The following is a 57,671-nucleotide window of genomic DNA, read 5'->3' as shown; positions in this document are numbered from 1 at the left end:
CGTGACGCGGTCGCCACCCTCGTAGGCAAGCTCTGCCACCCGCTCAACCGGCCGCATTTCGATGCCAGCAAGCGCGTCGTCACCGCCGGCTACGCGATCCTGCAGCCGCGCATCACCGCGTCGCTGACATCAGGCGACGATGCGTCGTTCTTCCAGCGGGTGTTTTCGGCCAATCGCGGCCTCGACCCTTATGTCTTTGCCGTGTCCGATCTCTATCAGGACGTCTTCGGCGACGGGTCCTTCACCGGCAAGGGCCTCTATCACGTCGACGCCTTCGAGGCGGCCCTGCAGGGCCGCATCGAGGAAAACACCATCCTCAGCCATGATCTGCTGGAAGGCGCGCTGGCGCGCGCGGCGCTGGTCACCGACGTCGAACTGGTTGAGGACTATCCGACCCGCTACTCGGTCGACGCCTCGCGCCACCATCGCTGGGCGCGCGGCGACTGGCAGTTGCTTGGCTTCATGCTCGATCCGCGCTCCGGCGTGCCGGCGCTGTCGCGCTGGAAGATGATCGACAATCTGCGCCGCTCGCTGACGCCGATCTTCTGGGTGATGGCGGCGATCGCCGGCTGGACGCTGCTGCCCTTCACGCAGGCCGCGCAATGGCAGGCCCTGCTGATCCTCAGCCTGTTCATGGCGCCGACATTCGATATCGTCAACGCCATCCTGCCCAAGAGCGGCGACCAGACGCCACGCGGCCATTTCTCGGCTCTGGCGCGCGACGTCGCCTTCGGCACCGCCATGGTGGCGCTGAAGATCGTGCTGATGGCGCACAATGCCTGGATGATGGGCGATGCCATCGTGCGTACGCTCTACCGGCTGTTCGTCAGCCGCCAGAACCTTTTGGAATGGCGCACCGCCTCGCAGGCGCACAAGGCAGGCGACAACGATGTCGGGTCGTATTACGGCATGATGTATGGCGCCGTGATCATTGGCTTCGTCGGCCTTGCCATTCCGGTGCTGGCCGATTCGACCGGCGCCTTCGTGGCTTTCTTCTTCGCCCTGTTCTGGATTGGCTCGCCCGCCATCGCCAGCTGGATCAGCCGTTCGGCTGAAACCGAGGATCGGCTGCGCATATCGCAGGCCGACATCCATACGTTGCGCACGGTGGCGCGGCGCACATGGCACTATTTCGAAAGCTTCGTAACGGCAGAGCATCACCATCTGCCGCCGGACAATTTCCAGGAAAGCCCGGCGCCGGTGGTGGCGCCGCGCACCTCGCCAACCAACATCGGCGTCTACCTGCTGTCCGTCGTTTCCGCCCGCGACTTCGGCTGGATCAGCCTGTCCGACGCCATCACCCGCATCGACGCCACCATGGCGACGATCGAGGGCATGCCGCGTGAGCGCGGTCACCTCTTCAACTGGTACGACACGACGACACTGAAGCCGCTCTATCCGCTCTACATCTCGGCTGTCGACAGCGGCAATCTCGCTGGCCATCTGGTGGCGGTGGCTGCGGCCTGCGCCGAATGGGCCGAAGCACCTTCCGTCCATCTCCAGGGCGATTTCGAAGGCATTCTCGACACGGTCACCATCCTCAGCGAAAGCCTCGATGATCTGCCCGACGACCGCCGTCAGTTGCGCCCGCTGCGTCAGCGTCTCGCCGACCGCCTCGACGGCATGCGGCGCGCTGTCGACACGATCAAGGCGCAGCCCGAAATGGCGTCGATCCGCACCATCAACCTGGCTGTGCTGGCCGGCGAGATCCGCAAATTGGCCACCGCCATCCATACCGAGGCGGTGTCGCCCCAGAGCGACGTCATCGTCGACTGGGCGGCAAGGCTGGAAGCCACCTGCGAAGCGCACGTCCATGACGCGCACAGCGACGACAATGCCGTCGAGGCGCTGCGTGCCAAGCTGCTCACCTTGCGCGAGCGCACGCGCCGTTACGCCTTCGAGATGGATTTCTCTTTCCTGATGCGGCCGGAGCGCAAGCTGTTGTCGATCGGCTACCGGGTCGAGGAACACCAACTCGACGAGAGCTGCTACGACCTTCTGGCTTCCGAAGCGCGGCTGACCAGCCTGTTCGCCATCGCCAAGGGCGACCTGCCGACCGAGCACTGGTTCCGGCTTGGCCGGCCGATCGTCGAAATCGGTTTCCAGGGCGCCCTGATGTCCTGGTCCGGCTCGATGTTCGAATATCTGATGCCGCCGCTGGTGATGAAGGAGCCGCAGGGCTCGATCCTCAACCAGACCAGCAAGCTGATCATCAAACGCCAGATCCAGTATGGCCGCCAGAAGAACGTGCCGTGGGGCATTTCGGAGGCCGCCTACAATGCGCGCGACCGAGAACTGACCTACCAATACACAAATTTCGGCGTTCCAGGCCTCGGGCTGAAGCGCGGCCTTGGCCAGAACACGGTGATCGCGCCTTACGCCACCATACTGGCGGCCCAGTTCAATCCGCGTGAAGCCGTGCTGAATCTCGCCCGATTGCGGGAGATCGGGGCGCTCGGCCGCCACGGCTACTACGACGCCGTCGACTTCACGCCGCAGCGCGTGCCGGAAGGCACGGATCATGTCGTCGTCCAGAACTACATGGCCCACCATTCGGGCATGTCGATCGCGGCGGTTGCCGACGCCATCTTCGAAGGTCGCATGCGCGACCGCTTCCACAGCGATCCGGTCATCGAATCGGCCGAACTCTTGCTGCAGGAGAGGGCGCCGCGCGACATCCCGACCGCGACCGTCAGGACCGAGGCCGACGAACGCTCCAAGGACGAGACCGAAGTCGACAGCCCCGACACCCGCATCGTGCTCAATCCGCTGCAGTCGCTGCGGTCGACCAACGTCATGTCGAACGGCCGCTATTCGGTGATGGTCACCGCGACCGGCTCGGGCTACAGCCGCTGGGGCGATCTCTCCGTCACACGCTGGCAGCCGGATCCGACCGAGGACCGGCTCGGCTCCTACATCTTCCTGCGTGACGCCGGTTCCGGCGACTGGTGGTCGGCTACGGCCGAGCCGAAGCGCGCCGCCGAGGAAAAGGCGCAGACCTTGTTCTCCGACGACAAGGCGAGCTTCGTCAAATCCGTGGGCACGTTGCGCTCCGAGGTCGAATGCATTGTCATCTCGGAAGGCAATGGCGAGGGCCGTCGGGTCACGCTCTACAATGACGGTCCGTCCGACCGTCACATCGAAGTGACCTCCTTTGCCGAACTGGTGCTCGGCCTGGAGGCGTCCGACAACGCGCATCCGGCCTTCTCGAAGATGTTCGTGGAAACCGAAATCTCTGCCAACAACGCGGCGATCTTCGCCACGCGGCGCAAGCGCGAGACCAGCGAGCCCGATATCGCCATGGTGCATTTCGTCACCGATCCGTCCGGATCGGCGCGCGATGCCGAGGCCGAGACCGACAGGCGCGCCTTTATCGGCCGTGGCCGTACCATCGTCGACGCAGCCGCTTTCGACCCGGGCGCCAGGCTGGGCGGCCATTCAGGCTTTACGCTCGATCCCGTCGCCTCGCTGCGCCGCCAGGTGCGCGTGCCGGCCAACAAGAAGATATCGCTGACCTTCTGGACGGTTGTCGGCGCTGGCCGTGCCGAACTGGACGAAGCCATTGCCCGCCTCGACCATCCGGAGAGCTTTGCCCGCCAGGCCATGCTTGCCTGGACGCGCAGCCAGGTGCAGACCCGCCATATGGGCCTCAGCCTGACCGATGCCGCCAATGTGCAGAAGCTGGCGCGATATCTGATCTATCCGGATCCGTTCCTGCGTCTTCCCGCTGAATCCATCGCCACGGGGCTGGGCAAGCAGTCGAGCCTGTGGCCGACGAGCATTTCCGGCGATTTCCCGATCTTCCTGGTCAGGATCGGCGACGTCGCCGATCTCGAAATCGTTGCCCAGGCGCTGCGTTTCCAGGAATATATGCGCACCCGCGGCATGATGATCGACTTCGTCGTCGTCAACGAGCAGGCGTCCTCCTATGTCCAGGACCTGCAGCGGGCGGTCGAGACGCTGTGCGAAAACAGCCGCCTGCGCGGCAAGGAGCTCGGACCTCGCCAGCACATATTCGCGGTGCGCCGCGATCTCATGGACGAAACCACCTACAAGACGCTGCTCGCTGTCGCCCGGGTGGTCCTGCACACGCGCAACGGCACCATCTTCGACCAGATCGAGCGCGCCGAGGCCGCGGCTCTGCAGGCGCGCGACGCTCTGGCAGCATTGCCAATTCCGCGTGAATTGCCGTCGCCGACACCCACGACGCATACTCCTGCCTCGCAGGCAGTGGCCAATGTCAGCGCCGATGGAAGCGGTCTCAGCCAGTGGAACGGCTTTGGCGGTTTCGACGGCGACGGGCGGCATTATGTCGTGCGCCTGGCCGGCCGGCGCACGACGCCGCAGCCGTGGATCAACGTCGTCTCCAACGCCTCGTTCGGCTTCCATACCTCCGCCGAGGGCGCTGCCTTCACCTGGAGCCGAAACAGCCGCGACTACCAGTTGACGCCGTGGTCGAATGATCCGGTCTCGAACCGGCCGGGCGAGGGCCTCTATATCTACGATCAGGCCAGCGGCAAGGCCTTCTCGCCGCTCGCTGCCGTGGTGCGCGATCCCACGATGACCTACGAGGCTTGGCACGGCCAGGGTTTCTCGACCTTCCGCTCGAAGCGCGGACCATTGTCGATGGATCTCACCCATGTCGTCGATCCGGTCGATCCGCTGAAGATCTCGCGGCTGCGCATCCAGAATTCCGGCTCGGTGCCGGCGCGGCTGCGTGTCTATGCCTATGCCGAATGGGTGCTCGGCGGGCACCGGTCGCGCACTGCGGCAACCATCGTCCCGTCGCGGGATGCCGCCAGCGGGGCGCTGCTGGCACAAAACCCCTACGGGCTGGATTTCGGCGAGCGCGTTGCATTCCTCGCGGCTGACGGCGGCGTTCATTCGGTGACGACAGACCGGACGGAGTTCCTGGGCCGGCATGGCTCCAGCGAGCTGCCGCAGGCGGTGCTGAGTGGCGCAGCGCTGTCTGGCCGTGTCGAGGCCGGCGACGATCCATGCGCGGCGATTGCCCGCGACGTCGAGATCCCGGCTGGCGGCGACGTGACGCTGCTCTGGCTGCTCGGTGACGCCGAGTCCGCCGAGGAGGCGAGCGCGCTGGTGCAGGCGCATAAGGTCAAGGACTTCGACCAGCGGTTGGCCGACAATGAGCGCGAATGGCGCGGCTTCCTCGACACCATCCAGGTCGAGACGCCTGACAAGGCGCTCGACGCCATGGTCAATCACTGGCTGCCCTATCAGAGCCTGGCCTGCCGCATCCGTGCCCGCTCCGCCTTCTATCAGGCCAGCGGTGCCTTCGGCTTCCGCGACCAGTTGCAGGATACGCTGGCGCTGCTGGCGCATGACCCGCAACTGGCGCGCGACCAGATCCTCAATGCGGCACGGCGGCAGTTCCCCGAAGGCGACGTGCAGCACTGGTGGCTGCCGCGCACGGGTGCTGGCGTACGCACGCTGATCTCCGATGACGTGGTCTGGCTTGCCCACGCCACGGCGCGCTATTTGCTGGTCACCGGCGATGCCACCATCCTCAAGGAGCAATTGGCGTTCATCGATGGACAGCCGCTGGGCGAGGGCGAACACGATGCCTTCTTCACCCCGGAAATCTCGAAGAAGACGGCGTCGCTCTACGACCATTGCGCGCGTGCGCTCGATCTCGCCATCAAGCGCAGCAGCCCCGCGGGCCTGCCGCTGATCCTCGGCGGCGACTGGAACGACGGCATGAACCGCGTTGGCGAGCACGGCAAGGGCGAGAGCGTCTGGCTCGGCTGGTTCCTGCTGAAGACGCTGGGCGATTTCGCCCCCGTCGCCAAGGCCGAGGGCGATGCCAAGCGAGCACAGGCCTGGGCAAAGCATGCCGATGTGCTGAAGCGGGCGCTTGAGAGCACCGCATGGGACGGCGAATGGTACCGGCGCGGCAGTTTCGACGACGGCACCCCTTTGGGGTCTCGCAACTCGCAGGAGTGCAAGATCGACTCGATCGCCCAGTCCTGGAGCGTGCTTTCGGGAGAGGGCGATCCGGCACGGTCGACGACCGCGATGGAGCAAGCAACGAAGCTGCTTGTGGACGACAAGCTGAAGATCGTCAAACTTTTCACGCCGCCCTTCTCGAAGACGGAGAAGGACCCGGGTTACATCAAGAGCTATCCGCCCGGTGTGCGCGAGAATGGCGGCCAGTACACCCATGCCGCCACATGGTTCGTCATCGCGCTCGCCGAGATGGGGCAGGTCGACGAGGCCTATCGCTGTTTCTCGATGCTGAACCCCGTCAACCATGCGACCGACGAGGCCACGGCCGAGCACTATCGTGTCGAGCCCTATGTCGTGGCGGCCGATATCTATGCCGGGGACGACACTGCCGGCAACGGCAAGGGCGGCCGTGGCGGCTGGACCTGGTACACCGGCTCTGCCGGCTGGCTCTACAGGGCTGCTGTCGAAGGCATCCTGGGCATCGAGCGGCGCGGCAAGCGTGTCCAGTTCAAGCCGAAGCTGCCGAGCCACTGGGACGGCTACTCGGCAAATCTCAAAATGCTGGGGGCGGAACTCAAGGTTCGCGTCATCCGCGACAATAAGGCCAAGGCCGTGTCGCTGGAGGTGAATGGGACAAAGGCCAAGGGTTCGGCAGTCGAACTGAAGGACGGCGAAGTTGCCGAGGTGGTCATCCGGATCCCGGCTTGATGCATGTGCTCAAAAACTATGCGCTCGGGCCTGGGATCCGGGGCGCGACTTTTGCCGCCGCGGCGGGATGAGAGGCACCGTCCCGCCTGGCGTTGCCGCCTGCCGATTGAAGGACATGCCACCGAGGAGTGCATGAAATCAAAGGCTTGAGGCGTCCGATAGGGGGCGCCACGAGCAGTGAGAGTTGGCCCTTCCTTCGCCTGGAGGGGCGTCATGCAGCTTTGTTTCGTTCTATACTTCACTGAAGGCGATTTCGGCCTTAGTCATCCGTCCGACATTGTTGCTGACTAAAATTGTGGCAGCACGTGCCAACTGCCATGATTTCGCCGCATGCCTGACATTTTACCTGTCTTCTCAAACCGTTAGGTGATCACGGCAGATTTCGGAACGTCGCCATCTTTTGTTCGCTCTAAGGGAACTGAAGGGGTACACGGCCATTGTTTTGCGACGTATCAACCGGTACGAATAAAATGATGCAGTGCACAATAAACAGCGTGGCGGAGTAACTGGGGTGACCCTTCTGCAAATCTACTGGCGAGCTCTCGGTTATCTGGCTGCGGACAGGAAACGCGTTGCGTTGATCTGTTCGGCCAACGTGGCTCTCGCCATCGTAGCGCTTCTCGAGCCGATTATGTTCGGTCGCGTCATCGGGGCCATCTCCGAGCGTGGCTCTGTCTTCACCACGCTGGTTATGTGGGCCGGTCTCGGCGCCTTCAACATCGTTGCCTTCGTCATGGTGGCGCGCGGCGCTGACCGCTTTGCCCATGCCCGGCGCAGCGAAGTGCTTTGCGAGTCCTTCGAGCGCGTGATCACCATGCCGCTCGCCTGGCACCATCAGCACGGCACCTCCAATGCGCTGCATACGATGCTGCGCGCCGTCGAAACCCTGTTCAGCCTTTGGCTCGAATTCATGCGCCAGCATTTGTCCACGGCTGTCGCCCTCGTACTGCTGGTCCCGACCGCGATCAGCATGGACCTGCGCATGTCGCTGGTGCTGCTTGGCCTCGGGCTGCTCTATGTCGGCATCGGCCGGATGGTCATGCGCCGCACCAAGGCGGGCCAGGCCGCGGTCGAGCGCCACTACCACAAGGTGTTCGCGCATGTGACCGACTCGGTCAGCAACGTTGCGGTGCTGCAGAGCTACAATCGCCTCGGCCACGAGGCCGATACGCTGCGCCGCTACGTCAAGAACCTGCTCGACGCGCAGAACCCTGTTCTCGACTGGTGGGCGCTGGCCAATGCCTTGCACCGTCTGTCATCGGCAATCTCGATGCTGATCGTGTTGTCGATCGGCTCCTATCTCGTCACTCGTGGTCAGCTGGGTGTCGGCGACGTCATTGCCTTCACCGGTTTTGCCACGATGTTGATCGCTCGCCTCGACCAGATGTCGGCTTTCGCCAACCAGATTTCCGAGGCCCGTGCCAAGCTCGAGGATTTCTACCATCTCGAGGACTCCGCGGCTGATGCCGCCGAGCCGGACGGCTTGCGCGATCTTGCCAACGTCACCGGCCATGTCCGCTTCGAGAATGTCGGCTTCGAATTCGCCAATTCCGGCCAAGGCATCGACGACGTGTCCTTCGAGGTGCAGGCCGGCCAGACCGTCGCCATCGTGGGCCCGACGGGCGCCGGCAAGACCACGCTCATCAACCTGCTGCAGCGTGTCTTCTCGCCGTCCCATGGCCGTATCCTGATCGACGGTATCGACACCCGCACCGTGACCCGCAAATCGGTGCGCCATTCGATCGCCACCGTGTTCCAGGATGCCGGCCTGCTCAACCGCTCGATCGAGGACAACATCCGTGTTGGCCGCGCCGATGCAAGCAATGACGAGATCCATGCCGCCGCCAATGCGGCTGCCGCACAGGACTTCATCCTGTCCAAGAGCAATGGTTACGACACGGTGGTTGGCGAACGTGGCGGGCAGCTCTCGGGCGGCGAACGTCAGCGCATCGCCATTGCCCGCGCCGTGCTGAAGGACGCACCGATCCTGGTGCTCGACGAGGCGACCAGCGCGCTCGACGTCGAGACCGAGGACCGCGTCAAGGAAGCGATCGACGAGCTGCGCCGCGACCGCACGACCTTCATCATCGCCCACCGCCTGACCACCGTTCGCGACGCCGATCTGGTCGTGTTCATGGACAAGGGCAGGGTGGTCGAGATGGGCGGCTTCACCGAGCTGTCGCTGCGCAATGGCCGCTTCGCCAGCCTGCTGCGCGCCGGCGGCCTGCTCAACGACGAGGAGGTTCGCCGCCTCAGCCGCACCGTACAGCAACAGCAGGAAGCAGCCGCCTGAGCTTCTTTCTCCGACCTCCTCTTGTGGGAGGTCGGACCATAGGTCCGGGTGAGAGTACAGGCACGGCCGCCCCAATTGCGCCTGCGACACCACCGCTCGATTGCCCCGAACGCCGCGGCGGTTTATGTAGAACCGCATGAGAGACACGACTTCACGCCTGACCGGCTGGATGGATCTCGCCAACCCGACGCGCTTCGTCGGGCTGGCGGACAAGGTCGTGCGGTGGCTGGCCACGATCGCCACACTGATCCTCGCCGTGGGGCTCTATATGAGCTTCGCCGCGCCTGAGGATTTCCAGCAAGGCATAACCGTCCGCATCATGTACATCCACGTGCCTTTCGCCTGGCTGGCCATGATGTGCTACACGCTGATGGCGATCTCGGCGCTCGGCACGCTCGTCTGGCGGCATCCGCTGGCCGATGTCGCGCTGAAATCAGCCGCACCCATCGGCGCCGTCTTCACCGCGCTGGCGCTGATCACCGGTTCGATCTGGGGTAAGCCGATGTGGGGCACCTGGTGGGTCTGGGATGCTCGGCTGACCTCGGTGTTCGTGCTGTTCCTGATGTATCTCGGCATCATCGCGCTGACCCGCGCGCTCGACGATGCCAGCCGCGCCGCCTGGGCCGCCGCCATCATCACGCTGGTCGGCTTCATCAACATCCCGATCATCAAGTTCTCGGTCGACTGGTGGAACACGCTGCATCAGCCGGCCTCGGTGTTCCGCATGGGCGGCTCCACCATCGACTCCAGCCTGCTATGGCCGCTTCTGGTGATGGCGCTCGGCTTCACCGTGCTGTTCTTCGCGCTGCACCTGATGGCGATGCGCACCGAAATCCGCCGCCGCCGGGTGATTGCCATGAGACGGGTCGCGGCTAGGCAGGCAGAGAGACGCGATTAGGTTTCCCCCTCTCGCCGCTCGAATTGCGACCAGCAGCAACCTTACTCCTGCTTTCGCCTGAACAATGCTGCTGTGTTGCTGTATAGCAACGAGGTGTCCCAAAAGGTCGCCTCGACTTCGTCCGTCCGTTGACATCTTCCCCTGAGCCGAGCTGAGTGCCATTCAGTGTTATTGAGCGGGGAATCGACGATGAAACTGCGTTTGCTGGCTGGGGTATCGATACTCGCATTGGGGCTTGGCTGGAGTTCGGCGCACGCCGCCGATGCTGTCGTCGACGCCCCGAGGGCCGAGGATCTCTGGTATGTCACACTGTTTGGTGGCGCCAGTTTCCCCAATGATGTGAAGACGGACTACGATGGTTCTCGGTACTCAGTCGATCTTAATACTGGCTTCGTGATCGGCGGTGCTGTCGGTCGGCGCATCAACGATGTGTTTCGTGTCGAAGGCGAATTGTCCTACGCGCGCTACAAAGCAAGTTCTTTTAGCGGCAGTTACGACGGTGTTGTCTTCAACTCAGGCGATGCGGCCGGCAATTTGTCAGCGACCTATCTGCTCGCCAATGTCTGGGCCGACGTTGCGCATTTTGGCGATGCCAAGCTCTATGTCGGCGGCGGTATCGGCGCAGCTTATGTTACCGCCGATACCCATTTTGACGGTGACGACTTTGGATATGGGCCTGGCGGCTGGGGTTTCGCCGGCCAGTTGGGAACCGGTGTCACCTATGCGGTGACGCAGAATGTCGACCTCGATTTCGGCTATCGCTTCAAGGCCGTCTCCAACGTCGATCTGGACGACAATGACGGCAGCAATACCTACAAGGATGCCAAATTGTACTCCCACAATCTGCAGTTTGGCGTTATCTACAAGTTCTGATTTGACCGGCCTGTCACAAGCCGCGACCTGGATTTGACGGATGCCGCTTTTGCCCCGCCGGCAACCTCTGGGTCTGCCGGCAATAATGCCAGCCTCCCTTCCGACCGCCGGTGAACCGGCGGAAAAGACATTGCAGCGCGGCATCGACCTGCAACGGCGCAAGCGTTTTCGCGAGGCCGAGTTCTGCTACCAGACGGTGCTTCGCACGCAGCCGAAAAATGCCATGGCGCTGAACCTCATGGGCACTCTGGCCATCGAGGCCGAGCATCATGACGCCGCCATTGCCTATATGGAAAGGGCGGTCAAGCTCGAACCGGGCAACGCTATCTTCCGCAACAATCTCGGCAACGCCTATAATGTCACCGGTGACATCGAGCGCGCCCGCAAACATCTAAAGAAGGCGATCGCGCTCGACGGCCGGCTCATCGAAGCTTTGTGCAATCTCGGCCGGTCCTACCGCAGCCAGCTCGAGGGCGACGTCGCCGAAGGTTTCTATCGCCGGGCGCTGGCGGTCGACAGCCAGTCGCTGACGGCCCTTGCCGGTATGGGCGATCTGCTCACCGACATCGGCCGGCAGGCCGAGGCGGTCGAATGTTTTGGCCGCGCGCTTGCCATCGACCCGAGCCATGTCGAGGCGCTGGCCGGAATGGCGCTAGCGCGCCGGGCGGTCAAGGACGATCCAGCGTTGCCTTTAATACGGGCTCGCCTGGAATTGCCCATGACAACCGATCGCGAGCGGGTGGTGCTGCACCACGCCGCCGGCAAGATGCTCAACGATCAGCGCGAGTATCGCCTGGCCATCCGCCATTTCGCGCAGGCCAAGGCAATTTCCGGCAATGATTTCGACATTGACCGGCACACCCAGCTTTACGACAGCTTCATCGACACTTTCGATGCCGACTTCTTCGCGGCGCGGCCAAAATTGGGAAATCCGTCGAGACGCCCGGTCTTCATCGTCGGCATGCCACGGTCGGGAACAACGCTGACCGAGCAGATATGCGCCAGTCATCGCGACATCTATGGCGCGGGCGAACTGCCGACCATTCGCTCGTTGGCCGGTGAACTCGGGTTCGACAAACTCGATCCTTCTGTCTTCACCAAGGCTATGGCGGCGCTCACTCCGGCCAAGGCGAAAGTGCTTGGCTCGAAATATCTTGACGATCTCAACAAGCGCAACAGCAAGGCGCGGCTGGTCGTCGACAAGATGCCGCACAATTTCGAACTGCTGGCCTTAATCAGCCTCATCTTGCCAAATGCCCGCATCATCCATTGCCGGCGCGACCCGATGGACAATTGCACGTCCTGTTTCATGCATAATTTTTCCGAAGCGCATGGCTACAATGCCGATCTGAACAAGCTGGGGCAGTATTACCGGCAATATGACCGCTTGATGCGCCATTGGGCCAAGGTCGTCCCGCTTGATATCCACGACATGCCCTACGAAGAAACGGTGGCCGATTTCGAAAACCGAGCGCGTGGATTGATCGGGTTCCTCGGGATCGAATGGGACGATGCCTGCCTCCGTTTCCACGAAACCGAGCGCACGGTGCGGACGCCGAGCCGCTGGCAGGTGCGCCAGCCGATCTATTCATCCTCAGTCGAGCGCTGGAAACTCTACGGCGACGCCCTCGATCCATTGAAAGCGGCGCTGGGTCCAGTTCTTCAACGCTGAGTGGCGTTCAGTTCGGGCGCGTCGGTCTCACCCCATCCTTCCCCGCGCCGCCACCGGGAGCGTTTCCAGCACCTTGTCGCCGTCGACCAGATTGACCTCGTTGAACAAATTGGTGACGACGCAGCAATGGTCGGGCACGACACGCACGCGCTCGCCGATGCGCAGCTTGCCGTCGCCCGAAAGCGTGACGGTGCCGTGCTCCTCGCTCAGGCCCGTCACCCGCGCTCCCGACACGCCGAGCAACTCGCCGAAATCGGCGAGACCCAGCGTGTCGCTGGACAGCGCCTTGCTCCCGGCATCGAGGATAGCGCGCGTCGCTGTGGGATGGCTGACCACCGTCGACAGCACCGTCAGCGCACAGTCGTCGAGGCCGCCGACGCCTTTGGCGACTTGATAGCGGTCGAGATAGATGTAGGTGCCTGGACGATACTCGGTGACAACGGATGTATCGCTGGAGCGCCACATATCCGGCGTGCCGCCGCTGGAGATGCGGTCGCAGGCGAGGCCCGACGCGGCAAGTGCCTGCTTGGCCCCGGCGAGCCAGGCTTCGGCCTCCGCTGCCCGCCCGGCGGCCGGGTAGGTCATCAGTCCGCCGAAGGCGAGGCCACCGGCTCTGTCGATCTGTCTTGCCAGCGCAACCGCTTCATCAGCCGACTGCACGCCGCAGCGTCCCATGCCGGTGTCGCATTCGACCAGCACCGGCAGTCGATGGCCGGCATCGGTGAAGGTGATTGCCAGCCCTTCGAGCGTTTCCATGCTGTCCGCTGTCACCGACAGGGTGACGCGCCCGTGCAGCGCCAGAAGGCGTTCCAGCTTGGCGCGCCCAAGGATGTTGTAGGGAAGAAAAATATCGGTCAGCCCGGCGTCGGCCATCACCTCGGCCTCGCCGATCTTCTGGCAGGTGATGCCGACGGCGCCGGCCGCTACCTGCTTCTTCGCCCAGTAGGGCAATTTGTGCGTCTTGATATGCGGCCTGAGCTTCAGCCCGTTCTTGTCGGCATGCGTCTGGGCGCGGGCAATGTTGGCTTCCGCGCGCGCGGCGTCGACCAGGATGGATGGCGTATCGAGATCGTGGACGGTCGGCATCATCTTTCACCCCATGAGGAATCCGCGGGTTTTATGGCCCTGAAAATCCGTGATGTCACGCGGCCAGGCAAGCGGATCTGTGGTCCATGCGTCGAAGCGCAACGCCGGACAGGATGGCGAGATGGATCGACACCGCATCGGCGTTCGGCTATGCGATTTGCCAGACAAATCGATACGAAGGGATCATGATCATGAAGCGCTCCGCCATCAACGACATCATCCGCGAAGCCGACGCTTTCATCCGCTCGTTCGGCTACATCATGCCGCCCTTCGCCTATTGGTCGCCGCAGGAGGCGAAGGCGCGTCAGGTCGACTCGTCGGCCGTATTCACCTCGCGGCTCGGCTGGGACATCACCGATTACGGGCAAGAGAAATTCAGGGAACTCGGCCTGTTCCTGTTCACCGTTCGCAACGGCCGCTACGAGGACATGAAGAAGGGCATGGGCATGCTCTATGCCGAGAAGATCATGATCTCGCGCAAGGACCAGCTGTCGCCGATGCACCGTCACAACATCAAGGCCGAGGACATCATCAACCGTGGCGGCGGCAAGCTGGTGCTGGAACTGTTCATGCATGACCGCGACGGCGGCATCGATCCCAAGGCGGAGGTTTCTGTGCCTGTCGACGGAACCATCCACAGACTGCCTGCGGGCGGGCTCCTGAAGCTCGACCCGGGCCAGAGCGTCACGCTCTTGCCCGGCGTCTGGCATGCCTTCTGGGCCGAGGGCAAGGACGTGCTGATCGGCGAGGTCTCGACCGTCAACGACGATCTCACCGACAATGTGTTTCGCGAACCGATCGGCCGTTTTTCCAACATCGACGAAGACGTTGCCCCGGTCCATCTGCTGGTGTCCGACTACGAGAAGTGGCTGGGGTAGGGGCGCCGCCCTACGCCTTCGGTGACGCCAGTCACACGGTCGAAAGTTAGCCCGTAGCGCCTACCTACTGCGATCCTTGTTCGACCGATCCTGCCGCTTCCTCCTTGAAGACGACCTTTGTGCCTTTTTGCACTTCGGAGGCGAGGTCTTCGGCATCCCAGTTGGTCAGCCTGATGCAACCATGCGAGAAGGTCTTTCCGATCTTGCCTGGGTCCGGAGTCCCGTGAATGCCATAACTATCGATGGACAAGTCGATCCAGACCGATCCCACCGGATTGTTCGGCCCGGCAGCGATCGTGAACGGGCGCTTGGTCTTCACCCCCTTGAAGGCAAACTCGGGATCGTAGTGATAGGTTGGGTGGCGCACCACGCGTTTGACCTCTGCCTCGCCACTCGGCGCGGGCTTCTCCTGGCTCCCGATCGAGGCGGGGTACGTCGCAAGCACTTTGCCGGAAGGGTCGAGCACGCGAACCTGGCGAGCGCTCTTGTCGACCTCGACGTTCCCAATGTCTTGCGGCGGATCACCTCGGGTTACAGCTGGCACCAACAGTTTTTGCCCCGCCTTCCTGAAGCCGATGCCGGGATTGAGCCGTTCAAGCAGTTCCTCGCTGCTGTGGAAGCGCTCCGCCATCTTTTCCAGGGCATTGTGATAGGCGAGCCGGGGCAGGCGGGCCATCCTCTCCATGCGCGTCGGAATTCGCCTGGTGAACGGTCCACGCACATCCTTGCGCGTCAACTCGTAGGTCTCAAGCGCCGGGCGCGAGGAGGTCGCGACCAGCTTGTCCCATGTCTCGCGGGTAAGCTTGCCGTCGGCAGGCAATCCGTTGGCCGCTTGAAACGCACTGACTGCCCGGCTGAAGTTCTCCGCTTGGCGGCCGTCGATCAGGCCTGGCGAGAAGCGTGCACGATCCAGGAGGATTTGCGCCTTCAGAACGGTCGCACTGACGCCTTTCGCTTCGCTGCCGTCAAATTGGGCGTTGTTGACGGTGACCGCGTCCAGTTTTGCCGCCGCCGTTGCATCCCATGCCATGACGAGCATTGCGGCAGCGGCAAGAACGAGCCTGATCATGGAGGTCACACTCCTGTATGAGCACCTGCTTCTATGACGTCGCACGGCCGATCTGGTTCCATTCCCCTGGCTGCGTCCGACTGCCGAGTGCCGATGCGCCGCAGCGAACCCGGACCAGGGAGCGCCCGGCGGTGGCGCGGGTGCATTGTTGATAAGGGTCCGCCATCATCCAGATGGATGGCGACTCTCGCCAGCGCATGTGTTGGCTTCAAGTCGAAGCGCAGCTCGGTGACCGAGGAGAGCCAGCATGCAATTTCCTGCCCAGAAGGACAGAAGACCGGCAGCCGAGGATGAGCGCCAGGCCCGGCTTGAAAAAACAGCCAGGCTCAAGCAGCTTCGGTCCTATGCTTCCTGGCTTTCGTCCGACCCAAACGCCCAACTTCACGATGAGATAGACTGCTCGGTGCTGATCGAGGGAGGCGTGATACGAGACAAAGCGTGGAGCCTGGGCTGATCGGCAGGTGACACGACCGGGCGGCGAGGGTTCCACCGCCAACGATGATCGGCCGACAATTTGTTATCGAGCCGATCGGCAGCAACAGTGGCGGCAGGCTGACTTCGCGTCAGTGACAGCAGCCTTGCTGCGCGCTCGTCCTGCACAGGCAGGACGAGGTGATCGGCACATCCGCCCTGGCCAGCGCCGCGGCAAGGCTTGTCTGCAATATCGGCAATTCATCAGTCTCGCCGCGCCGATTCATGCATTCCACCAGCCCGTGCAGTGCCCAGACATTGTTCGGGTGCTGGGCGCAGCGCTGCACCGTGCCGCTCAGGCCCAAATCGTCGCGATAGACCTGCTCGGCTTCCTGCGAGTGGCCCTGGTCGAGAAGCAGCGCCGCCAGCGCATGGCGCGGCGGGTGCATCCAGGCCCACGGCTCGGTGTAGGACAAATTGTCGTCAAGCTCGACCGCCTGCCGCAAATGGCCATACGCCTCCTCATGCCCGCCCCGGTGGTACGCCAGCTCACCGTCGAGCAGGGCGACACCGACAGCCAGCGAAGCCTGCGCCGGGTTGCTGAGGAAGCGCCGCTCGGGCGCAATGCCTTTCAGATGCCGATGGAACGCTTCGCGCTCGCGCTCGGCTTCAGGAAATTGCCTGAGCGTCGCATGCGCCACACCCTTGGCGTAGTGCTGCATGGCCGCCGTCAGCACATAGAGGCCCGGCTCCGCGGTTTCAGGCTCGTCGATGATCTCCTGCCAGCGGCCGAAGCGCACTTGCACATGCGATTTCATCGCATGGTAGCCTTCGACCGTCTGCGTGAGCTTGGGCCGGCCGGGGATGGCGACCACGTCGCGCGCGACCAGGCTGCGCACTCGATCGGCGGCCCACAGTGCAGGCTGGTATTGGCCCGACAACATGCAGGTGAACATCATCAGATGCAGATCGTGGCAGCAGCCGAGCAAATAGTAGGTCGGCTCGTCGGCATAGGCGAGATAGAGGTCGTTGGCGCGTACCGCCTTTTCGCTGGCACGTTTTGCTTTCTCATACTCGCCGCACAGCACATAGATGTGCCCCGGCATGTGGTTCATGTGCCCGGCATCGGGGCACATTTCGCCGAGCAGATCCGCCGACCGGATGCCGCGCTCCGGCATGGTGGACATTTCCAGGAGATGGATGTGCAGGTGGACGATCGCCGGATGTTGTGCTGCGCCGGCCGCATCGGCAAGCCGGATCGACCGCTCGCAGACGTCGAGCGCCTCGACGACATCGGAATTCGGCGCCGGCGCGCCGGTCTTGAGGTTCCACAGCCGCCGCACCGTGCGCATCATCAGCGCTTCGACCAGCAGTGCCATCACATCATGGTCGTCGGGAAAGTCCCGATACACAAGCCGCATCGCGGCGGCATAGGCGTCATCCCACCGTTCGAATTCGTCCGGGCTCACCCGGTGTGGCTTCTGAAAGCGGGCGGCCAGCGCTTCGATCAGCCGCTTCTCGACCACACTGGCGGCAGCCGTATTGGCACGCGCCAGCTGGACATGCTCGAAGCAGCGCCTGGTCGCGCTGTCGGCCTCGGCCTCGCCATGTTCCTTCCAGGTCAGATTGTAGAAAGGTCCGGCGGCATAGGCGATGCCCCAATGCACCATCGGACATTCAGGATCTGTTTCGAGCGCCTTCTGAAAACACTTGATGCCTTCCTCATGGTTGAAGCCGTAGCACCAGTTGAGGCCAATATCGAACCAACGCTGGGTTTCCGTGGAGCGAGTGGAGATCGGGCGGCGGTAGGTGCCGAGGTCGAAGCGGTCCATGTGGTCTCATTTCAATTCTGATTGCCAGCGAGCCAGCTCTGGTCAGACTCCTTCGCCATCAATGTGTGCCGAAACTGGCAGGCATGGCAAACGCAACGAGTGCCATCGCTGCTTGCATTTGGATACTGTCGCCGCTCTTAGCTGGTCTCTCGGGACGGTGTTTCATCTTGCCAGCCGGCTAGCTCAGGCAGGTCGTCCAGCCAGCTTTTCTCCGTCATCAGGGCATCGCCGGCCTGCGGAGCAGCCTCGGCGGCGTTTTGAATGAGCCAGTCCATCCATTTGCGATAGGCAGCCGGAGACAACTCGGGCGGCAGCACCTTGGCCTTGGCCAGCATGCGTTTGCGGAAACTCACCTGCCTGCGGAGTTTGGTCGTCGTGAATTTGATGGCCTTGCCCTGGTATTCGACCGTCCAGCGCCCATCGCCATGGCTGGTGAGCCTGTCGATGGCGAAACCGACGTCCACCGGCCTGTCCCGCCACGGAAGCTCGATGGCATTCTTCCTCAGATCGAGTGCCCATCGTCTGTAGTCGGTCCCGGCACGCTGGGGCGGCAGCACGCCAGCCTGTTCGAGTATCTTCCTGCGGAAGGTCGCTGCTTCTTGAGCTGGCCTGTCGTCAGCTCGATGCGATGCCCACGGAATTCGACATGCCAGCGGATCCTCCCATTGCCGAAATATTTCACCAGCCTGTCGATGACGAACTCGCCGTCGGAGAGCGTCACGCAGCCTTGGCTGATGCGTTCGAGAATGTACTGGCTGTCAGTGAGCATGACGCGGCCTCGTGGAGGAATCTTCCACGAAGCTTAGCCAGTGGCAGGCACCAGCGGCCAACAATCTTTTTCGCGCCGGGATTCTCGCCCGCCTCAAGCAGCCCAAAAGTGATGCGCGGGGTGCGATTGATCGGCAAGGCGATAGCAGGCACACCCCAGAATGCCGATTTCCAACCTGCGGAAGTTTGTTCTATTCTATCAGAGATAATCGCGATTCCTTTGGGGGAGGACAGCAGCTGGAAAACGACCCAATAGACTCGGGTGGACGCGACGCCTCGCTAATGGCCCTAAATAGATTTGATATAGTCTGCCTTTTTTTGATCTACCTAGTGGGATTGGTTTGGTCGGGCACGGACCTGGCGTACCTCTTAATAAACATGGAGCCTGGCGCCCTAGCCGAGTTGACTGTAATTAAGATTCTGTCCTATTCGGCTCTATGCGGCGCGGCGATCTTCTATGCTAGAAAATTGTATAAGGCTGGCATAAATGGGAGCTACGATTTTTCTCCGTCTGGGTTGTCAGTCAGTCGGATTTCTACTTTTGCGTACTTCATACTACGGATACCAAGCGCAATTATAATAGCGATAGTTCTATATAGTTTGTGGCGACTTAGCATAGATCTTGCAGTTCAAGCCAGTTTTCAAGCCGACAAGCCATCGTCAAAATATCTATTTATAATAATGGGATTTTTTTCTGGGTTCTCATCGGGTAGGATCATAACTTACTTTGAGAGTGAAGGCCTGAAGTTCGCAACGCGGCCGGGTGATTTCAATGGTAAGCGCTGAAACTGCTCGGAGAATTCAAGAGCTCGAGCGGCTCGCCGCCAAAATTCTTGAACTCAAGCGCCGCGTAAGGCCCCGAAGGCCTATTGTTATCGAGTTTTCAGGGTCCCCAAAGTCTGGCAAAACTTCCGCATTGAACTCACTCGACATATTTCTTCGGCGTAACGGGTTTCGCACGAGGGTGCTTACTGAGCGAGCGAGTGTCTGCCCGATACCAAACAAATTTGACCCCATATTCAATGTATGGACCGGATGTGCGGCGCTGAATCAGTTGATGGATACAATTGCCAACAACGCCCTGAAGGTCGACGTGATAATTATGGATCGCGGATTTTTCGACGCGCTCTGCTGGTTTGAATGGCAGAGGGTGAACGGGCTGTTGCGACGTGACGACTATGGCCGGTTCGTTAATTTCTTTTTGGCGCCACGTTTTCGGATGGTTATTGACCTGGTGTTGGCTTTTGATGCATCGCCGGCCACGTCAATTGAGCGCGAATATAGAAACCTGCTGACAAGAAAGGAGGGCAGCGTCATGCGCAAAGATGTATTGTCGTCCTACCGAGAGATCGTGAAAAAATCCCTGAAGAAGTATGAGCACATGTTTCGCCAAATTACGATGTCGAATACGGATGACAAGACGCAGGACGAGGTTAGTTACGACATAACTAAATTGACGTTGGAGAAACTTCGGGGAATCGCGGATGAGAAGGTTGGTCATATACCTAGGTCGTCGATCAATTCATCTTTAGGCGCAGTATTCAAGTATTCGGATATTCGGGCATCGGTCGAAACAGACCTTGCATTTACTGACCGCGAGGAGGTTGAGCATGATCCACGTTTGGTACAGCTTATCCCGATTGCTGTTATTAAACAAAAAGGAGAGCCTCGAATTCTGGTGGGGAGGAAAGCTGAGAAGGCGGTGTCCCTAAAATCACCTGAAAGAAAGAAAACGCTGGGTTATTTCGGGGGGCACGTAAGGGAGGAAGATTCGAATTTCTTGGTAGAGAATAATAATTTGGAGGTCCTGAAGCAGTGCCTATACCGCGAAGTTAAAGAGGAGATTGGTATAGATGTTGATCCGGAGGAAATGGACCCATACTGCATTTGGATCAGAGACGGGACGAAATCAGAGAGCCATCTGGCGATCGTCTTTGTAATCGAGCGGGATCTTCAAAACACGAGAGTTATTGTTGATGGTGAAGAGATGGTTAGATATGAAAAAAAGGGAGTTACCGGAACCGGTGTCGTATTGAGTTTGGAATACATTTTGGCGAAAGAAAATATCGACAGTTGGACTATGAATATAATAAAGAATATTATTGGCCCAACAAATACTGAGGATGCCTTTCAAAAAGGTCTTTTCTGAAATCTGCCCGATATTTAGGCTGATTATGCGTTTGTTCGCACATGCGCAGCAAAGATTTGGCCTGAGGTTGCCGGGTCTAATCTGTTGAACTATTTGGCTGGGGAACCTGGATTCGAACCAGGACTAACGGAGTCAGAGTCCGTGGGTCTACCGTTAACCTATTCCCCAGCAGGCGTGGTCATGAACCGCGCGGGCCGAGCGGCTGAGCCGCTTGAGCGCTGCCTTGTAGCCGCCAGCGGAAAATAGTCAAGCCTGCTCTGTGCTTCAATGGCACGTTTCGTCAGGTGATTTCAGGCGCCGCACTTCAGATGCCGGCGCGCGGCCTCCAGATCCAATCCCGCTCCTCAAGGCTCCGTCCGGCTGAACTGCGAGCGTTCGAAGAACAGCACCACACCCAGGCCAAGAATCAGCGGGATGATCAGGTAGAACAGCCGGAACACCAGCAGCGCCGCCAGCACGCCGACCGGATCCATGTCCGACAGGCCGGCGAGAAACACCACCTCGAACACGCCGAGCCCGCCCGGCGCGTGCGAGATCTGCGCGATCGAGAAGGAGACGAGGAAGACGCCCAGTATGACGAAGTAGCCGGGATTGTGGGCTGCGGGCAGGGCAAAGAAGATGATCGCGGCGGCGGCCAGCAACTCGATCGGGCCGATCAGCAACTGCCGCGCGACGATCGGCAGCGCCGGATAATGCAGCTGAAAGCTGGCGATCTTCAGCGGGCGCAGATGCAGCCAGCTGCCGAAGACATAGGCGGCGACGAGCAGCAGCATCGCGATGCCGGCCGCTTCCGACAGGCCATGATGGGCGATGCCGGAAAACCGGTCGAGTATCTCAGGCTCGAACACCAGAACCAGGCCCGAGGCCAAAATCGTCGACAGCACGAAGGTGATCCAGCAGACCGCCACCAGCACGCCGACATCCTGTCCGGTCAGGCCCCTGGTACCATAGGCGCGGTAGCGGATGACGGCGCCGGAAAACACCGAGCCGCCAATGTTGTGCGACAGCGCATAGGTGGTGAAGGAGCACAGCGTGACGAACAGCCACGACACGCGCTTGCCGATATGCAGGAGCGCGATGTGGTCGTAGCCGGCAAGCGAGGCATAGGCGATGATCGAACTCAGCGCGGCAAGGATCCAGCCCCGGGTCGGAATGGCGGTGATACCGTCCCAGACGTCGTCAAGCGAAACGCCGCGCAGTTCGTGCCAGAGCAGCAGCAGCGAGAAGATCACGGCGGCGATGCCCACAACCGGCCAGAAATAGCGTCTCCAGTTCATTGCCTGACTGCCATGCGTTGCGGGTCCGCTTCCTTTTCGTGGCTGGTGGGAGGCCGGCTTTGCCGGATTCTTCCGCTCATTTCAGAAATGCCTCATCGAAGCCGGCTATTCAACCGCGAACCCTTGTCGCAGCGTCGGCCGGCTAGATTTGCCGCAGTGAGCGGCCGGGAGAGACGTCGGCAGGCGTTGCGCCGGCAACTGTGGCGTGCGGATTCATCTCGCGGCCGCGCTGGAACGGCGGTCAGCGGCCTGCCGGCAAAATTCGGCATGCGGCTCTTGGTGATCGGGCGCGGCGCTGTTAGTCTGGCGGCAACTTAAAACACTGAAGCGCCTGCTGCGTCCATCATAGGTTCGCGCGGCGCCGGAAGGAACGACAGTGGAAGACCACGACACCGGCGCCGGCGCGCCGGAGGTGGGCGTGTCCAGCGCTTCCCGGCGGTCGGCTGGCCCGGGGAATGCAAGCTGGCAGCAACGCCGCCCGACGGAGCTCCGCTCCGCGGACGGGCAGGCGGGCGACGCACCCCACAAAGGCAAGCCCAAGAAGCGGCGCAAGCGAAGGCGCGGGCGCAAGGTTTTTGCGCGCGACGAAGTGCGTCCCGCGGAGAATCGATCGCCGGCGCCAGGCAAAACCGGTGCCCCGGCGGCGGAGGCCCACAGACCGTCGGAATCGGTGGCCTCGCCCGCCGCTGTAGTGCCACGGCCGGAACAGAGCGCCCGTCGGCCGCCGGTCCAGGAGCTTCCGGTGTTTGCGGCGCTTGACCTTGGCACCAACAATTGCCGGCTGTTGGTCGCCGTGCCGACGCGGCATGGCCAGTTCCGCGTCATCGACGCCTTTTCGCGCATCGTCCGGCTGGGCGAGGGGCTCACCGCCAATGGCCGGCTCGGCCAGCCGGCGATGGACCGCGCGGTCGAGGCGCTGAAAATCTGCGGCGACAAATTGCGCAACCGCAAGATCAGAAAAGCCCGGCTGATCGCCACCGAGGCCTGCCGCACGGCCGAAAACGGCGTCGAGTTCATCGACCGCGTCGAACGCGAGGCCGGCCTGAAGCTTGAGATCATCGACCGCCAGACCGAGGCGCGGCTGGCGGTGTCCGGCTGCGGCTCGCTGGTCGAGCGCGACACCCAAGGCGTCGTCCTGTTCGATATTGGCGGTGGTTCGTCGGAAATCGCGCTCATCGATCTCGCTGGCCGCCGTTCGCCAAGGCTGGCCAATCATATCGTGTCGTGGACGTCGCTGCCGGTCGGCGTCGTCTCGCTGGCCGAGCGCTTTGGCGGCCGCACGGTGACGCGCGAGATCTTCGCCGCCATGGTCGACGACGTTGCCGGCCGGCTGGCCAGCTTCGACGGTCGCGATCGGCTGAGCCATCTCAAGGCCAGTCCGAATTTCCATCTGCTGGGCACGTCCGGAACCGTGACGACGCTGGCCGGTGTCCACCTTGAGCTCGAGCGCTACGATCGCCGCCGTGTCGATGGGCTGTGGATGGACCGCGACAGCGTCGATCGCATGGTCGAAAGACTGGTTGGCTGGGATTTCCAGCAGCGCTGCGCCAACCCTTGCATCGGTGCCGATCGCGCCGATCTGGTGCTGGCCGGCTGTGCTATCCTCGAGGCGATCCGCGCCGTGTGGCCGTCCGAGCGGCTGCGAGTCGCCGATCGTGGCCTGCGCGAAGGTATTTTGAGCGAACTGATGGCCGATGATGGCGTCTGGCGCAACGATGGGCGTGGCAGAGCGTGAGCCCGAACCGAAGAAATAAGCAATGACCAAGAAACCGGAAAAACCAGGATCCGCCAGCATTCGCGTGCTGAAGACGCGGATCAAGAAGAAGAGCGGCCTGAAGGAATCGTCGCGCCGCTGGCTGCAGCGCCACATTAACGATCCCTATGTCCAGCGCTCCAAGGCTGACGGCTATCGCTCGCGCGCGGCCTACAAGCTGATCGAGATCGACGACAAGCATCATCTCCTGAAACCCGGCATGAAGGTGATCGATCTCGGCGCCGCCCCCGGCGGCTGGTGCCAGGTCGCCGCCGCGCGGACGAAATCGACGGCCGACAAGCCGCATGTCATCGGCATCGACTATCTGGAAATGGACGCCGTGCCAGGCGCCCCGGTGCTGCTGATGGATTTCCTCGATCCGGCAGCACCGCAAAAGCTGGCCGAGGCGCTGGGCGGCGATCCCGATATCGTGTTGTCCGACATGGCGGCGCCAACCACCGGGCACAAGCGGACCGACCACATCCGCACCATGCATCTGTGCGAGGTGGCGGCCGATTTTGCGCTGTCGGTGCTAAAGCCGGGCGGGCATTTCCTCGCCAAGACTTTCCAGGGCGGCGCCGAAAACGAGTTGCTCTCCATGCTCAAGAAGAACTTCCGTTCCGTCCATCACGTCAAGCCGCCGGCGTCGCGGGATGAATCGGTCGAGCTCTATTTGCTGGCCAAAGATTTTAAAGGGCGAGAGGCCGGTCCGCCGTCAGGCGGATCGGAACGTCCAGTGGACGTTCCGAAGGCCTCGAGCGCCCGGAGCCATAGCGAAGGGCCGGGGGACGCCGACGACTGACGGGGCACCGCCGGTCCGCCGTCGGGCGAATCGGGCCGTCCAGAAGGCGAGGCCGAAGCGTAGCTGCCATCAGTTGCCGGGTGGGCTTACCGTCTCCAGCGTCTTCGGTGTTGTCAGCCGGCCGTGACCGGAGATGGCGTTGCCGGCGTCGGGTGCCAGCCGGACGAAGGATAGCGATGCCGCCGCCGAGACCGCTGCAACGATGAAGAAGGCAATGTGGAAGTCGTCCAGCGACAGCGGGCCGCCATGGATTGACGTCGATACTTCCAGGATTCCGCCGGCCAGCGCCACGCCGAGCGCGACCGACAACTGCTGGAACACCGCTGTAATCGGCGTCGCCTTGCTGGTGTCTTCAGCCGAAACCTCGGCATAGGCGAGCGCATTGACGCCAGTGAAGAACATCGATCGGATGAAGCCGCCGACAAGCAGCATGGCCAGCATCAAGAGATAAGGTGTGTCGGGTGTGAACAGGCCGTTGATGGCGATCGAGGCGGCGGCGACCAGCGAACCGACAACCAGAACGCGGCGGAAGCCGGCGACGCGGAAGATCAGCGCGGTGACGAATTTCATGCCGATGGCGCCGATTGCAGAGACGAAGGTGATCATACCGGACTGGAATGGCGTCAGCCCAAAGCCGATCTGGAACATCAGCGGCAGGAGGAACGGCACCGCGCCGATGCCGATGCGAAACAGTCCGCCGCCAAGCACTGAGGAGCGGAACACCTGGTTGCGGAACAGTTCGAGCGCCAGCAGCGGGTTTTTGGCGCGCCGCGCGTGCAGCAGATAGAGCGCCCCCGACACGAGGCCGACCGTTACGGTGGTGACACCGACGATTGGCGGCAGATAGGGCAAGCTGACCACCGACAGGCCAAACACCACCCCGGATGCCGCCAACCCGCTCAGCACGAAGCCGATGAAATCAAGTGGCGGGGTCTGCGCGGGTTCGGTCTCCGGCAGGAAACGTGTTGCCAGCCAGATGCCGACCACGCCGATCGGCACATTGATCAGGAAAATCCAATGCCAGGTGAAATAGGTGGTGATGAAGCCACCGACCGGCGGTCCGACCAGCGGCCCGACCAGCGCCGGAACGGTCAGCCAGGACATCGCCGCGACGAGTTCGCTTTTCGGTGTCGCGCGCACCAGCACCAGCCGCCCGACCGGCGTCATCATGGCGCCCCCAATGCCTTGCAGAAAGCGGGAGACCACAAAAGCTGGCAGCGAACCGGAGAGCGCACAGGCTATTGAGCCGACGATGAAGACCGCGATCGCGGCACGAAAGATATTCTTGGCGCCGAAACGGTCTGCCATCCAGCCGCTGATCGGAATAAAGATCGCCAGCGAGACGAGATAGGCGGTCAGCGCCAGCTTGAGCGCGATCGGACTGGTGTGGATGTCGACGGCGATCGCCGGCAGCGATGTCGCAATGACGGTCGAATCCATGTTTTCCATGAAAAGGGCGACCGCCAGGATGAGCGGGATGGTGCGGTTCACAAAACGCGTCCGACTTGATTCTTTTACGGTTGACCGGGAGGCAAGCCAACATGCAGGGCGGTTATCATGGGCTGGCTCTGATGTCGCATTAATTTGCTGTCACTTTTGTGCGACTGCGGGGAGACAGGCAGTTCGCTTGGCCTGCCGCCGTGCCTAAATCAGAACTGCCGGGACGGCCAAGGTCTTCTCGTTCCGTCTCCAGGCGCTGGCCAAGCAGCAAAGAATAGCTTGCGAATGGAGATGCGCCACGCTATTGTAGTGTATATAACTACTATATGGACTTTGTCATGGAAGAAGCCGTTTCGGCAGCCGATGCCAACCGTAGATTTTCTCTCATCCTGCGCGGTGTTCGCGAAGGACAAAGCTATGTTGTGACCAGTCATGGGCGACCCGTCGCGCGGATCGTGCCCGCCGATCGACAGCAGGGTGTGGCTTCCCGCTCGCGATTAGCGTTGTTGTCGCGCCTCGAACGCCAGCCTGTTTTGGATGTCGGACGTTGGACCCGTGACGAGCTCTACGAGGACGAGCGATGAAGGTCGCGCTCGACACCAATGTCCTTGCCTACGCGGAAGGGGTCAACGGTGCCGAGAAGCGCGATATCGTTCTCGAACTGCTGCGCAACCTGCCGCAAGAGGCTGCAGTTATTCCCGTTCAGGTCCTTGGCGAGTTGTACAACGTTCTCGTCCGCAAGGCCGGAAGACCGCCTGTGGAAGCCCGGGATGCCCTCCTGGGTTGGCGCGACGCGTTTCCAGTTGCCGCGACAGTGCAAGACGTAATGATGATGGCGGCTGATCTGGCTACGGACCACCACTTCAGCATTTGGGACGCGGTCATTCTGTCCACCGCTTCCCAAACCGGTTGTCGGATGCTCCTTTCGGAAGACCTGCAAGATGGCTTCACATGGGGTGGGGTAACTGTCGTCAGCCCTTTCGCATCGCCGCGTCACGCACTGCTCAATGCTCTCTTGGGGGAGTCTTCTGGATAGAACGCGAAACACCGAGACGATCGGCTTTTCATTGGCGCTTGGACGTGGTACCAGCCAGCGCCAATCCTGAAAGGGAAGAAACGAGTCGGCGCTGTCCATTCCGGTCCAGCGCTTTTTTGTATTCCCCCACCGCGTTTTATATTCAAGGGACTGGCCATGGCAAAAATCATCGAAACGTCCACCGGCGCATTGGCGCTGACCTTTGACGACGTGCTGCTGCAGCCCGGCCATTCCGAGGTCATGCCCGGCGAGACCGATGTCCGCACCCGCATCGCCGGCGACATCGACCTCAACGTGCCGATCCTCTCGGCGGCGATGGACACCGTCACCGAGGCCAGGCTCGCCATCGCCATGGCCCAAGCCGGCGGCATTGGCGTCATCCACCGCAATTTCTCGCCGGCCGAACAGGCCGAGCAGGTGCGGCAGGTCAAGAAATTCGAATCCGGCATGGTGGTCAATCCTGTCACCATCGGCCCCGACGCGACGCTCGCCGACGCGCTGGGCCTGATGCGCAGCTATTCGATCTCGGGCATTCCGGTGGTCGAGAATGGTGGCACTGGCGGCCACAAGGTCGGGCGGCTGATCGGCATCCTGACCAATCGCGACGTGCGCTTTGCCTCCGATCCGGCGCAGAAGGTCCATGAGCTGATGACCCGTGACAACCTGATCACGGTCAAGGAGAACGTCGACCAGGACGAGGCCAAGCGGCTTCTGCATCAGCACCGCATCGAAAAGCTGGTTGTCGTCGACAGGCAGGGCAACTGCGTCGGATTGATCACCGTCAAGGACATCGAGAAGTCGCAGCTCAACCCGCACGCCAGCAAGGACGCACAGGGCCGCTTGCGCGCCGCCGCGGCCACCAGCGTCGGCGATGACGGCTATGAACGCGCCGAACGTCTCATCGATGCCGGCGTCGACCTTCTGGTGATCGACACCGCGCATGGCCACTCGCAACGCGTGCTCGACGCGGTGACGCGCGCCAAGAAACTCTCCAACTCGGTTCGCATCCTGGCCGGCAACGTCGCCACCGCCGCGGGCACGCAGGCGCTGATCGACGCCGGTGCCGATGCCGTCAAGGTCGGCATCGGTCCGGGCTCCATCTGCACCACCCGCATCGTCGCCGGCGTCGGCGTGCCGCAGCTCTCGGCGATCATGTCGGCGGTCGAGACGGCGCACAAATCCGGCGTCTCGGTGATCGCCGATGGCGGTATCAAATATTCCGGCGATCTCGCCAAGGCGCTCGCCGCCGGCGCAAGTGCCGCCATGATCGGCTCGCTGCTGGCTGGGACCGACGAAAGCCCCGGCGAGGTCTATCTGCACCAGGGCCGCTCCTTCAAGGCGTATCGCGGCATGGGCTCGGTTGGCGCGATGGCCCGCGGCTCCGCCGATCGCTACTTCCAGGCCGAGGTGCGCGACACGCTGAAACTGGTTCCGGAAGGCATCGAAGGGCAGGTTCCCTACAAGGGACCTGTGTCTGGCGTGCTGCACCAGCTTGCGGGCGGCTTGAAAGCCGCTATGGGTTATGTTGGTGGCCGCGACCTTGCCGATTTCCGCGAGCGCGCCACTTTTGTGCGCATATCCAATGCCGGACTTCGTGAAAGCCACGCCCATGACGTCACGATTACCCGCGAAAGCCCGAACTATCCCGGCGGAGCCTGACCAGTACGGGCTCGGGCGGAACCTGACGGCAACGATCCTGCGGCTGTCGCGCCACGCAGGCGCGCTCTGTTTCCTGTCGGCGGTGGTTTTCATCGCCATGACGGCTCTGGAATTCTTCTATTTCCGCCAGTTGAGCGGCGGCTTGCCGTCACTCGACATGCGCATTTTAGGGTTTACGCCGGACGAAGGCATGGCCTGGCTGACAGCGCTCGGCCGGCGCGGCGGCGAGATCATTCTCGTCTGGCACTATCTGACCTTCGATCTGTTGTTCCCGGCGCTGCTGTCGGTCACGCTGGTCAGCCTCATCCTGGCCACCGGCCGGCGATTGAAGGCTTTCCGCGTGCTGCCGGCGCAGCTGCAGTCGATTTTCGCGTTGGTCCTGGTGCTTCCCTACACGCTTGCACATTACGTTCAGAACTTTGCGGTGGCGCGGCTTCTGTCCGATTTCCTGTCGGCCAACCCGGACTCGCTGTCTTTCGCCTCGGCGCTCACCGTCACCAAATTCGCGCTTTTCGCCATACCGGTGATCGTCATCGCGGCCTTCTGGCTGGCGGGCCAGAAACGCCAGGCCTGATGCCGCACGCGAAGCCCAACCGGGCAGGGGGCACTCGATGAACCAGACCACGATCTTCTGGCCCGTTCTCGCGCATGTGCTGCTGATCTACATCGTCTACTGCGTCCTGGGTCGTCGCAGATACGGCGCAATAAGGTCAGGCGAGGCGAAGGCCGGTCAGTTCAAGGTGCGTTCGGCCGAACCGGCCTCCAGCGTCACCGTTGCCGCCAATCTCACCAACCAGTTCGAACTGCCGGTGCTGTTTTACGTGCTGTGCCTGACGCTGCACCTGACCAACGGCGTCAACTATCTGACCTTGTCGCTGATGTGGGTTTTCGTCGCGTCCCGCTATTTCCATGCCTGGATTCACCTGACCAGCAACAATCTGCTGCTGCGCAGCCGGTCATTCTTCGTCAGTGCGGTGATTCTCCTGCTGGGATGGATCTGGTTCGCGCTGCACCTGCTCGGCGCGGTCTGAGCAGAGCGCTTCTGCCTTCTCCCACAGGGGAGAAGGGAAGTCCGTTCGCCTAAAGGTCGAACACCGCGATCTTGCGCTTGTCGAACTTGATGCCGATCTCGCCGCGTACCAGCTTGAGCGCGGCCTCGCCGAACACCGCGCGCCGCCAGCCTTGCAGCGCCGGTACGTCGGCTTCCTCGCCCTCGGCGGCGATACGGTCGATGTCGTCGCTGGAGGCCAGCACCTTGGAAGCGACGCCCTCCTTTTCGGCAACGATCCGCAGCAGCACCTTCAACAGTTCCGCCGCGGCGCTCGAGCCCTCGGGCGGCTGGAAACTCTTTGGCAGTTTCGGCATCTCTTCCTTGGGCAAAGCAAGCGCGGTGTTGACCGCGCCAAGCAGCGCCGTTGCCGTCGACGAGCGCTCCCAGCCCTTCGGCGTCGTGCGCAGCTTGCCGAGGGCTGCCGCGTCGCGCGGCGCCTGCTGCGCCACCTCGTAGATCGCGTCGTCTTTCAGAACGCGGCCGCGCGGCACGTCGCGTTCGCGCGCCTCGCGCTCGCGCCACGCCGCAACGCCTTGCACGATCGCCAGTTCCTGCGGTTTGCGCAGCCGCATCTTCAACCGCTTCCAGGCGTCCTCGGGGTGCGGATCATAGGTTTCGCGCGAGGTCAGGACCTCCATTTCCTCGTTGAGCCAATGGGCGCGGTTTTCCCGCTCCAGTTCGGCGCTGAGGTGTTGGTAGACCTCGATGAGATGCGTGACGTCGGCCAGCGCATAGTCGAGCTGCTTGTCGGAAAGCGGCCGGTGGCGCCAGTCGGTGAAACGCGATGACTTGTCGAGCCGCGCACCGGTGATGCGCTGCACGAGCTGATCGTAGGAAACACTGTCGCCGAAGCCGCAGACCATCGCCGCCACTTGCGTGTCGAACACCGGATGCGGAACCAGATCGCCGAGGTGGACGATGATTTCGATATCCTGCCGCGCGGCGTGGAAGACTTTGACCACCGCCTCGTTGGCCATCAGCCTGAAGAACGGCTTCAGGTCGATATCGGGAGCCAGCGGATCGATCAACGCCGTCACGCCGGGTGCGGCCATCTGTATGAGGCACAGGATCGGCCAAAACGTCGTTTCTCGTATGAATTCGGTGTCGACGGTGACGAAATCCGACTTTTCGAAAGCGGCGAGAACGGTCTCGAGTTCTTTCTGGGTGGTGATGACGTGCATCAAATCGCTTTTGACAGGAGTAAGGTCTTCCTAGATTTCAGCCGCCGGGGCTTTCGTCAAGCTTTGGCACCGCCATCATCAGGTTCCCGGACCATCGGAATCGTCGTTTCTCCTGGCCAGCCGCGCGAAAACCGTCGAAGTGCGCAGAAGCGCGGTGAAGCGGCCGCGCCTGCCTGCCGGCACACCGGACCGGGCCTGCATGCGGTAAAGGATGACGGCGATGAAGATCGCATAGACCACCGCGCTGAATACAAACAGGGCGCCCGGTCCGAAATATTGCATCGCCGTCGAGGCGGCGAACGGGCCGCCAATGGCGCCGAAGGAATAGAACAGCATCAGCGCCGCATTGATCAGCACGAACTCGCCCGTGTCGGCGCGATCGTTCGAATGCGCCGCCGACAGCGAATAGAGCGGCATGGCGAAACAGCCGAAGATGAAGATGAGGATGAAGTTGAGCGCCGGATTGCTGCCGGCGATGAACACCAGCGCCAGCGCCGAAAGCATCGCGCAGCAGGTCGTGATCAAGAGCACGCGGCGCCGATCCCAGCGGTCGGAGAGGTAGCCAAGCGGATACTGGATGATGGCGCCGCCAAAGATGCCGACGCTGACGAAGGTGACGACATCGGCGACCGACATGCCGATCTGCTCGGCATAGACCGGCGACAAGGTGCGAAAGGCGCTGTTGGTGACGCCGACGGCGATGCAGCCGAAGCAGCCCAGCGGCGAAATCCGCCAGACGCGCGCCAGGTCGAGCTTGACCTCTTCGGGTGGTGCCGGGTTGGAGCGGTCGCCGAGCGACACCGGCACCAGCGACAAGGTGATCATCATCGACATGATGGCGAAGATGGCGAAACCGCCGGCGCCGAAGACCGGGATCAGGAACTGGGCTGATGTCACCGAACCGATGTCGACCATCCGGTAGATCGCCAGCACGCGTGCCCGGTCGTGATTGCCGACGCCGGAATTCAGCCAGCTTTCGACGATGGTGAACAGCCCGGCGAAGCAGAAGCCGCCAGCAAGGCGCACCGCGCACCACATCACCGGATCGATGACCAGCACCAGGAGCAAGGTGCCGACCGAGGCGATTGCCGCCAGCGCCGAAAATGCCCTGATATGGCCGACCGCCTTCATGATGCGGGTGATGGCCAGGCAGCCGAGCAGGAAGCCGGCGAAGTAGAAGGTGCCCATCAGGCCGATGTCGGAAGCCGAAAACCCTTCCTGCGCGCCGCGCAGCGCGATCAGCGTGCTCTGCAGCCCATTGCCGCCGAGCAGGATGCCGGCGGCGAGAAGAAGCGGGATCATCGGGCGGATGGAGGACATGAAGAGGCGATCACGTGTCGGTGATCCCTTCTTGGACCATCGCCCTGGCCAACGCCAGCAGCAATTCCCTGCGCCAACAGGGATGATCGCTGTATTCGCCTGGATTCGTTTCCCCCGTTTTGCTTGGTCAGCGCTCAGGGCTGCCTTCGACGTGACTGCCGATCGTCGGGCCACAGGCCAAGCCGCTCGGCTGCTCCCGTTGCGACGCCTATTCCTGCGAGGACTGCCATCAGCCCGACAATCAGGTTCGCGCTCACTTGTTCGCCCAAGAAGACAACACCGAAGATCGATGCCGTCACCGGATTCACCGCAACGGAGACGGCAACCAGTGTCGGCGGCGCGCGCTCGAGCGCGAATGCCCAAAGGAAGAAAATGAAGGCGCCGCAAATTATGGCCAGATAAGCGCTCGCGATCCACTGAGGTGCGCTGAGAGTGGCAAGTCGCGCGAAGCCTCCGCTCGAAACCACCAGGACCGATAGGCAGACCGCGCCCACGCCCATGCCAAACGCCACGAACGGGATTGGCGCGGTGCGGGATAGAAATGGTCTCGACCAGACGTTGTAGAGCGCCATGCAGAACGCCGCCGCGACCATGACGAGATCTCCACGCCAGGCATCTGGCGGAGCAGTCGTCAGGCTCGTGCCGAGCGCTACGGCCACTCCTGCCATTGCGATCAGGACACCGACGATCTTGCGGATGGTCGGCGGCTCGATCTTCAGAACTGCCGCGGCAAGCATCGTGAGCAGAGGCAGTGTCGAAAGCGCAAGCGCACCTCGCGCGGCCGTCGTGTAGACAAGGGCTCCATTGAAGAGCACCGGAAACAGCCCGAAGAACAGAAGACCCAATGCACCAGTGCCGAGCCAGTCGCTCTTCGGCGGCCACCTGTCTCGCCGCCAGAGAGCTACGGCGGCCAAAACCAGAAAGCCGCCGCCGAACCGGACCGCACCGATAGCGAGAGGATCGAGCGTGCCCGCGAGATATCGCGTTGCGCCAACGGCGGTGCCCCCGAAAGCGCTGGAGAGAATCGCGGCGAGCACTCCTGTGATTTCCATGGTTCCCGACCTTGCTGGCTCGGAACCGGGAATATCGAGAAGGCGGGCCATAAGGAATCGAATAAGCTCAATGAGTTTGATAACATTCCACTATGAGTATCCCGAATCTCGATCCGGACCTTCTGCGGGCCTTTGTCGTCGTTGCCGAGCGACTCTCGTTCACGCGAGCCGCCGAGCAGCTCAATAGAACGCAGGCGGCCGTCAGCTTGCAGGTGAAACGCCTTGAGGAGCGTATCGAGACCATCTTGTTCCGGCGCTCGACAGCCCGCGTTGAACTCACCGCCGCCGGGGAGGGCTTTCTGATCGATGCCCGCCGCATACTTGCTCTCAATGAGCAGGCGATTGCGCGTGTTTCCGGTCAGCAGGTGGCCGGACAGGTTCGCATCGGGGTCATGGAAGATTATGGCACCAAGATCCTGCCGCGCCTCCTTTCGGGCATCGCCGAGCGATTTCCGTTGGTGCAGGTCGAAATGGAGATTGGTCTTACCGCCCGGCTCCTGAAACGGCTTGGGTCCTCGTTCGACGCCGTCATCGCCATGCACCCGGAAGGTACGACCGAGGGAGATTTGATATGCCGCGAAAGGGCGATTTGGGCAGCGGCGGCGACGCGAGCCGTCGAGGAACTCGATCCGCTGCCCGTCGCTCTGTCGAGCCCCGATTGCCTGTTTCGTTCCTGGGCAATTGAGGCGCTCAACAAGGCAGGCCGGCCATGGCGATTGGCCTATGTCAGCCCGAGCCTCTCAGCCACGGAGGCAATTGTTGAACAGGGCCTGGCGGTCACGGTGGTCAAAGGCAGCATGCTTGCGCCTGGCCTGCGCGGCGTCCATCCAGGCCGCCATGTGCCGCCGCTGCCCGGGGCGGAGATTCGTCTTCACCGGGCGGAGACCTCTTCCGCCAACGCTTTACTGGTCGTCGATCACCTTGCCCATCGCCTCCGGCTGTCGGCGCTTGGCTCATAGAGGTGATGCTTTGACGGGCCGAGCGGGCCGACGGCGGAGCCGGCCCTTCATTTTGAACCCGTCGCGCATGTTGAGGCCGAGTAGCGTGATGTTCGTCGCGCCGGCGGCCAATTCGAGCGCCTGCACGGCGTAGAAGCTGGTGTCGAACTCGCTGGCTCTCGCCTTGGATGCGAGGAAGAGTGCGGAGGGGATGAGAACCAGGAGACCATTGGCGGCTATCCATGGCATGCGCTTGATCTTCGCGCCGATCAGCCCGGCCTGCCGGCCCTTGGCCGCCGCAAAGCCCGAACCTCCCGCCGCCGCCAGCGCTGGAACGAGCAACAGGAAGCTCCACGGTATGGCCATCTTGACGGCGGCTATCGCCACCTGGGAGGCAAACATCTCACTGAGGACCGTCGACAGCCAGAGGCTTGCGATCGTCAGCATCGCGACCGTCCCGGCGACTGGGTGAATGACCTTGATCATGGCTTTCCCACCATTCTTGCAACCGTTTAAGCCAGGCAGATGCCCGACACCGCCACCTTTTGGAACAGATGCGGAGAGGCGACGGCCGAGGACGGATAGGCCGAGAGCTTCGCCCTGAACTCGGGATGCGAGAACGCGGCCCGGAAGTCAGCCATCGTTTCCCATATGGCATAATTGAAATAGGCCGGACTTTCGCCGATTGCGCGGTGAAGCTGGGTCGAGATGAAGCCGGGCTGCTGCTTCATGAAGACCGCATCATCCTGCCATGCATGGAGGAAGGTCTGCTCGTCGGCCTTGTCGAGCGTGAAGACGTTGACCAGCACGACGGAGGTAGCATCGATCGCGATCTGGCGGTCGATCGGGAAAGCGGGGTTCAGTGGGCGCATGAGCGACATGATAAGCTCCGTTAATTGGTGTTATGGTGCCAATCTGTTACCTTGATTACATATCTATTTGACAACATAATGTCAATAGCAATATAGGATGTCATATGCCTGATGCCAAGCGAACACCTGCCGGCAATGCCTTGACCGATCTCATTCTCGACCTGTTCAGGCTCAACAGCCGAATGCTCACATCGGGTGACAGGCTGGTCGCCGACCTCGGTTTGACGAGCGCCCGCTGGCAGGTTCTCGGCGCTGTCGTGACCGCCGAACGCCCTCAGCCGGTCGCGTGGCTGGCGCGCGATCTGGGAGCCAGCCGCCAGAATGTCCAACGGATCGTCAACGACCTGCATAGGGAAGGGCTCGTCGCCTTCGAGGCCAACCCGCATCATCAGCGTGCGCAGCTTGTCGTTTTGACTGACAAGGGAAGACAGACTTTCGATGCCGCGATGCATTTGCAGGCGCCCTGGATCGAAAACCTCGCGGATGGCCTGCTGGTCGAGGACATCAACACCACGCACAGGGTCATGACGGCGCTGCGGAAAAAACTGGAAGGCAACGATGAAGCTGAAGAGCAAGCCTGACGGTTGTGGCCCTGTGGCGGTTTCCTTCACAGGCTGAGCGCCGCGCTGATCCTCGCGCTGCCTCGCTCCGGCTACCGGGCGGCGAACACCATGGACACGGAAGTCCGCTTGCCTTGACAAATCCGGCCTCCCATGCGCTTTTCGCGCAAATTTTCAGGGCCGGGCCGCGATGCCTTGGCCGGCAACTAGAGCACCCCGGACTTTACCAATGACAATGCACCGTTACCGCAGCCATACTTGTGCCCAGTTGAGGAAGAGCGACGTCGGCTCGACCGTTCGCCTGTCGGGCTGGGTGCATCGCGTGCGCGATCATGGCGGTCTGCTCTTCATCGACCTGCGCGACAATTATGGCCTGACCCAGATCGTCGCTGATCCGGATTCTCCTGCCTTCAAGGTCGCCGAAACCGTGCGCGGCGAGTGGGTCATTCGGGTCGACGGCGAGGTCAAGGCGCGTTTGCCCGAGACCACGAACGCCAATCTGCCGACCGGCGAGATCGAGATCTTCGCCCGCGAGATCGAGGTGCTGTCGGCGGCCAAGGAATTGCCGCTGCCGGTGTTCGGCGAGCCCGACTATCCCGAGGATATAAGGCTGAGATACCGCTTCCTCGATCTGCGCCGCGAGACGCTGCACAAGAACATCATTGCGCGTACAAAAATCATCGCCGAAATGCGCAAGCGCATGGGCGAGGTCGGCTTCACCGAATTCTCGACGCCGATCCTCACCGCGTCGTCGCCCGAGGGCGCGCGCGACTTCCTGGTGCCGTCGCGCATCCATCCCGGCACCTTCTACGCGCTGCCGCAGGCGCCGCAGCAGTATAAGCAGCTGATCATGGTGTCGGGCTTCGACCGCTACTTCCAGATCGCGCCCTGCTTCCGCGACGAGGACCCGCGCGCCGATCGTCTCCCTGGTGAGTTCTACCAGCTCGACCTTGAAATGAGCTTCGTCGAGCAGGACGACGTGCTTTCGACCATGGAACCTGTCATGCGCGGGGTCTTCGAGACCTTCGCCAACGGCAAGCCGGTGACGCAGAATTTCCAACGCATCCCCTATGATGTGGCCATGCGCAAATACGGTTCCGACAAGCCGGACCTGCGCAACCCGATCGAAATGCAGGCCGTTTCCGACCATTTTCGCGATTCCGGCTTCAAGGTGTTCGCCAACATCCTGGCCAACGATCCGAAGGCCGAGGTGTGGGGCATTCCGGCAAAGACCGGCGGCAGCCGCGCCTTCTGCGACCGCATGAATTCCTGGGCGCAGGGCGAGGGCCAGCCGGGGCTGGGTTATATCTTCTGGCGCAAGGAGGGTGACAAGCTCGAAGGCGCCGGCCCACTCGCCAAGAACATCGGCGAGGAGCGCACAGAGGCGATCCGCCTTCAACTCGGCCTTGCCGACGGCGATGCGGCCTTTTTTGTCGCCGGGGATCCGAAGAAGTTCGTCTCCTTCGCGGGGGCTGCGCGCACCCGTGCCGGCGAGGAGCTGAACCTTGTCGACCGCGAGCGTTTCGAACTGTGCTGGATCGTCGACTTCCCGTTCTTCGAGTGGAACGAGGAAGAGAAGAAGATCGACTTCGCCCACAACCCGTTCTCGATGCCGCAAGGTGGCATCGATGCGCTGAATGGCGAGGACCTGCTCGGCATCAAGGCGTTCCAGTACGACATGGTCTGCAACGGGTTCGAGATCGCCAGCGGCGGTATCCGCAACCATCTGCCCGAAACCATGGTCAAGGCATTCGAGACGGTCGGGCTGGATCGCGCCACGGTCGAGGAGCGCTTCGGCGGCCTCTACCGCGCCTTCCAGTATGGCGCGCCGCCGCATGGCGGCATGGCCGCCGGTGTCGACCGCGTCGTCATGCTGCTGCTCGGCGCCAAGAACCTGCGTGAGATCACCATGTTCCCGATGAACCAGCAGGCCTACGATCTGTTGATGAACGCGCCTTCGGAAGCGAGCCCGCAGCAGCTTCGCGACCTGGCGCTGCGCGTTGCCGTGCCCAAGAAGGACTGACGGCGGCGTTGCAACTGCCCTTTCTCCCCGTCTCTATACGGGGAGAAATGTCCGGCAGGCGGATGAGGGGCAGCGCGGATGCGGGCGATTGGCGAACGGCCGTTGCAGCCAACGCCTTCTGACAGGCAATCGGTTCGGCATCGAATTGCAATTTTGCAGGCGTCGGCGCTGCCCCTCATCCGCCTGCCGGCACCTTCTCCCCGTATAGTGACGGGGAGAAGGGAGCTACCTTCGATCAGTCTTCGTTGGCCTTGACGGTGACGCCGAGCGTCTTCGGCAGGTCAAGCGGGTTGGACATGGCGCCCGCCATGATCAGTGCGAACGGCACCGATGCCGGCGGCTCGGCCGAGATTTCGAGGCTCTTCGGATCATCGAGGAATTTGCTGACCGCGGCCGTAACCTGCGCCGTCAGTTCCGGATTGTTGAGCTGCGCCATGCCGAACGGCACGATCGCCTTGGCCTGGTTGGCGATGTCCTTGCCGGACATGCCTTGCTGCTTGCCGACATAGTCCAGAACCTTGTTGGTCAGCGAATCGTCGTCGAAGCGGATCGAGGCGCTGTTGAACGAAAGCTGCTGCAACAGGCCGAGCATGGCCATGCCTTGCGCCGAATTGTCGGCGCCTTCAGGCTGTGCCGCCATCTTCTTCTGCATTTCCTGCAGCGACTTGATAAAGTCCAGCGTGTAGCCGCCGAGATTGAAGGTCATGCCGAGCGTGCCGGCATTCTCGACCGAGATGTCGTATTTCGACAGTTCCATCTTGCCGTCCGTGGGCTGCCAGGTGCCGGCCATTTCGAGATTGCCCGCGATGTTCTGGTAGCCGAGCGCGTTGATGACTTCCTTGGACTTGGGATCGTCCACCAACGTCAGGTCGGCGTTGAATTTCTCCGTGGTGGCGGTGAATTCCATCGCCTTGCCGTCCGCCGGCGGCGTGATCTCGATGGCAAGTCCATCCATCGAGAAGGCGGTCTTGTCGGCGACCTTGACGGTCATGTTCGAGAGTTCGGCTGACTTGTACATCATCAGCGAGCCGAGCGGGCCGGTGGCGCCGTCGGCCGGAACTGTCATGTCATGGATGACGAAGGGGCTGAGGTCGAGGGTGACGCCGTCCTTGCTGTGTGTGAAGGCAGCCGTCGATACGGTGGCGATGTCATAGCCGCCATTTGCCTCGGTCACACCTTCGAGTTTGACGTCGCCGATGGGAAGCGCTTCCTTCTCCGCCGCCGGTTTGATGGCAACGCCCTGCAGCACCATGCTGGTGTTGTCGCCGGTCACGCCAGTCCAGGTGATGTCGACACCTTGTGCGACAAGCGCGGCCTTCAGCCGGTCGGCCACTGCCGTATCCTGTGCGAGGGCCGCATTCAGCGGCAGCGTGAGCAAAAAGGTCGAAAGGGCTAATTTCCTAAGAATTGAGCGTTTGATTGTCATCGCAAGGTCCCTGAGAGTGTCCTGAAATTGTTTTTTCAATTATTTGCGCCATCACCATTCCGTGACGAACTGGACCGGAAAAAGGCGTGTCCCGGCACATTGGTCAAAAATCGCGGTGAAAGGCAAACCCGATCCCACCGTCTTTGCGCAAACCGGTGAATTTGTCATGAAGAGCCGATAGCCGGATATCGTCGCGCTTGGCCATAGAACCCGCATGTAACAGGCTGATGTTGGCCAACATCCCCCGGGGTGCGGTTTCATGTTGCAGAAGGGCCGGTATCTCTGTCGGGCTCTTGCCGCGAATCACCCGCTCGGCTAGTCCGAGCCCATGGGAAAAAGGCTTTTGCCGCCTGAAAATGGCGGTGGCGATCATATCGAGCCGGTCGATCTGAAGAAGGCGCTGGAAGAGCGCTATCTGGCCTATGCGCTGTCGACCATCATGCACCGGGCACTGCCCGATGTGCGCGACGGACTGAAGCCGGTCCATCGCCGCATCATGCACGCCATGCGTCTGCTGCGGCTTAACCCCGACCAGGGCTTTGCCAAATGCGCCCGCATCGTCGGCGAGGTGATGGGCAAGTTCCACCCGCATGGCGACCAGTCGATCTATGACGCGCTGGTGCGGTTGGCGCAGGATTTTTCGATGCGCTATCCCTTGGTCGACGGGCAGGGCAATTTCGGCAACATCGACGGTGATAACGCCGCCGCCATGCGCTATACCGAAGCGCGCATGACCGATGTGGCGACCGAACTCTTGTCCGGCATCACCGAGGATGCCGTCGATTATCGGCCGACCTACAATGAAGAAGACGAGGAGCCGGTGGTTTTGCCCGGCGCCTTTCCGAATCTGCTGGCCAACGGCTCGTCCGGCATCGCGGTGGGCATGGCGACATCGATCCCGCCCCACAACGCCGCCGAGCTTTGCGATGCCGCACTTCACCTGATCGAAGACCGGGACGCGCCGGTGGCGAAGCTGATGGACTTTGTCCAGGGGCCGGATTTCCCGACCGGCGGCATCATCGTCGACAGCCGCGCCTCGATCCTCGAAGCCTATGAAACCGGCCGCGGTGGCTTTCGCGTGCGCTCGAAGTGGTTCCAGGAGGACCAGGGCAGGGGCACCTGGAGCATCGTCGTCACCGAAATCCCCTACGGCGTGCAGAAGGCGCGGCTGATCGAGAAGATCGCCGAACTACTGATGGCACGCAAGCTGCCGCTGCTCGAGGACATCAGGGACGAAAGCGCCGAGGACGTCCGCGTCGTGCTGGTGCCGAAGAGCCGTTCGGTCGATCCCGGCATCTTGATGGAATCGTTGTTCAAGCTGACCGAGCTCGAAAGCCGCTTCCCGCTCAACATGAACGTCCTGTCGCGCGGCAAGGTGCCCAACGTGCTGTCGCTGAAGGGCGTACTGCAGGAGTGGCTCGAGCATCGCCGCGAGGTTTTGATCCGCCGCTCGAAACATCGGCTTGGCGAGATCGAAAGACGGCTGGAGATACTTGCCGGCTACCTGATCGCCTACCTCAACATCGACGAGGTGATCAGGATCATCCGCGAGGAGGATGAGCCAAAGCAGGTGATGATGGCCCGCTGGTCGCTCACCGACACCCAGGCCGAAGCCATCCTCAACATGCGCCTGCGCGCGCTGCGCAAGCTTGAAGAATTCGAAATCCGCAAGGAATTCGACGGCCTGAGCGCCGAGAAGAAGCAGATCGAGGCACTGCTTGCTTCAAACGAGAAGCAGTGGGCGACGATCAAATGGGAAGTCACCAACATCCGCGACAAGTTCGGTCCGGAGACCGAACTCGGCAAGCGCCGCACCCAGTTCGCCGACGCGCCCGAGCATGATCTGACCGACATCGCACACGCCATGATCGAGCGCGAGCCGGTCACGGTCGTCGTGTCGGAAAAGGGCTGGCTGCGGGCGATGAAGGGGCATCTGGCCGATCTCTCGACGCTGACCTTCAAGGAGGGCGACAGCCTCAAGCTCGCCTTCCATGCCCAGACCACCGACAAGGTTCTGGTCTTCACCACCGGCGGCAAGTTCTACACCATCGGCGCCGACCGGCTGCCTGGCGGGCGCGGCCATGGCGAGCCGATCCGCATCATCGTCGATATGGACAATGACCAGGACATCGTCACCGCCTTCGTTCACGATCCGAAGCGCAAGCTGCTGCTGGCCTCGCACGACGCCAACGGTTTCATCGTGCCGGAGGAGGAAGTCGTCGCCAACACCCGCAAGGGCAAGCAGGTGATGAACGTCAAGGCGCCGGACGAAGCCAAGCGCTGCATCCCGGTCACCGGCGACCATCTCGCCATCGTCGGCGAGAATCGCAAGATGCTGGTGTTCGCGCTCGCCGAGATTCCGGAGATGGGCCGCGGCAAGGGCGTGCGGCTGCAGAAATACAAGGATGGCGGCCTTCTCGATCTCAAGCCGTTCACGCTGGAGACCGGCCTCTCCTGGCAGGATTCGGCCGACCGCACCTTCACAAGGTCGCGCGAGGAACTGGCCGAGTGGATCGGTGCCCGCGCGTCGGCCGGACGGATGGTGCCGAAGGGATTCCCGAGGACGGGGAAATTTGGGTAGCGCTGCTAATCTCCCCCCTTGAGGGGGAGATGTCGCCAAAGGCGACAGAGGGGGTCGGCACGACTGGACGCGACTTCCTTCGCCGGCAGAGGAGGTTAGCGCTTCACGCGCGGCGACCCCCTCTGGCCTGCCGGCCATCTCCCCCTCGAGGGGGGAGATCCCCAATGATTTGGACTATCGTCACGATTGCTGCACTATATCAGTGCATAGACAGGAGGGGTGTTTGGGAGAGCCAGGCGTTTGAAGGAAGCAAAAATCCAGAAACCGGAACGGCAGCAACGCCTGTTCGGCCTGTCGACGCCGCTCAGGTCCGCCGTCATCCCGCCGCTGTCGGCGGCGCGCTGGCTGCTGGTGCTGATCGTCGCCGCCGGCGTTTATTTCTTCCACGGCTTCCTGTTTCCGGTGCTGGCGGCGCTCGTCATCGCTTTCGCAAGCTGGCCGCTTTACCGCCGCCTGCTTGTCGCGGTCAGTGGCAACCGCACCATCGCCGCGACCTTAGCCATCCTCTTCATCCTCGCCTTCCTGGTGATCCCGATCGCGCTCGCCGGCACCTATGCGATCAACGAGGTCCGCGAATGGGTCGCCTGGGCGATCGAGACCAACCGTCATGGCGCGGTGACACCGCACTGGATCGCCACCATGCCTGTCGTGGGCGAGTGGCTGAACCAGCAGTGGACGACCAATTTCGGCCATCCCGGCGGCATTGGTGAACTGATCCAGCTGGTCAGCGGCGCTAACATCGGCAGCATCTATCGCGGTGTGCTGGCCGCCGGCGGCAGCGCTTTCGGCTTGCTCCTGACATTGTTGTTCATGATGATCGCGTTGTTCTTCGCCTATCGCGACGGCGAGCATTTTGCCGGCCAGGTCGACCGTCTCGGCGAACGCATCCTGCCGACCAGATGGGAACGGATTTCGCGCGTCGTGCCCGCGACGATCTCGTCGACCGTGACCGGCATGACCGTGATCGCCATCGGCGAAGGCCTGGTGCTGGGCATCGCCTACTGGCTGGCCGGCGTGCCGTCGCCGGTCACGCTTGGCGCCTTGACCGGCGTCATGGCGCTGATCCCTGGCGGTGCGCCACTGTCGTTCACGCTGGTCTCGATCTATCTGGCCGCCAGCGGCTCGCCGATGGCCGGGCTGGCACTGTTCCTCTGGGGTGCGGTCGAACTGTTCATCGTCGACAAGACACTGCGCCCGAAGCTCGTCGGCGGGCCGATAAAACTGCCCTTCCTGCCGACGTTTTTCGGCCTGATCGGCGGCGTCAAGACCATGGGGTTTCTCGGTCTGTTCATCGGCCCGGTGCTGATGGCCCTGCTGGTCGCGATCTGGCGCGAATGGCTGCGCGAGGTGGAAATGGCCGATGAAATCGTCCCGGGCTCGCCTGCCGAAATCGAAGCCGGCCCGCAAATCGAGGTTCTGACGGAACCTGACGTGGTGAAGAAGGCCAACGCCTGATCTCGAAAGTCGGCTTGAGCTAAGATGGCGGTGGCCGAGCCCGGGATCGCAAGGGCCGAAGAACGCCTTTATCCGGAGCCTTCGGCCGCTCGATCGCAATCAGCTATCTCGCAGTCCCTGTTGGTCACACGAGCCCCATCGGGAGCCGTGGAAAAACGGACTCGACTCCTTCGCCACTTTCGATGTCATTACCGCAAACGGGGAGGGGGAAGATGTCAACAGAACAGCAGAATCAGGGCTGGCTTCAGTCTATCCTTGAGGGCGGATTGCCACAGGTCATAGCGGGGCCGGCGGGCAAAGCTATTAGTCGCCTTATTGGTGCCGGTGTCGAAATCCCCGCTGCTTGGTTGAAGCAGAAAGCTCAAGCGATCCATGACGAGACGAAGGCAAAGAGTATCGTCATGGAAAAGTTAGCTGCCAAATCAGCGGAGCTTGGGTTTTCCGACCCCGAGCTGCTTGATCGAGGCCTGAACAATCTCCTTGGCAAGGCGTACCGTGAGCAGGTCAACAGAGAGGTCGTTGCGAAGAAGGCAATCGAATACCTCGCGGATGATCCGCCGCCAGAGCAAAGCCCCGGACCTTCAGATGATTGGATAGATCTATTCGAGGGGTACGCGGCGCGCGCGACCTCTGAAAACATGAGAGATCTCTTTGCGAGAGTGCTATCAGGCGAAATTAGAAAACCAGGACATTTTTCGCCAGCGACGCTCCATTTCGTCTCAGTTCTTGACGGGCCCACCGCTAAGTTGATTGAGGAGGCATTACCTTGGTGCGTCAACTGCGAGTATGTGCTGAAGGATGCCGTCGGAGACACAATCGCTTATGGACAATGGTTGGTGCTTGAGGAAGCAGGGTTCGTCACATTTGGGGGTGGAAGCCTCAGTCGGTCGGTCAAACCGAACGAACAGAAGTTCGCATTCTTTCGAATGGGTAGAAAGGGATTGTTGGTGCAATTCCCTGACACTAACGAACGAAATCCAAAGGCCATAAAGTTAACAAAAGCAGGTGAGGAATTGGCTGCAACTATCCCTGTGACTTTCGAACTCGAACGAGTCGGTACGTGGTTTTGGAGCTTCGGTGCCGAACAAGTGTTCCTTGCCGACGTGGTGAAGGACAACGAGGGGAACGAAGCACTTTCTGGATCGTATGTTCATGTCGCTAAGCCTTCAAGCGATTGACACACGTCGATCATCCATCAGTGATCTCGTTCAGGATGTTGCCGTTCGCAGGCCGCGTCACTTGAATCTCAACACACCTTAGACCGGATGTTGCACCGCAAGGTCGCCACGCCGCTTGCGTCCCTCGTGAAGCTGCCACAGCGAATGCGCGATCAGCGTGACGATCAGGATCGCGCCGCCGATCAGGCTGTTGCGCGTCGGTGTTTCGGCAAAGATCATCCACACCCAGACCGGCGCCAGCACGGTTTCGAGCAGGTAGAACATCGCCACTTCAGGGCCCGAAATGTATTTCGGCCCGGCGGCAAGGCAGAAGAACGCAATCGGCATGACGACGGCGCCGTTGAGGATGATCCACCAGGGCGCCTCCACCTGAAAGCCGGTGTTGGAGACCATGAACGCCGCCAGCCCGAAGGGCATGACGACGCCGATCAGTGAGGTAAAGCCCATATCCTTGCCGCTGGCGCGCGAGATGGTGATGGCGCAGGCGATCAGGAAGGCCGAACACAACGCCATCAGGTCGCCGAACAGATGTCCGGTGCCAACGGAATCGCCGACGATGATGACGACGCCGACAATCATCATGGCCAATGCCGCAAGGGTCAGCGGCCGCGGCCGCTCCTTCAGGAACACCCATGAAAGCAGCGCGGCGAACATGGTTGTGAAGGCCAGGATGAACACCAGGTTGGCGGTCGAGGTGTTATAGACGCCTGTGATGAATGCAATCGCGCCGAGCCCGTAGATCGCGGCAACGATCAGGCCCGACCAGCCAGGTATCAGCTGCGGCGCATTCTTGCTGAACGAGCGCCAGATGGTCCACATGATCAGTGCCGCGCCCAAGGTGCAGCCGGTGCGCAGCAGTAGGATTGTCCATGCCTCGCCGTGGGCGAGCCGGATCAGCGGGATGTCCACGGTCAGCGTCAGCCCGCCAAATGCGGTGAGCAGAAGTCCTTTGGTGTGAGTATCGTGAGACGACATGCAGCGACTTTCACAATGAATTCGGGAGAGGATGGCGGACCGGCGCAATCGCACGCTCTCCGCCAACCAGCGGAAAGACCAGCATCGTCTCGATTGAAAATGTTTAAGCCCGGACTTGGGAAAGAGTAATCAGCGCGCGACCGCTTCGTTGGTGTAGCGCTCCCAGCCCTTCGGGCCGAGATGCTCCTGCGGCATGAAGCGCATCTTATAATTCATCTTGCGCGAGCCGTTGACCCAGTAGCCGAGATAGACATGGGGCAGGCCCATCGCCCTGGCGCGGGCGATGTGGTCGAGGATCATGAACGTGCCGAGCGACCGTTCCTCGAAATCGGGATTGAAGTAGGAATAGACCATCGACAGGCCGTCGGCCATCTTGTCGGTGAGCGCCACCGCGATCAGCTCGCCCTGTCCCTTGCCGGTGATGAACGTGTCTGGTCCACGCCGCCGATACTCGATCACCTTGGTGTCGACATGGGTATCCTCGACCATCATCGCATAGTCGAGCACCGTCATGTCGGACATGCCGCCACGGCGGTGGCGGGCATCGAGATAGCTGCGGAACAGGGAATATTGTTCGGTCGAAGGCTCGGCATTGTGCATGTGGCCGACGAGATCGGAATTGTGCTGCAGCACGCGCTTCATGTTGCGGCTGGCGACGAATTCCTGGGCGAGGATGCGTACCGAAACGCAGGCGCGGCAGGTCTCGCAGGCCGGCCTGTAGGCGATGTTCTGCGAGCGCCGGAAGCCGCCTTGGGTCAAGAGGTCGTTCATCTCCGCCGCCTTGTCGCCAACCAGGTGCGTGAACACCTTGCGCTCGAACTGGCCGTCGAGATAGGGGCACGGCGACGGCGCGGTCAGGAAGAACTGCGGCGACTGGGTCGGATGCTGCGTCATCGAGCCTTGGAAACACTCCTTCGAATCGCTCTACCTTTGGCGCGGACGGCGAAAAATTCAACAGGATTATGTGGGCGTGGTCGACTCGACGCCTTCACATTTGTGCTCAATCGGTTGCGACTGCTCTTCAGAGGGCCGTTTCAGCGGTCCGTGCGGCTGACGACCGTGCCAAGCAAAAGATCGTGCAAGGTGCGCTTGCGGTCGGAAAACAGCGTCACCAGCAGGACGAGCGGCGACAGGATGACGTTGCCGGCCCAGAACAGCACCGAATGGACGACCGCGGTGAGGCCGTCGATCGGCCTGCCGTCGAGCCGGTCGAGCCGGATGCCCATCATCTTCATGCCCGTGGTGGCCTGGTCGGTGCTGCCCAGCGTGTTCCAGATGTAGAGGATGGCCACAGTCGGCAACAGGATACCGAACAGCATCCAGCCAAGCCCGAGGGTCAAAAGCCCGAGGAAGAACACCAGAATGGCAAACGGAATGGTAAGCAGCGCGACGATGACATAGTCGATCACGAAAGCCAGGATGCGCTTCGTGCGCACGCCGTCATAGGCCCTGACATCGTCGAGCCTGCTGGTGATGATTTCGCCGTCGAGAACGCGCGCGTTCATGTCATTTCCTCGTAACAAGGTCCGACATAGGGTGCGGACCGCTCAGCCATGAAATGGTGAAGGCCTGTGGCGGAATCAAGATCGGGCTTCTTGCGGTGCGCCGGCCTTCAAGGCGCCAGGCGCAATCTGAACCGGTTGAATTTGCGGCGCGGATAGCATTAGCTTGCTGCGGCGCAGCAAAAGCGCACATGGCAGGGGACGGGGCAATATGGACTACGACATGCTGGTCATCGGCAGCGGCCCTTCCGGTCGCCGGGCCGCGGTGCAGTCGGCCAAGCTCGGCAAATCGGTGCTGGTGGTCGATCGCGGCCGGCGTCTGGGCGGTGTCTCGGTGCATACCGGCACCATCCCGTCGAAAACGCTGCGCGAAACGGTGCTCAACCTTTCGGGTTGGCGTGAGCGCGGCTTCTACGGGCGCGGCTACCGGGTCAAGCAGGATATCTCGGTCGGCGATCTGGTCGAGCGCCTGCACAAGACGCTCGACCATGAGGTCGAGGTGCTGCAGCACCAGTTCATGCGCAACACGGTCAAGAGCGCCCGGGCTGCGGTGAAATTCCTTGGCCCCAACAAGGTCAGCCTGACCACCGACACCGGCGATTACAGCGAGGTCGGTTTTGCTAATGCGCTGATCGCGGTCGGCACCAGGCCGCACCGGCCGCGCGATGTGCCTTTCGACAAGACCCGAATCTTCGACAGCGACGAGATGCTGGAACTCGACCGCTTGCCGCGCACGCTGACGGTGATCGGCGCCGGCGTCATCGGGGTCGAATATGCAACGATCTTTTCCGCGCTCGACGTGCCGGTAACCTTGGTCGAGCCGCGCAACTCCATCCTCGATTTCGTCGACCGCGAGATCGTCGACGATTTCATCCACCAGATGCGCGATCGCGGCATGACCATCCGGCTGGGCAGCGCGGTGAAGGAAATCCGCTCCAAGCCTGATGCCGCCGAGGTGGAACTGGCCGATGGCCGCACCATTCGTTCAGAGGTCGTGCTCTACGCCGCCGGCCGCACCGGCAATGTCGGCAACCTGGGCCTCGATGTCGTGGGAATCGACGCCGACTCCAGAGGGCGCATCAAGGTCGATCCGCATACGTTCCAGACCAGCGTGCCGAACATCTACGCCGCCGGCGACGTCATCGGCTTTCCGAGCCTGGCCTCGACTTCGATGGAGCAGGGCAGGGTGGCGGCCTGCCATGCCTTCGGCGTGCCGTTGCCGCCGCCACCGGAAACATTCCCCTATGGCATCTATGCGGTGCCGGAAATCTCGACGGTCGGCCAGTCCGAGGAACAGGTGCGTGAAAGCGGTGCGGCCTATGAGATCGGCGTGGCGCGCTTTCGCGAGACCTCGCGCGGCCATATCATGGGCGTCAACACCGGCTTCCTGAAACTGTTGTTCTCGGTCGAAACGCGCCGTCTGCTCGGCGCGCACATCATCGGCGAGGGCGCCACCGAGCTCATCCACATCGGCCAGGCGGTGATCAATCTCGGCGGCACCGTCGACTTCTTCGTCAACAACACCTTCAACCTATCCGACGCTCGCCGAAGCCTACAAGATTGCAGGGCTGGACGCCTGGAACAGGATGGGACGAGGGTAGGCCGGCTGGTCGTGGCGGCGAGCCTGTCAGCTTGCCTGCGCCACCGCCGCGGATCCCGACAGCCATTGTCTGACGATTGCGGCGTCGGCGCTGCCGAATTCATGACCTGATGGGACAATCCGGGCGTCGATCTCGGCGCCATGCTGGCTGAGCAATGTCACCAGAGCAGGGGCGAAGGGCGAATAGGTGAGATCCGCGGCGCCGGCGATCATCAGGACGCGCACCTTTGACAAATCCGTCGCCGGCACGTGATCGAGCACCGGCATCGGCCGCAGCAGCGCGGCGCGCTCGACGAGCTCCGGATGCAGCAGCATCAGGCTTGAAACCAGATTGGCGCCGTTCGAATAGCCGAGGAACGTCGCGCGTGAGAGATCGAGATGGTGGCGTGTGGCCGCGTCGGCGACGAAGCCCGCAAAGGCATCGGTCTCGGTGCGGATGCTGTGCTGTTCGAAGCGCGTCGGCGTGATGCGCGCGAACCAGCGGAAACCATCCTCCTGGACAATGCGGCCACGCACCGCGATCAGCTTGGCCCGCGGTGCGATCTCTCGTGCCAGCGGCACCAATGTCGTCTCGTCGACACCCGATCCATGCAGCAGGAAGAGACATTCGCCGGTTGAATCCGCCGGGCTGTAAAGCCGGTAGCTGAAGGCCAGATCACGCCGCTGCGCACCATCTTGTGAGGTCTCTTCGATCATCGCGCATCCTCTTGATTATATGAGGTTTCGCTCAATTTGCCGGCTTCAAAACGCAATATTTTCAAGCTCCGCGAAAGTTGATTGAACCGGGCGCATTACAGTCCGTTTCTCCGCCGATAACATTCCTTCGGGAGGAATCGAAGCGGTGCGCCGGGGGTCGCATTGCTCGGCATGAACAACCAGCTTTGAGGCCTTTTTGTCGATGACCACCCAGATTTCCCCGGACCGCGATTCGCGTGTCTCGGACCGCGATGCGCGTGTCCCCGATCGCACTGAGCGCGACACGCGCATAGACGTGCTCCGTGCTCTCGCTTTGCTGACCATCTATGTCGACCATGTGCCAGGTACCGCCTTCGAGTATCTGACCTACAAGAATTTCGGCTTTTCCGATGCGGCGGAAGTCTTCGTGCTGATCTCCGGCATCTCGGTCGCACTTGCCTATGGCAGGAAATTCCAACCTGGAAACCGGCTGCTGGCAACCCTGAAGATGTTGCGCCGCGCCGGTGTGCTTTATGCCACCCACATCGTCACCACCATGGTGGTGATGGCCATGTTCTGCGCTGCGGCGGTGTTTGCCAGGCGGCCGGAGCTTTTGACGATGATCAACATCGAGCCGTTGATCAAGAATACGCCGCAGGTGCTGATCGGCATCGTGACGCTCGGCCACCAACTCGGCTACAACAACATACTGCCCGTCTATGCGGTGCTGCTCTTGCTGACGCCGGTGTTCCTGCTCATTGTCAGCTATCGGCCGGTCTTGGCACTGGTCGCCTCCGGCGCCCTGTGGCTGGTCGCGGGGGTTTATCAAATTGCTCCGCCCAACTATCCCGAGCCCGGCTTCTGGTTTCTCAACCCGCTGTCGTGGCAGTTCCTTTTCAACATCGGCCTGGCAGGTGCATTGCATGTGCGTCGCGGCGGTACCATCCCGGTCAATCGCTGGCTGGTTGGCGCGGCCTTGGCCTACACCGCTGTGGCACTGGTCTGGGTGCACAGCCCGCTTTGGGGGCATATCTCCTGGTTTGGCCTGCCTCCGGTGCTGACCGGCTTCGACAAGACGTTCCTGTCGCTGCCGAGGCTGCTGCATATATTGGCGGTGAGCTACCTGATCGTGGCATTCCCGGCGGTCTCGAACCTGTTTCGCACCGGACGCGATCATCCGCTTGCCATATTGGGCAAACGATCGCTGCCGATTTTCATTGCCGGCACGGTGCTTGCAATGGCGGCGCAAGTGCTGAAGCTGATCAATCCGGGCGGATTTGCCTATGACAGCCTGTTGATATCGGCCGGCATCGTCATGCAGTTCGCGCTCGCCTACTATCTCGAATGGCTATCGGGCCTTGGCTGGTCCGGCAAAAGCAGGCCGGCTCACAACGCCGCACCGCCCGTCCATGCTGCATCCTTCGCGATGCCGGCCATGGCGACAAGAATGGGCCGTTGAGCTCAGGCGGGCGAGGGGCCGGATGAGGCTCGCACCACGAGTTGGACCGGCAGCGATTGCCGGCTGAACGAACCGTCATTTTCAAGGATCGCCTTGACGGCAAGGCGGCCCATCTCGGCGATCGGCTGGACGATCGTGGTCAGCGGCGGCTTGGAAACCGCCCCCTCCGGAACACCGTCGAAGCCGACGACCGAAACATCGCCCGGCACCGCAATGTCGTGCTGCCGCAGCCAGTCCAGCGCATGGAGCGCCATCCTGTCGGACATCGCCAGAATGGCTGTCGGCGTCTCGGCACCGGCGAAAATATGGTCGAGGCCGGCCCAAACGCTCTTCTCGTCATTGACGGTTTCGTAGATCGGCACGCGCGAGACGTCGACGCCGACCCGGGAGAGTTCGGCGAAATAGCCACGCAAGCGGTCGCGCGTAGCCGAGTAGAGGGCCATTTCCACCTGCTCCCTTGTGGTAGGGCCGAAGCCTGCGTCGGCACAGGGCAGGGTAAGCACGGCAAAGCGGCGATGTCCGAGTTCGGTCAGGTGGCGGGCGGCCAGGCCAGCCCCGGCGATGTTGTCGACGCCGATTGCTGCAACGGCGTCGTCGTCGTCCGAATCGAGATCGAGCGCGACAAAAGGGAGTTTGCGTTCACGCGCCAGTTCGACCAGCCTTGAACCGCCATCGACGCAAAAGACGATGAAACCGTCGACCAGCGCACTTTGGATGTTCCAGGCAAGCTGTTCGTTGTTGGCTGCGGAGACCAGCGAAATCCCCGCACCGGTCGCGTCGCAGGCCTGCGAGATGCTGGCCATCATCACCCGGGCAAAGGGGTCGTCGAAGAAATAGGAGAGGGGTTCCGCGGTCGCGACACCGATGGCATTGACCTTGCCGGCGCGCAGCAGCCGGCCCTTGGGATCCGGTCCGCCATATCCCATGGCCTCGGCTGCCGCCTTGACCCGCTCGCGGACCTCCTCGCGCACGATCTCCGGCCGGGCGAACACGTTGGACGCGGTGCCGTGCGACACGCCGGCCGCCTTGGCAATGTCCGCCAGACGGACCGGTCTTGTCTTTGCAGAGGTCAATGGCGCCATCTTCGTCTCCTGAATTCCTCCCTCCTAACACTTTCGTTGGATCGGTTCAAATTTTGACTTGATCACAGTCTCGGCAAGGCGTATGTTTGAATCGATCCAAGCGAACGGTGGTTCTCTAAATTGGATCGATTCAACATATTTAGGGGAGTTGTGCCATGCATCCCGTCAATTTTCTCTTCGAAGATATCTACCGCAACGACTGGAGCATCTCGTCGAACACCACGACGCAGAAGCGCCGTGGCAAAGCCAGCCCATGGGTTCGCGAGTTGCGGTTCCTTGTGGAGCGCAAGCGGAGCTGATCGTGGTCGGTTTTTCGCGCCTGTCGATTGGATCGATTCAAGGACTAGAAGGAGCGCACATCATGCATCCCGTCAGCTATCTGTTCGAAGACATCTACCGCAACTATTGGGGCATCGCGCCGGCCTCCAAGAGGCCGGAACGGCATTGGTTGGCGAAGCTGCGGCGACGCAATCGCGAATTGCTCATCAAGCCCGAGCGCCGGCAGGACTAGCAGCCCACGCTTTTACATTTGGCGCGGGCAGGCGTCAGGAACGCATGCGCACCAGCGCCGAGGCGGCGATCGCCAGCCAGCCGGTAATGAGTAGCGTGCCGCCGATCGGCGCCGACAGCGGGAACAGCCGCGACCCGATGAAATCGCGGGCCAGCAGATCGCCGCAGAACAGCAGAAGCCCAACCAGCAGGATCAGGCTGCCGATGCGCAGCATCCGGTTCGCCCCAAGCAATCCGGCGGCGAGGAAGACCGGCGCATGCATCAGCAGGAAGGATGCGGCGGTGCCGACGAAGGCGCCGCCCAGATGCGCCGCCGCGGCCGACAGCGCCACGCCGGCGGCGCCGCACAGGCCGCCGGCCAGGACGAGGATACGGCCGCTGTTGTCGGAAGGTCGTTCGGCCGTGCTCATGTCCATGGCTCCGTGATATCAGAGGGATGCCCAATCCCGTCAGGACTTGCCGGCTTTGGCGAGCATGTCCTGCTCGCGGCGCGACTGTGCCAGCCAGTTATACACCGCGCCCCCGGCCATCAAGACGGATGTGCCCAGAAACACCGAGCGCATGCCGAAATGGCCGCCGGCAAAGCCGCCGAGCAGGGGACCGGCGACCTGCCCGACATACTGGGCGGAAATCGACAGGCCGAGCACATTGCCGCCGACCCCATCGGGAACATTGTGGCGGATCACGCTGGTGATGCAGGGCAAGAGCCCGCCCAGCGCCAGGCCCATCAGGAAACGCAGGCCGATGAGTTGCCAGCTTTGCGTGACGAAGGCCTGCGGGATCAGCAGCAGTGCCGAGACGGCAAGCGCGCCGATGATGACGTTCCAGTGGCCGACGCGGTCGGCGAGTTTGCCGAGGCGCGAAGCCGACAGGATGGCGCCAAGGGCCGCCGCCGACATGACGACGCCTGATATCAGCGTGACGCGGCTCTGGTCCTCGATGAGCTGCTGCACATAGACGGTGATGATCGGCTCGATCGACATGGTGGCGAAGCTCAACAGCATGCCGGTCGCCAGCATGGCGACGACAGGCCGCTTGTCGGGGATTTGTGCCCAGCCGCCTTTCTGCTTCTGCTTCGACGCGGCGTCTGCTGTTTTCGGCCGGGGATTCTCCTTGATCAGAAACGTGGTCGCCAGGAACGCCAGGAAGATGACGCCGCCGGAGAGGAGAAAGGTGGCGCGGATGCCGATCAGCGGCGGCAGGGCGCCGCCCACCAGTGGGCCGACCAGAGCCCCACCCGTGATGCCGGCCGACAGCAGGCCCAGCGCCCAGCCGGAGCGTTCCTTCGGCGTCTGCATGGCAACGAGGATGGTCGATCCCGAGGAATAGCCACCGGCAAACCCGATCAGCAGCCGCAGCAGCACCAGTTGCCAGACCGTCTGCACCATGCCGGTCAGCGACATGCATATGGCCATGCCGAAGCTGGCGCGAACCAGCATCACCTTGCGGCCGTAGCGGTCGCCGAGACGTCCCCAGAGCGGCGCCACCAGCGCCGCCGCGAAGAACGTCGCGCCATAGGCTATCCCCGACCATTGCACGATCGCCGCGTGGCCCTCGGCGCCGAGCTGCTCGATATAGAGCGGCAGGAACGGCAAAAGCAGCGTCATGGCGACAAGCGTCGAAAACGATCCGGCAACGCACACGAACAGATTGCGCCGCCAGTGGATGTTGTAGGTGCTGTCGGTCGCCGGGGGCGTGTTCTGCTGCTGCATGTCATATGTCCTGTCCCAGCAACTCTTATCGATGCTTGCTGCGGATACCAATTTGGGATACCAAGATGGTGCCCCTGATGGACGCAAGCTTGACCGCTGTCAATGCGACCGTCTCAAACGTGATCGGAAAAGGCGGCCGGCAAGACGATCGCCAGCAACGATCAGAAAATGGAAACGACAATGTCGCAGATGCAGAGCGTCGAAAAACAGCTTCGGCAAATGATCCTGGGCCTCGAGATCGGTCCCGGCGAGAAGCTGACGGAGCGCTGGATCGAGAGCCGCTTCGGCGCGTCGCGAACCCCGGTCAGGGCAGCACTTCTGCGGCTCGAGACCGAGGGCCTGGTCGGCAGGGACGGACGTGGCTGGACGGTGTCGCCGATCAATCTGGCTGAACTCGAGCAGATCGCCGTCTACAGGGAAGCGGTCGAGGTTGCGGCGCTTCGCCTGACATGCAGCCTGGCGGACCGGAGCGCCGTCGATGTCATCGAGGCGATGCTCGAGTCCTGCGACAACGACACGCCGCGCGAGGAATGGCATCGCGTCGGCATGGATTTTCACATCGAACTGGCGCGTCTGTCGGGCAATGAATTCCTGTTCCGGGCGGTGCGCGATGCCATGACGCGCCTGTCGCGGGCGCGTTGGCTGGAGGTCCGCGACGAAGCGGCCCTCAGCCGCGCCTGGGCCGAACATCGCGCCATACTGGCGTCGGCACGCCTTGGCGACGCCGATGAAGCCGCGCGCCTGCTGTCAGGCCACATCGTCGGCAGCCGCGACCGGCTGGTGACGTCGCTGGCCAACGATCGGCGCGGTCTTCGCGCCAGAGGCTTTGCCGTCGTTGCTGCTTAAAGGTGGATGAAGGGGCGCAAAGCGGCGTCTGGACGTATGCGCACTTTCGCCTCGCTTCGCAGACGCCGATGGCGTAAGGAGCGGCCATGGAAAACAACCGATTTGAAACACCTGTGACTGTGAAGTCAGTCGCGGCGGGAAGCACTCAGCTCTTGCGCACGGCGCGTGAGGCTTCCGACTACCTCCTCAACAGCTGGCCCGGCAAGCGCAGCCCCAAGCATCGCGCGGCCCTGCAGGCCTGCCATGACGCACTCGCCGGCGACAAGCCGGCGATGAACGCCAGGCGTGCCTTCATCGCGGCAGCACGCGAAGTGGACGTGTTCGTCAGCGACAAGGCGCCCGCCTGACACAAGCCGACATTTGGGGCGGCAATCTGGATTGAGGCACGGCCCGCATCTGCGGGCCGTTTGCCGTCACTTTGCCGTTTCGGTTTCGGCTTCAGTCTCGTCTTCGGGCTTCGAACGTTCCCTCGCTGCAACCTTTGCTGCCAGCTTCTCGGCCTTCTTGGCCGCCTTCTGGCGGTCGCGTTCCTTGCGTTCCTGATCGTAGTTTGGTGGTCGCGCCATATTGGCTCCTTTTCACTGCCTCGCGGCTCTGGTCCTGCCTAGGAGCATTAGCCGTCAAACACAACAGCTGAAGCGATAGTGCGTCGATGATGGCCAGGCTTGCAAGATGCGCGTCGCAATGAAGGGGCCAGGTCCATCATTGCGGCGGCCAATACCTATCGCCATCGATTTGCCGATCAGATGCCGCTTCGGTCAATCACCAGATCTGCAGCACCAAAACGGTCCTTTGCCGTCAGCTGCTGGTGCCAGTAGGGATAGAGCAAGGGCGGCCGGCTGACCGCATCGAGGCGCTCGCGCTCCTCGCCGGAAAGCACCAGGCTTGCCGCCGCGATGTTGTCCCGGAACTGCGTTTCCGTCCTGCCGCCGATCACCAGCGAACTGACGGCCGGCCGGCCAAGCAGCCAGGCCAGCGCCACCTGCGCTGCCGACACGCCGCGCTGCGCGCCGATCTCGACAAGCACGTCGACGATCCGCCACAGCCGGTCCTCGTCGCGGATCGGCGGTTCGGACCAGCCCGCGAGTTGGCGGGCGGTGGGGCTGTCGCGGCGGTATTTGCCGGACAGCAATCCGCCGGCAAGCGGGCTCCAGACCAGGACGCCTAACCCCTGGTCGACGGAAATCGGCAGCAACTCGTACTCCGCCTCGCGCGCTTCCAGCGTGTAATGGATCTGCTGCGTGACGAAGCGCGGCTGGTGGCGGCTGTCGCTGATGCCGAGCGCCTTCATCACCTGCCAGCCGGAATAGTTGGAGCAGCCGACATAGCGGATCTTGCCCTGGGCAACCAGCGTGTCGAGCGCGCCGATGGTTTCCTCCAGCGGTGTCACGCCATCCCATTCGTGCAGGAAATAGATGTCGATGACGTCTGTCCTGAGCCGCTTCAGGCTCTTCTCGCATTCGCGGATCAGGTGATGGCGCGACAAGCCTTCATCGTTTGGGCCTTTGCCGATCCGCATCCGTGCCTTGGAGGCGATCAGCACGTCGCCCTTGCGCTTGCCGCCGAGCGCTTCGCCGATGATTTCTTCGGAAATGCCATTCGAATAGACGTTGGCGGTGTCGATGACATTGATGCCGGCGTCGATGCAGAGATCGATCATCCGGCGCGCCTCGTCGAGATCGGTCTTGCCGACCGCCGAAAATGCGCCGGCGCCGCCGAACGTCATGGTCCCCATGGTCAGCGTCGAAACTTTCAGGCCGGAACGGCCGAGGGTGCGGTATTCCATGTCGATCCTCGCGATTGCGTTGGGGAAGGGGCTGGGGAGGGCGCCCGAATGTGGCCGCTATTTGTAGGACAATTTGCGCGACTTGTCGCCATGCCAGGACGCCGGATCGATCATGCCTGGCGGGATTGGCAGCGGCGGCGATCACGCTCGGGCTGCAATAAAACCGTCATTGCAGGCCTATATTGAAGTCGGCTCAGGCGTTGCCGTTCCGGGCTGTAAGCCGGAGTTTGGGGCGCCGGACGTGGATCGACAGAGCTTGCAAGTGGAGCAGCCGATAATGACCGAGCTAAAACAGAATTCTCCGGCCAGGGATTGGCTTGAAGCCGAGCTCGCCGACACGCTCGACGAAGACTATGAGCTCGAAATGTCGGAGCCGGCGCTGTCGATGGAGATCGCCAAGATCTACAAGAACTCGCATCCGCCTTCGATCGATCGCATGCAGTATTTTCGCGACCTGATCACCCTGCAGTCCGAATTGATCAAGCTGCAGTCCTGGGTCGCCTACCACAAGAAGAAGCTGGTGGTGATCTTCGAGGGACGCGATTCGGCCGGCAAGGGCGGTGTCATCAAGCGCATCACCCAGCGGCTCAATCCGCGCATCTGCCGCGTCGTGGCACTGCCGGCGCCGACCGAGCGCGAAAAGTCGCAATGGTATTTCCAGCGCTATGTCCCGCATCTGCCGGCCGGCGGCGAGATCGTGCTGTTCGACCGCTCATGGTACAACCGCTCGGGCGTCGAGCGGGTGATGGGCTTTGCCCAGCCCGATCAGGTCGAAGAATTCTTTCACGACGTGCCGGAGTTCGAGCGCATGCTGGTCCGCTCGGGCATCACCGTGGTCAAATACTGGTTCTCGATCACCGACGAGGAACAGCAGATGCGCTTCCTGATGCGCATCCATGATCCAATGAAGCAGTGGAAACTGTCGCCGATGGATCTGCAGTCGCGTGTGCGCTGGGAGCAGTACACCAAGGCCAAGGAAGAGACCTTCGCCCGCACCAACATCCCGGAAGCGCCTTGGTTCATCGTCGAGGGCAACGACAAGAAGCGCGCGCGGCTGAACTGCATCGACCATCTGCTCAAGCAGCTGCCTTACGAGGAAGTGCCGCACGAGGAGATCACGCTGCCGGAGCGCGTCTTCAACCCCGAATACGAACGCCAGGTACTGCCGCGCGAACTCTACGTGCCGGAGAAGTATTGATGGATCGCTGTCCAGCCGATAGATGGGTAACAGTTTGAACCGGATAGATAGGTAACAGTTTTCCCCCTTATGATGGGTTCGCGGCAGCGCCAAACGGTTGGGTTGGCGCGGCGCTGCG

Annotated in this window: 48 protein-coding genes, 1 tRNA gene and 3 pseudogenes (1 of these 52 running past the window's edge); 28 read left to right on the top strand and 24 right to left on the bottom strand. The window is 62.1% G+C overall.

The window, feature by feature from the left end:
* The 5 genes and pseudogenes from NP945_RS30340 to NP945_RS30320 all read left to right on the top strand — a co-directional run.
* Positions 1-6,675 carry the 3' portion of a GH36-type glycosyl hydrolase domain-containing protein gene (locus NP945_RS30340; protein ID WP_256748360.1) on the top strand. The gene continues 1,908 nt to the left of window position 1, outside the view, so 6,675 of the gene's 8,583 nt are visible here — the last part of the coding sequence; its start codon lies off the left edge, out of view; it ends in the stop codon at positions 6,673-6,675.
* A 571-nt stretch (positions 6,676-7,246) separates the two neighbouring features.
* A pseudogene (locus NP945_RS30335) lies at positions 7,247-8,968 on the top strand (glucan ABC transporter ATP-binding protein/ permease); the annotation flags it as partial.
* Between the two features lie 136 nt (positions 8,969-9,104).
* Positions 9,105-9,866, top strand: coding sequence for a heme ABC transporter permease (locus tag NP945_RS30330; RefSeq protein ID WP_256748359.1), 762 nt, complete (start codon positions 9,105-9,107; stop codon positions 9,864-9,866).
* 189 nt (positions 9,867-10,055) lie between these two features.
* Positions 10,056-10,739: an outer membrane protein gene (locus NP945_RS30325; protein WP_127267277.1), complete on the top strand. Its 684-nt coding sequence runs from the start codon at positions 10,056-10,058 to the stop codon at positions 10,737-10,739.
* Positions 10,740-10,824: 85 nt separating this feature from the next.
* Positions 10,825-12,411, top strand: a complete 1,587-nt coding sequence (locus tag NP945_RS30320; protein ID WP_256748358.1) for a tetratricopeptide repeat-containing sulfotransferase family protein — start codon at positions 10,825-10,827, stop codon at positions 12,409-12,411.
* Between the two features lie 27 nt (positions 12,412-12,438).
* On the opposite strand, the gene NP945_RS30315 is transcribed toward NP945_RS30320, so the two are convergent.
* The gene (locus tag NP945_RS30315) at positions 12,439-13,497 is read right to left on the bottom strand and encodes a D-TA family PLP-dependent enzyme (protein ID WP_256748395.1); all 1,059 of its coding nucleotides are present in this window, start codon (positions 13,495-13,497) and stop codon (positions 12,439-12,441) included.
* 191 nt (positions 13,498-13,688) lie between these two features.
* On the opposite strand from NP945_RS30315, the gene NP945_RS30310 reads away from it, so the two are divergent.
* Positions 13,689-14,375 (top strand): D-lyxose/D-mannose family sugar isomerase, encoded by a 687-nt coding sequence (locus tag NP945_RS30310; protein ID WP_127258087.1) that lies wholly within the window; start codon positions 13,689-13,691, stop codon positions 14,373-14,375.
* Between the two features lie 64 nt (positions 14,376-14,439).
* On the opposite strand, the gene NP945_RS30305 is transcribed toward NP945_RS30310, so the two are convergent.
* Entirely contained in the window at positions 14,440-15,444 is a 1,005-nt protein-coding gene (locus NP945_RS30305; protein WP_256748357.1) for a L,D-transpeptidase, read from the bottom strand.
* Positions 15,445-15,691: 247 nt separating this feature from the next.
* On the opposite strand from NP945_RS30305, the gene NP945_RS30300 reads away from it, so the two are divergent.
* Positions 15,692-15,898, top strand: coding sequence for a hypothetical protein (locus tag NP945_RS30300; protein WP_164762279.1), 207 nt, complete (start codon positions 15,692-15,694; stop codon positions 15,896-15,898).
* 109 nt (positions 15,899-16,007) lie between these two features.
* Here the strand turns inward: NP945_RS30300 and NP945_RS30295 are convergent, their stop codons facing one another.
* Entirely contained in the window at positions 16,008-17,687 is a 1,680-nt protein-coding gene (locus NP945_RS30295) for a hypothetical protein (RefSeq protein ID WP_256748356.1), read from the bottom strand.
* Positions 17,688-17,824: 137 nt separating this feature from the next.
* Positions 17,825-18,456, bottom strand: a pseudogene (locus tag NP945_RS30290) (hypothetical protein).
* A gap of 1,056 nt (positions 18,457-19,512) precedes the next feature.
* On the opposite strand from NP945_RS30290, the gene NP945_RS30285 reads away from it, so the two are divergent.
* Positions 19,513-20,604, top strand: a complete 1,092-nt coding sequence (locus NP945_RS30285; protein WP_256748355.1) for a hypothetical protein — start codon at positions 19,513-19,515, stop codon at positions 20,602-20,604.
* A 94-nt stretch (positions 20,605-20,698) separates the two neighbouring features.
* On the opposite strand, the gene NP945_RS30280 is transcribed toward NP945_RS30285, so the two are convergent.
* A tRNA-Gln gene (locus NP945_RS30280) sits at positions 20,699-20,772 on the bottom strand.
* A 176-nt stretch (positions 20,773-20,948) separates the two neighbouring features.
* On the bottom strand, positions 20,949-21,881 hold the full coding sequence (locus NP945_RS30275; protein ID WP_127269916.1) for a lysylphosphatidylglycerol synthase domain-containing protein: 933 nt from the start codon (positions 21,879-21,881) through the stop codon (positions 20,949-20,951).
* A 376-nt stretch (positions 21,882-22,257) separates the two neighbouring features.
* On the opposite strand from NP945_RS30275, the gene NP945_RS30270 reads away from it, so the two are divergent.
* Positions 22,258-23,616, top strand: coding sequence for a Ppx/GppA phosphatase family protein (locus NP945_RS30270; RefSeq protein ID WP_256748354.1), 1,359 nt, complete (start codon positions 22,258-22,260; stop codon positions 23,614-23,616).
* Between the two features lie 22 nt (positions 23,617-23,638).
* The gene (locus NP945_RS30265) at positions 23,639-24,436 is read left to right on the top strand and encodes an RlmE family RNA methyltransferase (protein ID WP_027038343.1); all 798 of its coding nucleotides are present in this window, start codon (positions 23,639-23,641) and stop codon (positions 24,434-24,436) included.
* Positions 24,437-24,505: 69 nt separating this feature from the next.
* Here NP945_RS30265 and NP945_RS30260 read toward each other — a convergent pair whose 3' ends face one another.
* The gene (locus tag NP945_RS30260; RefSeq protein WP_127272687.1) at positions 24,506-25,927 is read right to left on the bottom strand and encodes an MFS transporter; all 1,422 of its coding nucleotides are present in this window, start codon (positions 25,925-25,927) and stop codon (positions 24,506-24,508) included.
* 287 nt (positions 25,928-26,214) lie between these two features.
* Here NP945_RS30260 and NP945_RS30255 point away from each other — a divergent pair, with 287 nt between their 5' ends.
* The 5 genes from NP945_RS30255 (at position 26,215) to NP945_RS30235 (ending at position 29,602) form a co-directional block, all read left to right on the top strand.
* The gene (locus NP945_RS30255) at positions 26,215-26,460 is read left to right on the top strand and encodes a type II toxin-antitoxin system Phd/YefM family antitoxin (protein ID WP_127329883.1); all 246 of its coding nucleotides are present in this window, start codon (positions 26,215-26,217) and stop codon (positions 26,458-26,460) included.
* Positions 26,457-26,912, top strand: a complete 456-nt coding sequence (locus NP945_RS30250; RefSeq protein ID WP_127381511.1) for a PIN domain-containing protein — start codon at positions 26,457-26,459, stop codon at positions 26,910-26,912. The genes NP945_RS30255 and NP945_RS30250 overlap by 4 nt, the downstream gene beginning before the upstream one ends.
* Before the next feature lie 156 nt (positions 26,913-27,068).
* Positions 27,069-28,571, top strand: a complete 1,503-nt coding sequence (guaB, locus tag NP945_RS30245) for an IMP dehydrogenase (protein WP_127269487.1) — start codon at positions 27,069-27,071, stop codon at positions 28,569-28,571.
* Positions 28,522-29,145, top strand: a complete 624-nt coding sequence (locus NP945_RS30240; protein ID WP_127321445.1) for a hypothetical protein — start codon at positions 28,522-28,524, stop codon at positions 29,143-29,145. Before guaB ends, NP945_RS30240 begins: the two co-directional genes overlap by 50 nt.
* A 37-nt stretch (positions 29,146-29,182) precedes the next feature.
* The gene (locus NP945_RS30235) at positions 29,183-29,602 is read left to right on the top strand and encodes an MAPEG family protein (RefSeq protein ID WP_127321444.1); all 420 of its coding nucleotides are present in this window, start codon (positions 29,183-29,185) and stop codon (positions 29,600-29,602) included.
* 49 nt (positions 29,603-29,651) lie between these two features.
* Here NP945_RS30235 and rnd read toward each other — a convergent pair whose 3' ends face one another.
* From rnd to NP945_RS30220, 3 genes are all read right to left on the bottom strand, one after another.
* Entirely contained in the window at positions 29,652-30,803 is a 1,152-nt protein-coding gene (rnd, locus tag NP945_RS30230) for a ribonuclease D (RefSeq protein WP_127272735.1), read from the bottom strand.
* Positions 30,804-30,881: 78 nt separating this feature from the next.
* Complete coding sequence (locus tag NP945_RS30225) at positions 30,882-32,123, bottom strand: MFS transporter (RefSeq protein WP_127273376.1); 1,242 nt, start codon at positions 32,121-32,123, stop codon at positions 30,882-30,884.
* 134 nt (positions 32,124-32,257) lie between these two features.
* Positions 32,258-33,175, bottom strand: a complete 918-nt coding sequence (locus NP945_RS30220) for a DMT family transporter (protein WP_256748353.1) — start codon at positions 33,173-33,175, stop codon at positions 32,258-32,260.
* A gap of 92 nt (positions 33,176-33,267) precedes the next feature.
* On the opposite strand from NP945_RS30220, the gene NP945_RS30215 reads away from it, so the two are divergent.
* Positions 33,268-34,134 carry a LysR substrate-binding domain-containing protein gene (locus NP945_RS30215; protein WP_127272768.1) on the top strand — a complete coding sequence of 289 codons (867 nt, stop codon included), beginning with the start codon at positions 33,268-33,270 and terminating at the stop codon, positions 34,132-34,134.
* Here the strand turns inward: NP945_RS30215 and NP945_RS30210 are convergent.
* Entirely contained in the window at positions 34,129-34,599 is a 471-nt protein-coding gene (locus NP945_RS30210) for a hypothetical protein (protein WP_127329893.1), read from the bottom strand. The two genes, NP945_RS30215 and NP945_RS30210, sit on opposite strands and share 6 nt — an antisense overlap.
* Positions 34,600-34,625: 26 nt before the next feature.
* Positions 34,626-34,994 carry an antibiotic biosynthesis monooxygenase gene (locus tag NP945_RS30205; protein ID WP_256748352.1) on the bottom strand — a complete coding sequence of 123 codons (369 nt, stop codon included), beginning with the start codon at positions 34,992-34,994 and terminating at the stop codon, positions 34,626-34,628.
* Between the two features lie 95 nt (positions 34,995-35,089).
* Between NP945_RS30205 and NP945_RS30200 the strand changes: the two genes are divergently transcribed.
* Together NP945_RS30200 and aspS are read left to right on the top strand one after the other, a co-directional pair.
* Positions 35,090-35,566 (top strand): MarR family winged helix-turn-helix transcriptional regulator, encoded by a 477-nt coding sequence (locus tag NP945_RS30200; RefSeq protein ID WP_127271416.1) that lies wholly within the window; start codon positions 35,090-35,092, stop codon positions 35,564-35,566.
* 214 nt (positions 35,567-35,780) lie between these two features.
* The gene (gene aspS / locus NP945_RS30195; protein ID WP_256748394.1) at positions 35,781-37,568 is read left to right on the top strand and encodes an aspartate--tRNA ligase; all 1,788 of its coding nucleotides are present in this window, start codon (positions 35,781-35,783) and stop codon (positions 37,566-37,568) included.
* A 235-nt stretch (positions 37,569-37,803) separates the two neighbouring features.
* Here aspS and NP945_RS30190 read toward each other — a convergent pair whose 3' ends face one another.
* Positions 37,804-38,994: a hypothetical protein gene (locus tag NP945_RS30190; RefSeq protein WP_256748351.1), complete on the bottom strand. Its 1,191-nt coding sequence runs from the start codon at positions 38,992-38,994 to the stop codon at positions 37,804-37,806.
* A 103-nt stretch (positions 38,995-39,097) separates the two neighbouring features.
* Complete coding sequence (locus NP945_RS30185) at positions 39,098-39,367, bottom strand: hypothetical protein (protein ID WP_256748397.1); 270 nt, start codon at positions 39,365-39,367, stop codon at positions 39,098-39,100.
* Between NP945_RS30185 and parC the strand changes: the two genes are divergently transcribed.
* The 3 genes from parC (at position 39,323) to NP945_RS30170 (ending at position 44,208) form a co-directional block, all read left to right on the top strand.
* Complete coding sequence (gene parC / locus NP945_RS30180; protein ID WP_127395852.1) at positions 39,323-41,575, top strand: DNA topoisomerase IV subunit A; 2,253 nt, start codon at positions 39,323-39,325, stop codon at positions 41,573-41,575. The two genes, NP945_RS30185 and parC, sit on opposite strands and share 45 nt — an antisense overlap.
* Before the next feature lie 240 nt (positions 41,576-41,815).
* Entirely contained in the window at positions 41,816-43,030 is a 1,215-nt protein-coding gene (locus NP945_RS30175) for an AI-2E family transporter (protein WP_256748350.1), read from the top strand.
* Between the two features lie 212 nt (positions 43,031-43,242).
* Positions 43,243-44,208 (top strand): DUF2806 domain-containing protein, encoded by a 966-nt coding sequence (locus NP945_RS30170; RefSeq protein ID WP_256748349.1) that lies wholly within the window; start codon positions 43,243-43,245, stop codon positions 44,206-44,208.
* A 78-nt stretch (positions 44,209-44,286) separates the two neighbouring features.
* Here NP945_RS30170 and NP945_RS30165 read toward each other — a convergent pair whose 3' ends face one another.
* From NP945_RS30165 to NP945_RS30155, 3 genes are all read right to left on the bottom strand, one after another.
* Positions 44,287-45,183 carry a DMT family transporter gene (locus NP945_RS30165; RefSeq protein WP_256748348.1) on the bottom strand — a complete coding sequence of 299 codons (897 nt, stop codon included), beginning with the start codon at positions 45,181-45,183 and terminating at the stop codon, positions 44,287-44,289.
* A gap of 129 nt (positions 45,184-45,312) precedes the next feature.
* Positions 45,313-46,077: an arginyltransferase gene (locus NP945_RS30160; RefSeq protein WP_023810205.1), complete on the bottom strand. Its 765-nt coding sequence runs from the start codon at positions 46,075-46,077 to the stop codon at positions 45,313-45,315.
* 140 nt (positions 46,078-46,217) lie between these two features.
* Positions 46,218-46,688: an RDD family protein gene (locus NP945_RS30155; protein WP_127267507.1), complete on the bottom strand. Its 471-nt coding sequence runs from the start codon at positions 46,686-46,688 to the stop codon at positions 46,218-46,220.
* 208 nt (positions 46,689-46,896) lie between these two features.
* Here NP945_RS30155 and sthA point away from each other — a divergent pair.
* Positions 46,897-48,286, top strand: a pseudogene (sthA, locus tag NP945_RS30150) (Si-specific NAD(P)(+) transhydrogenase).
* Between the two features lie 26 nt (positions 48,287-48,312).
* Here the strand turns inward: sthA and NP945_RS30145 are convergent.
* Both NP945_RS30145 and NP945_RS30140 read right to left on the bottom strand, forming a co-directional pair.
* Positions 48,313-48,981, bottom strand: a complete 669-nt coding sequence (locus NP945_RS30145) for an alpha/beta hydrolase (RefSeq protein WP_127267509.1) — start codon at positions 48,979-48,981, stop codon at positions 48,313-48,315.
* Positions 48,982-49,026: 45 nt separating this feature from the next.
* Entirely contained in the window at positions 49,027-49,191 is a 165-nt protein-coding gene (locus NP945_RS30140) for a hypothetical protein (protein WP_164749024.1), read from the bottom strand.
* Between NP945_RS30140 and NP945_RS30135 the strand changes: the two genes are divergently transcribed.
* Positions 49,184-50,419 carry an OpgC family protein gene (locus NP945_RS30135; RefSeq protein ID WP_127273590.1) on the top strand — a complete coding sequence of 412 codons (1,236 nt, stop codon included), beginning with the start codon at positions 49,184-49,186 and terminating at the stop codon, positions 50,417-50,419. The genes NP945_RS30140 and NP945_RS30135 overlap by 8 nt on opposite strands.
* Positions 50,420-50,421: 2 nt before the next feature.
* Here NP945_RS30135 and NP945_RS30130 read toward each other — a convergent pair whose 3' ends face one another.
* Entirely contained in the window at positions 50,422-51,501 is a 1,080-nt protein-coding gene (locus tag NP945_RS30130; RefSeq protein ID WP_127270806.1) for a LacI family DNA-binding transcriptional regulator, read from the bottom strand.
* A 155-nt stretch (positions 51,502-51,656) separates the two neighbouring features.
* Here NP945_RS30130 and NP945_RS30125 point away from each other — a divergent pair, with 155 nt between their 5' ends.
* Both NP945_RS30125 and NP945_RS30120 read left to right on the top strand, forming a co-directional pair.
* Positions 51,657-51,800 carry a hypothetical protein gene (locus tag NP945_RS30125; protein WP_126068772.1) on the top strand — a complete coding sequence of 48 codons (144 nt, stop codon included), beginning with the start codon at positions 51,657-51,659 and terminating at the stop codon, positions 51,798-51,800.
* A gap of 62 nt (positions 51,801-51,862) precedes the next feature.
* A complete protein-coding gene (locus NP945_RS30120) occupies positions 51,863-52,012 on the top strand; it encodes a hypothetical protein (RefSeq protein ID WP_127321981.1) in 150 nt (49 codons plus the stop codon).
* A 34-nt stretch (positions 52,013-52,046) separates the two neighbouring features.
* On the opposite strand, the gene NP945_RS30115 is transcribed toward NP945_RS30120, so the two are convergent.
* Together NP945_RS30115 and NP945_RS30110 are read right to left on the bottom strand one after the other, a co-directional pair.
* Positions 52,047-52,421, bottom strand: coding sequence for a DUF423 domain-containing protein (locus NP945_RS30115; protein WP_127272732.1), 375 nt, complete (start codon positions 52,419-52,421; stop codon positions 52,047-52,049).
* Between the two features lie 39 nt (positions 52,422-52,460).
* The gene (locus tag NP945_RS30110) at positions 52,461-53,723 is read right to left on the bottom strand and encodes a multidrug efflux MFS transporter (RefSeq protein WP_127272733.1); all 1,263 of its coding nucleotides are present in this window, start codon (positions 53,721-53,723) and stop codon (positions 52,461-52,463) included.
* Between the two features lie 180 nt (positions 53,724-53,903).
* Between NP945_RS30110 and NP945_RS30105 the strand changes: the two genes are divergently transcribed.
* Together NP945_RS30105 and NP945_RS30100 are read left to right on the top strand one after the other, a co-directional pair.
* On the top strand, positions 53,904-54,569 hold the full coding sequence (locus tag NP945_RS30105; protein ID WP_127408942.1) for a GntR family transcriptional regulator: 666 nt from the start codon (positions 53,904-53,906) through the stop codon (positions 54,567-54,569).
* An 86-nt stretch (positions 54,570-54,655) separates the two neighbouring features.
* On the top strand, positions 54,656-54,916 hold the full coding sequence (locus NP945_RS30100; protein ID WP_013532263.1) for a DUF982 domain-containing protein: 261 nt from the start codon (positions 54,656-54,658) through the stop codon (positions 54,914-54,916).
* Positions 54,917-54,982: 66 nt separating this feature from the next.
* Here NP945_RS30100 and NP945_RS30095 read toward each other — a convergent pair whose 3' ends face one another.
* A complete protein-coding gene (locus NP945_RS30095) occupies positions 54,983-55,135 on the bottom strand; it encodes a hypothetical protein (protein WP_013532262.1) in 153 nt (50 codons plus the stop codon).
* Between the two features lie 176 nt (positions 55,136-55,311).
* Entirely contained in the window at positions 55,312-56,355 is a 1,044-nt protein-coding gene (locus NP945_RS30090; protein ID WP_127272787.1) for an aldo/keto reductase, read from the bottom strand.
* Between the two features lie 277 nt (positions 56,356-56,632).
* On the opposite strand from NP945_RS30090, the gene ppk2 reads away from it, so the two are divergent.
* Complete coding sequence (ppk2, locus tag NP945_RS30085) at positions 56,633-57,553, top strand: polyphosphate kinase 2 (protein WP_127270468.1); 921 nt, start codon at positions 56,633-56,635, stop codon at positions 57,551-57,553.
* Positions 57,554-57,671 lie beyond the last annotated feature (118 nt).

The sequence above is a fragment of the Mesorhizobium sp. LMG17149 genome, from assembly GCF_024518695.1.
Classification (GTDB): Bacteria; Pseudomonadota; Alphaproteobacteria; order Rhizobiales; family Rhizobiaceae; genus Mesorhizobium.
The sequence above is the reverse complement of the archived record's forward strand: the minus strand, read 5'-3'. Positions and strand labels throughout refer to the sequence as shown.

Excerpts from the sequence above, each read along its gene's own strand:
- NP945_RS30330 (WP_256748359.1), top strand. The coding sequence starts at position 9,105 with ATGAGAGACACGACTTCACGCCTGACCGGCTGGATGGATCTCGCCAAC.
- NP945_RS30325 (WP_127267277.1), top strand. The coding sequence starts at position 10,056 with ATGAAACTGCGTTTGCTGGCTGGGGTATCGATACTCGCATTGGGGCTT.
- NP945_RS30320 (WP_256748358.1), top strand. The coding sequence starts at position 10,825 with ATGCCAGCCTCCCTTCCGACCGCCGGTGAACCGGCGGAAAAGACATTG.
- NP945_RS30315 (WP_256748395.1), bottom strand. The coding sequence starts at position 13,497 with ATGCCGACCGTCCACGATCTCGATACGCCATCCATCCTGGTCGACGCC.
- NP945_RS30310 (WP_127258087.1), top strand. The coding sequence starts at position 13,689 with ATGAAGCGCTCCGCCATCAACGACATCATCCGCGAAGCCGACGCTTTC.
- NP945_RS30305 (WP_256748357.1), bottom strand. The coding sequence starts at position 15,444 with ATGATCAGGCTCGTTCTTGCCGCTGCCGCAATGCTCGTCATGGCATGG.
- NP945_RS30300 (WP_164762279.1), top strand. The coding sequence starts at position 15,692 with ATGCAATTTCCTGCCCAGAAGGACAGAAGACCGGCAGCCGAGGATGAG.
- NP945_RS30295 (WP_256748356.1), bottom strand. The coding sequence starts at position 17,687 with ATGGACCGCTTCGACCTCGGCACCTACCGCCGCCCGATCTCCACTCGC.
- NP945_RS30285 (WP_256748355.1), top strand. The coding sequence starts at position 19,513 with ATGGATACAATTGCCAACAACGCCCTGAAGGTCGACGTGATAATTATG.
- NP945_RS30275 (WP_127269916.1), bottom strand. The coding sequence starts at position 21,881 with ATGAACTGGAGACGCTATTTCTGGCCGGTTGTGGGCATCGCCGCCGTG.
- NP945_RS30265 (WP_027038343.1), top strand. The coding sequence starts at position 23,639 with ATGACCAAGAAACCGGAAAAACCAGGATCCGCCAGCATTCGCGTGCTG.
- NP945_RS30255 (WP_127329883.1), top strand. The coding sequence starts at position 26,215 with ATGGAAGAAGCCGTTTCGGCAGCCGATGCCAACCGTAGATTTTCTCTC.
- NP945_RS30250 (WP_127381511.1), top strand. The coding sequence starts at position 26,457 with ATGAAGGTCGCGCTCGACACCAATGTCCTTGCCTACGCGGAAGGGGTC.
- guaB (WP_127269487.1), top strand. The coding sequence starts at position 27,069 with ATGGCAAAAATCATCGAAACGTCCACCGGCGCATTGGCGCTGACCTTT.
- NP945_RS30240 (WP_127321445.1), top strand. The coding sequence starts at position 28,522 with ATGACGTCACGATTACCCGCGAAAGCCCGAACTATCCCGGCGGAGCCT.
- NP945_RS30235 (WP_127321444.1), top strand. The coding sequence starts at position 29,183 with ATGAACCAGACCACGATCTTCTGGCCCGTTCTCGCGCATGTGCTGCTG.
- rnd (WP_127272735.1), bottom strand. The coding sequence starts at position 30,803 with ATGCACGTCATCACCACCCAGAAAGAACTCGAGACCGTTCTCGCCGCT.
- NP945_RS30225 (WP_127273376.1), bottom strand. The coding sequence starts at position 32,123 with ATGTCCTCCATCCGCCCGATGATCCCGCTTCTTCTCGCCGCCGGCATC.
- NP945_RS30220 (WP_256748353.1), bottom strand. The coding sequence starts at position 33,175 with ATGGAAATCACAGGAGTGCTCGCCGCGATTCTCTCCAGCGCTTTCGGG.
- NP945_RS30215 (WP_127272768.1), top strand. The coding sequence starts at position 33,268 with ATGAGTATCCCGAATCTCGATCCGGACCTTCTGCGGGCCTTTGTCGTC.
- NP945_RS30210 (WP_127329893.1), bottom strand. The coding sequence starts at position 34,599 with ATGATCAAGGTCATTCACCCAGTCGCCGGGACGGTCGCGATGCTGACG.
- NP945_RS30205 (WP_256748352.1), bottom strand. The coding sequence starts at position 34,994 with ATGTCGCTCATGCGCCCACTGAACCCCGCTTTCCCGATCGACCGCCAG.
- NP945_RS30200 (WP_127271416.1), top strand. The coding sequence starts at position 35,090 with ATGCCTGATGCCAAGCGAACACCTGCCGGCAATGCCTTGACCGATCTC.
- aspS (WP_256748394.1), top strand. The coding sequence starts at position 35,781 with ATGCACCGTTACCGCAGCCATACTTGTGCCCAGTTGAGGAAGAGCGAC.
- NP945_RS30190 (WP_256748351.1), bottom strand. The coding sequence starts at position 38,994 with ATGACAATCAAACGCTCAATTCTTAGGAAATTAGCCCTTTCGACCTTT.
- parC (WP_127395852.1), top strand. The coding sequence starts at position 39,323 with ATGGGAAAAAGGCTTTTGCCGCCTGAAAATGGCGGTGGCGATCATATC.
- NP945_RS30185 (WP_256748397.1), bottom strand. The coding sequence starts at position 39,367 with ATGATCGCCACCGCCATTTTCAGGCGGCAAAAGCCTTTTTCCCATGGG.
- NP945_RS30170 (WP_256748349.1), top strand. The coding sequence starts at position 43,243 with ATGTCAACAGAACAGCAGAATCAGGGCTGGCTTCAGTCTATCCTTGAG.
- NP945_RS30165 (WP_256748348.1), bottom strand. The coding sequence starts at position 45,183 with ATGTCGTCTCACGATACTCACACCAAAGGACTTCTGCTCACCGCATTT.
- NP945_RS30160 (WP_023810205.1), bottom strand. The coding sequence starts at position 46,077 with ATGACGCAGCATCCGACCCAGTCGCCGCAGTTCTTCCTGACCGCGCCG.
- NP945_RS30155 (WP_127267507.1), bottom strand. The coding sequence starts at position 46,688 with ATGAACGCGCGCGTTCTCGACGGCGAAATCATCACCAGCAGGCTCGAC.
- NP945_RS30145 (WP_127267509.1), bottom strand. The coding sequence starts at position 48,981 with ATGATCGAAGAGACCTCACAAGATGGTGCGCAGCGGCGTGATCTGGCC.
- NP945_RS30135 (WP_127273590.1), top strand. The coding sequence starts at position 49,184 with ATGACCACCCAGATTTCCCCGGACCGCGATTCGCGTGTCTCGGACCGC.
- NP945_RS30130 (WP_127270806.1), bottom strand. The coding sequence starts at position 51,501 with ATGGCGCCATTGACCTCTGCAAAGACAAGACCGGTCCGTCTGGCGGAC.
- NP945_RS30125 (WP_126068772.1), top strand. The coding sequence starts at position 51,657 with ATGCATCCCGTCAATTTTCTCTTCGAAGATATCTACCGCAACGACTGG.
- NP945_RS30120 (WP_127321981.1), top strand. The coding sequence starts at position 51,863 with ATGCATCCCGTCAGCTATCTGTTCGAAGACATCTACCGCAACTATTGG.
- NP945_RS30115 (WP_127272732.1), bottom strand. The coding sequence starts at position 52,421 with ATGAGCACGGCCGAACGACCTTCCGACAACAGCGGCCGTATCCTCGTC.
- NP945_RS30110 (WP_127272733.1), bottom strand. The coding sequence starts at position 53,723 with ATGCAGCAGCAGAACACGCCCCCGGCGACCGACAGCACCTACAACATC.
- NP945_RS30105 (WP_127408942.1), top strand. The coding sequence starts at position 53,904 with ATGTCGCAGATGCAGAGCGTCGAAAAACAGCTTCGGCAAATGATCCTG.
- NP945_RS30100 (WP_013532263.1), top strand. The coding sequence starts at position 54,656 with ATGGAAAACAACCGATTTGAAACACCTGTGACTGTGAAGTCAGTCGCG.
- NP945_RS30095 (WP_013532262.1), bottom strand. The coding sequence starts at position 55,135 with ATGGCGCGACCACCAAACTACGATCAGGAACGCAAGGAACGCGACCGC.
- NP945_RS30090 (WP_127272787.1), bottom strand. The coding sequence starts at position 56,355 with ATGGAATACCGCACCCTCGGCCGTTCCGGCCTGAAAGTTTCGACGCTG.
- ppk2 (WP_127270468.1), top strand. The coding sequence starts at position 56,633 with ATGACCGAGCTAAAACAGAATTCTCCGGCCAGGGATTGGCTTGAAGCC.